General features: G+C 66.7%; 44 protein-coding genes and 2 pseudogenes (1 of these 46 running past the window's edge). 22 read left to right on the top strand and 24 right to left on the bottom strand.

Going from position 1 to position 57671, the window contains the following annotated elements; translation table 11 throughout:
* The 15 genes from BU198_RS25225 to BU198_RS25155 form a co-directional block, all read left to right on the top strand.
* A protein-coding gene (locus BU198_RS25225; RefSeq protein WP_188299156.1) for an AAA family ATPase crosses the window boundary here: on the top strand, positions 1-1165 show its 3' portion. It extends 743 nt beyond the left edge of the window; the window shows 1165 of its 1908 coding nt (coding positions 744-1908); its start codon lies off the left edge, out of view; it ends in the stop codon at positions 1163-1165.
* A 370-nt stretch (positions 1166-1535) separates the two neighbouring features.
* A complete protein-coding gene (locus BU198_RS25220; protein ID WP_188299155.1) occupies positions 1536-1721 on the top strand; it encodes a hypothetical protein in 186 nt (61 codons plus the stop codon).
* Between the two features lie 433 nt (positions 1722-2154).
* A complete protein-coding gene (locus BU198_RS25215; RefSeq protein WP_188299154.1) occupies positions 2155-4956 on the top strand; it encodes a UvrD-helicase domain-containing protein in 2802 nt (933 codons plus the stop codon).
* A 370-nt stretch (positions 4957-5326) separates the two neighbouring features.
* On the top strand, positions 5327-5734 hold the full coding sequence (locus BU198_RS25210) for an SsgA family sporulation/cell division regulator (protein ID WP_188299153.1): 408 nt from the start codon (positions 5327-5329) through the stop codon (positions 5732-5734).
* Positions 5735-5824: 90 nt separating this feature from the next.
* Entirely contained in the window at positions 5825-6907 is a 1083-nt protein-coding gene (locus BU198_RS25205) for an AAA family ATPase (RefSeq protein WP_188299152.1), read from the top strand.
* Between the two features lie 266 nt (positions 6908-7173).
* On the top strand, positions 7174-7545 hold the full coding sequence (locus tag BU198_RS25200) for an HNH endonuclease (protein ID WP_188299151.1): 372 nt from the start codon (positions 7174-7176) through the stop codon (positions 7543-7545).
* A 181-nt stretch (positions 7546-7726) separates the two neighbouring features.
* The gene (locus tag BU198_RS25195; protein ID WP_188299150.1) at positions 7727-8374 is read left to right on the top strand and encodes a cell envelope biogenesis protein OmpA; all 648 of its coding nucleotides are present in this window, start codon (positions 7727-7729) and stop codon (positions 8372-8374) included.
* A 349-nt stretch (positions 8375-8723) separates the two neighbouring features.
* On the top strand, positions 8724-9467 hold the full coding sequence (locus BU198_RS25190; RefSeq protein WP_188299149.1) for a hypothetical protein: 744 nt from the start codon (positions 8724-8726) through the stop codon (positions 9465-9467).
* Between the two features lie 16 nt (positions 9468-9483).
* Positions 9484-9771, top strand: coding sequence for a hypothetical protein (locus BU198_RS25185; protein ID WP_188299148.1), 288 nt, complete (start codon positions 9484-9486; stop codon positions 9769-9771).
* The gene (locus BU198_RS25180; RefSeq protein WP_188299147.1) at positions 9768-10070 is read left to right on the top strand and encodes a hypothetical protein; all 303 of its coding nucleotides are present in this window, start codon (positions 9768-9770) and stop codon (positions 10068-10070) included. Before BU198_RS25185 ends, BU198_RS25180 begins: the two co-directional genes overlap by 4 nt.
* Positions 10071-10296: 226 nt before the next feature.
* Positions 10297-10482 carry a hypothetical protein gene (locus BU198_RS25175; RefSeq protein ID WP_188299146.1) on the top strand — a complete coding sequence of 62 codons (186 nt, stop codon included), beginning with the start codon at positions 10297-10299 and terminating at the stop codon, positions 10480-10482.
* The gene (locus BU198_RS25170; protein ID WP_188299145.1) at positions 10479-11189 is read left to right on the top strand and encodes a hypothetical protein; all 711 of its coding nucleotides are present in this window, start codon (positions 10479-10481) and stop codon (positions 11187-11189) included. Before BU198_RS25175 ends, BU198_RS25170 begins: the two co-directional genes overlap by 4 nt.
* Positions 11182-11865 (top strand): hypothetical protein, encoded by a 684-nt coding sequence (locus BU198_RS25165; protein WP_188299144.1) that lies wholly within the window; start codon positions 11182-11184, stop codon positions 11863-11865. Before BU198_RS25170 ends, BU198_RS25165 begins: the two co-directional genes overlap by 8 nt.
* A gap of 196 nt (positions 11866-12061) precedes the next feature.
* Positions 12062-12469, top strand: a complete 408-nt coding sequence (locus BU198_RS25160; protein ID WP_188299143.1) for a hypothetical protein — start codon at positions 12062-12064, stop codon at positions 12467-12469.
* Complete coding sequence (locus BU198_RS25155; RefSeq protein WP_188299142.1) at positions 12462-12974, top strand: hypothetical protein; 513 nt, start codon at positions 12462-12464, stop codon at positions 12972-12974. Before BU198_RS25160 ends, BU198_RS25155 begins: the two co-directional genes overlap by 8 nt.
* Before the next feature lie 183 nt (positions 12975-13157).
* Here BU198_RS25155 and BU198_RS25150 read toward each other — a convergent pair whose 3' ends face one another.
* From BU198_RS25150 to BU198_RS25070, 18 genes are all read right to left on the bottom strand, one after another.
* The gene (locus BU198_RS25150) at positions 13158-13538 is read right to left on the bottom strand and encodes an HU family DNA-binding protein (protein ID WP_188299141.1); all 381 of its coding nucleotides are present in this window, start codon (positions 13536-13538) and stop codon (positions 13158-13160) included.
* 133 nt (positions 13539-13671) lie between these two features.
* The gene (locus BU198_RS25145) at positions 13672-14037 is read right to left on the bottom strand and encodes a hypothetical protein (protein ID WP_188299140.1); all 366 of its coding nucleotides are present in this window, start codon (positions 14035-14037) and stop codon (positions 13672-13674) included.
* 42 nt (positions 14038-14079) lie between these two features.
* Positions 14080-15804, bottom strand: a complete 1725-nt coding sequence (locus tag BU198_RS25140) for a hypothetical protein (protein WP_188299139.1) — start codon at positions 15802-15804, stop codon at positions 14080-14082.
* Position 15805: 1 nt separating this feature from the next.
* Complete coding sequence (locus BU198_RS25135) at positions 15806-21352, bottom strand: hypothetical protein (RefSeq protein WP_188299138.1); 5547 nt, start codon at positions 21350-21352, stop codon at positions 15806-15808.
* Between the two features lie 176 nt (positions 21353-21528).
* On the bottom strand, positions 21529-25494 hold the full coding sequence (locus BU198_RS25130) for a type IV secretory system conjugative DNA transfer family protein (protein ID WP_223244910.1): 3966 nt from the start codon (positions 25492-25494) through the stop codon (positions 21529-21531).
* A gap of 207 nt (positions 25495-25701) precedes the next feature.
* Positions 25702-27756, bottom strand: a complete 2055-nt coding sequence (locus BU198_RS25125; RefSeq protein ID WP_188299136.1) for a hypothetical protein — start codon at positions 27754-27756, stop codon at positions 25702-25704.
* Positions 27757-27895: 139 nt separating this feature from the next.
* Complete coding sequence (locus tag BU198_RS25120; RefSeq protein WP_317620313.1) at positions 27896-29650, bottom strand: AAA family ATPase; 1755 nt, start codon at positions 29648-29650, stop codon at positions 27896-27898.
* Positions 29651-30033: 383 nt separating this feature from the next.
* Positions 30034-30162: a hypothetical protein gene (locus BU198_RS43440; protein ID WP_262987066.1), complete on the bottom strand. Its 129-nt coding sequence runs from the start codon at positions 30160-30162 to the stop codon at positions 30034-30036.
* A 390-nt stretch (positions 30163-30552) separates the two neighbouring features.
* Entirely contained in the window at positions 30553-31089 is a 537-nt protein-coding gene (locus BU198_RS25115; protein ID WP_188299134.1) for a hypothetical protein, read from the bottom strand.
* Positions 31090-31224: 135 nt separating this feature from the next.
* Complete coding sequence (mobL, locus tag BU198_RS25110) at positions 31225-33513, bottom strand: relaxase MobL (protein ID WP_188299133.1); 2289 nt, start codon at positions 33511-33513, stop codon at positions 31225-31227.
* A 94-nt stretch (positions 33514-33607) separates the two neighbouring features.
* The gene (locus BU198_RS25105; RefSeq protein WP_188299132.1) at positions 33608-34651 is read right to left on the bottom strand and encodes a hypothetical protein; all 1044 of its coding nucleotides are present in this window, start codon (positions 34649-34651) and stop codon (positions 33608-33610) included.
* Positions 34651-35175: a hypothetical protein gene (locus BU198_RS25100; RefSeq protein ID WP_188299131.1), complete on the bottom strand. Its 525-nt coding sequence runs from the start codon at positions 35173-35175 to the stop codon at positions 34651-34653. Before BU198_RS25100 ends, BU198_RS25105 begins: the two co-directional genes overlap by 1 nt.
* Before the next feature lie 146 nt (positions 35176-35321).
* Positions 35322-36002: a hypothetical protein gene (locus BU198_RS25095; RefSeq protein ID WP_188299130.1), complete on the bottom strand. Its 681-nt coding sequence runs from the start codon at positions 36000-36002 to the stop codon at positions 35322-35324.
* Between the two features lie 285 nt (positions 36003-36287).
* Entirely contained in the window at positions 36288-36989 is a 702-nt protein-coding gene (locus tag BU198_RS25090; RefSeq protein WP_188299129.1) for a hypothetical protein, read from the bottom strand.
* Positions 36986-37969, bottom strand: a complete 984-nt coding sequence (locus BU198_RS25085) for a hypothetical protein (RefSeq protein ID WP_188299128.1) — start codon at positions 37967-37969, stop codon at positions 36986-36988. The genes BU198_RS25090 and BU198_RS25085 overlap by 4 nt, the downstream gene beginning before the upstream one ends.
* Positions 37970-38166: 197 nt before the next feature.
* Positions 38167-40374 (bottom strand): phage tail tip lysozyme, encoded by a 2208-nt coding sequence (locus BU198_RS25080; protein ID WP_188299127.1) that lies wholly within the window; start codon positions 40372-40374, stop codon positions 38167-38169.
* 58 nt (positions 40375-40432) lie between these two features.
* The gene (locus tag BU198_RS25075) at positions 40433-41737 is read right to left on the bottom strand and encodes a hypothetical protein (RefSeq protein ID WP_188299126.1); all 1305 of its coding nucleotides are present in this window, start codon (positions 41735-41737) and stop codon (positions 40433-40435) included.
* 138 nt (positions 41738-41875) lie between these two features.
* On the bottom strand, positions 41876-42268 hold the full coding sequence (locus BU198_RS25070; RefSeq protein WP_188299125.1) for a hypothetical protein: 393 nt from the start codon (positions 42266-42268) through the stop codon (positions 41876-41878).
* A 317-nt stretch (positions 42269-42585) separates the two neighbouring features.
* Between BU198_RS25070 and BU198_RS25065 the strand changes: the two genes are divergently transcribed.
* From BU198_RS25065 to BU198_RS25050, 4 genes and pseudogenes are all read left to right on the top strand, one after another.
* Positions 42586-43197, top strand: a complete 612-nt coding sequence (locus tag BU198_RS25065; protein WP_317620312.1) for a helix-turn-helix transcriptional regulator — start codon at positions 42586-42588, stop codon at positions 43195-43197.
* Between the two features lie 808 nt (positions 43198-44005).
* Positions 44006-44167, top strand: a complete 162-nt coding sequence (locus tag BU198_RS25060; protein ID WP_188299124.1) for a hypothetical protein — start codon at positions 44006-44008, stop codon at positions 44165-44167.
* Positions 44168-44295: 128 nt separating this feature from the next.
* Positions 44296-44550: pseudogene (locus BU198_RS25055) on the top strand (BRCT domain-containing protein); the annotation flags it as partial.
* Positions 44551-44725: 175 nt separating this feature from the next.
* Positions 44726-45490 carry a hypothetical protein gene (locus tag BU198_RS25050; protein WP_188299123.1) on the top strand — a complete coding sequence of 255 codons (765 nt, stop codon included), beginning with the start codon at positions 44726-44728 and terminating at the stop codon, positions 45488-45490.
* Between the two features lie 185 nt (positions 45491-45675).
* Here the strand turns inward: BU198_RS25050 and BU198_RS25045 are convergent, their stop codons facing one another.
* Both BU198_RS25045 and BU198_RS25040 read right to left on the bottom strand, forming a co-directional pair.
* Positions 45676-45915 (bottom strand): DUF397 domain-containing protein, encoded by a 240-nt coding sequence (locus tag BU198_RS25045; RefSeq protein ID WP_188299122.1) that lies wholly within the window; start codon positions 45913-45915, stop codon positions 45676-45678.
* On the bottom strand, positions 45912-46766 hold the full coding sequence (locus BU198_RS25040) for a helix-turn-helix domain-containing protein (RefSeq protein WP_188299121.1): 855 nt from the start codon (positions 46764-46766) through the stop codon (positions 45912-45914). Before BU198_RS25040 ends, BU198_RS25045 begins: the two co-directional genes overlap by 4 nt.
* Before the next feature lie 828 nt (positions 46767-47594).
* Between BU198_RS25040 and BU198_RS25035 the strand changes: the two genes are divergently transcribed.
* Positions 47595-48947, top strand: coding sequence for a hypothetical protein (locus tag BU198_RS25035; RefSeq protein WP_188299120.1), 1353 nt, complete (start codon positions 47595-47597; stop codon positions 48945-48947).
* Positions 48948-48965: 18 nt separating this feature from the next.
* Positions 48966-49694: a 2'-5' RNA ligase family protein gene (locus tag BU198_RS25030; RefSeq protein WP_188299119.1), complete on the top strand. Its 729-nt coding sequence runs from the start codon at positions 48966-48968 to the stop codon at positions 49692-49694.
* Positions 49695-49730: 36 nt separating this feature from the next.
* Here the strand turns inward: BU198_RS25030 and BU198_RS25025 are convergent, their stop codons facing one another.
* From BU198_RS25025 to BU198_RS43930, 3 genes and pseudogenes are all read right to left on the bottom strand, one after another.
* Positions 49731-50240, bottom strand: coding sequence for a hypothetical protein (locus BU198_RS25025; protein ID WP_188299118.1), 510 nt, complete (start codon positions 50238-50240; stop codon positions 49731-49733).
* Between the two features lie 55 nt (positions 50241-50295).
* Positions 50296-50742, bottom strand: a pseudogene (locus BU198_RS42515) (ATP-binding protein).
* Between the two features lie 14 nt (positions 50743-50756).
* Positions 50757-51128, bottom strand: a complete 372-nt coding sequence (locus tag BU198_RS43930) for a hypothetical protein (RefSeq protein ID WP_317620311.1) — start codon at positions 51126-51128, stop codon at positions 50757-50759.
* 1535 nt (positions 51129-52663) lie between these two features.
* Here BU198_RS43930 and BU198_RS43925 point away from each other — a divergent pair.
* A complete protein-coding gene (locus BU198_RS43925) occupies positions 52664-53410 on the top strand; it encodes a DNA/RNA non-specific endonuclease (RefSeq protein ID WP_188299117.1) in 747 nt (248 codons plus the stop codon).
* A gap of 135 nt (positions 53411-53545) precedes the next feature.
* On the opposite strand, the gene BU198_RS25005 is transcribed toward BU198_RS43925, so the two are convergent.
* The gene (locus BU198_RS25005; protein ID WP_188299116.1) at positions 53546-57244 is read right to left on the bottom strand and encodes a hypothetical protein; all 3699 of its coding nucleotides are present in this window, start codon (positions 57242-57244) and stop codon (positions 53546-53548) included.
* Positions 57245-57671 lie beyond the last annotated feature (427 nt).

Genomic DNA, 57671 nt, shown 5'->3' with positions numbered 1-57671 from the left:
CGGGGTCTCCGACGACGTCCTGGCCTCGGTGGTGCAGATCGCCGAAGCCAACTCCCGGGCTGGCCAGCACCGGCCGGACAACGCCATCACGCTGCTCGACCGGGCGATGGCCGATCGGGTCCTGGAGCAGAAGAAGCTCATCGTCCAGGCCGAGGTCGCCGGCGACACGGCACTTGTGCAGACCTTGCGGTCCATGCCGCAGGTGCCGCTGACGAACACCCGGGTGCTCGATGTGGCCAAGCGCCTGATGACCGGAAACGCCCAGCGCAAGGATCTCGACGTTGCCGTGCTGAGCGCCACGCTCACCAGCCGCCTGCAGGGCCAAGACGACGTACTCGCCAAGCTCACGGACCGTCTGGCCCGCGAAGAGCTCGCCCTGTTCCCGAAGAGGACACCCACGACGTGGCTGTTCGCCGGGGCCTCGGGTGTGGGTAAGACCGAGGCGGTCAAGATCATCGCGGAGGAGACGACCAGCAGCGAGCCGATCATCCTCAACATGACCGAATTCCACAGCGCGTGGTCGACCTCGAAGATCATCGGCGCACCTCCCGGCTATGTCGGATCGGACTCCAACCAGGAGCTCCCGTTCGACACGCTGGAGTCCAACCCCCACCGGGTGATCCTGCTCGACGAGTTCGAGAAGGCCGACAAGGCCGTGCAGCGCCTGTTCCTCTCGGCGTTCGACGAAGGCTACATCCGCAACGCCCACGGCAAGATACTGGACTTCTCCAAGGCCCTGGTCATCTGCACGACCAACGCCGCCCGTGATTCGCTCGACGGCAAGATGGTCGGCTTCAGCAACATCACGAAGACCGTCTCGAACCAGAGCCTCAACAAGGCGCTGGCGCAGGTCTTCGACGCCGAGCTGCTGGGCCGGTTCTCACTGATCGTGGGATTCAACCCCATCGACCGGCAGACCTACCGGCTGATCACGGCCGCCGACTACGCGCGGCAGCGTGAGCGGATCGCCGAGGCCAAGCCGCGGCTGGCCCAGGCGCTGCCCGTGGCGATACCTGACGACGAGCTGCGCGCCATCGAAGAGGCCACCTACGTGGACTCCCAGGGCGCGCGGCCGGCGCGCAAGGCTGTTCGCACCTGGATCGAGGACTACCTGCTCGCTGCCCAGACCGGTGGCACAGCCTCGACATCCCTGTCCGACGACTGAACGGCTGTCCTGATTACACGAGTGCTCCCGGTCCGGATGCTCAAGGGCGGGAGCCCTCGGCGTCCTCATCCCCACACCTCCACTGCTCAGAAAGGCAGGTCTCTGTCGGTTATGGCCTGGACAAGGACTTTCAACACGACGTCCCCGAAAGGGCAGCAAGTGGAGTACTGGCAGAACCCGGGAGGGGGATACTCCCTGGCTGAGTCTCCAGCGCAGGTGCGGGTGTCCGGTCACACCGTGGTCAACGGCTGGTCATGTGACGGCAAGACGTATGCGGAGTACGCGCGCATCGTGCGCGAGGGATACACCCCTGTCAGCACCGACGCGTACGAGGAGGCGTGATCACGAAGCGGAACGAGTGCCATAGCGCATGACGGTGAGGGACACCCGTACCGCAGAGGTGCTCAAGGTCGTAGGTCGTCGCGGAGTCACGGACGACGGCATCGTCACTGCCACCGACTGCGGTGCGTGGGTCGAGCAGATCGAGCCGGACTCTGACGGCATCAAGGAACTGTGGGTCGTTCATTGGTCGCACCTTGAACGCGTAGCCGACTGATCCTCCGGATCATCGGGCGCACCCTTTACCGGGTGCGCCTTCCTTGTCAGTTCCTTGGATCTCGATGCCGGCGATGCCGCCGTCGAGGGTCCCGGCCGGCGCGGTGATTCGCCATCGAAGTGAGATGAGCTGCTGATGAACGACCGCGCGCCTGGGTGACGCGCGGTCGTTCGGGGCGTGGCTTTGCCGCGTACCCCCGGATTCAGAGGCCTGACGGCCCCTGACGGGTGGGTTGAGGGGCGGGCGGGCGGGGCTCGCCGGCTGAGGAGAGCCCCGCCCATGTTCGTACCTGCCCCCGGGATCCAGCCCTATCGCGATGCACCCGTCCGTCTTCGAGTACTCGACTGGCTGTCTACCTCTTGTTGAAATTGCCGCGTGAAGCGATTCGTCCTCTCTCAATCGACCTCTCGAACCACCGAAGAAAGGCAACGACATGCCTGTCCTGCTTGATGACCTCGATCTCTCGGCCAATGCCGTTGCTCAGCAGAAGACCGTCGACCCGAAGTTCTTCTCCTCGAAGCTCACCGGCAACGGCAAGAAGCTAGGCCTGCTCAACGAGTCCCTGCTGCCGATCAACACTGCCACCAACACCGCCTATGCCAAGGCCACCGACATCGAGGTCAAGCAGAGCTCGACGCAGCACGACATCACCACGACATCGATCCCGCTGGCACCGATCACGCGCCGTGCTCTGAACGCAGGCGGGTCCGTCACTCTGCCGAGCCCACACGCCGACGACCGCTTCGCTGTCGACACCTCGTCCAACCGATTCGACGACTGGAACGTCGCCTTCGACATGACCCCGCAGGCGCTCGTGTTCTACGAGGACAAGTCCGGCGGCACGTCCACGCGCGACCTCGTCATCCAGTACCGGATGGAGCTGTACTTCTTCAAAAAGGGGCTTCCCGAGCCCGAACGGGCCACCGCAGTGGCACGCGCGGCCGGCTACGGCAATCACAATGCCTCTGTCTTCGTCCAGTGGGACACCAGCCCGCTGGACAACGCCCGTGACTATGTCCAGGACGTGCTCGCATCCGCCGGGCTGACCGCCTCCAACCTCGACGATGAGTTCGACGAGTGGATACGGCAGTACCCGATCTACGAGCGCATCGCGCGACTGGCCCAGATCTGGGACTCCGAGACGATCGCCGACGAGGTCTGCCGCTACATCCAGGACATGCCCGCGCGCCCGACGGAAGAGCAGCTGAACATGCTCGCCCTCCAGCTGCGCTACCTGGAGAACTACAACGTCCCGCTGGAGGCATACCGCCAGATACACAAGCAGATCGACGCAACCTTCTCCGACCGGATCGCCACGCAGCTCTCGAAGCAGAACCTCAGCCTGCTGATGAACCACACGCTCGACCACCTGGGGCAGATGAAGGCCCAGTTGGTCGTACCCGCGCAGCCGGCCACGCCTCCGGCACTGCCGGCCTACCTGTCCAAGCAGCAGGTCGACGCGCTCACCACGCACGAGCCGCTGGTGATGACGCAAGCGGGAGCCGGGACCGGCAAGTCGACCGTGATCCTCGAGCGCATCAGGTACCTCGAAGCCTGCGGAGTCCCCGCCTCCGACATTACGGTGCTGTCGTTCACCAACGCCGCGGCCGACAACATCACGGAGAAGAACCCCGACGTCGGCTCGATGACGATCGCCAGGATGATCATCGACATCTACTCGATGAACCACCCGCGGCACAAGGTCTCGGCCATCGACACCATCATCAACTCGATCGACATCTTCTACCCGAACAGTCAGTTCGCGGCCACGTTCCGCCACCGCCTGCTGGAGCTCGACCAGAACAGGACCGGTGCCTTCACAGCCCTGAACACCTTTGTCGAGAGCCACTTCGACGAGGTGATATCCCTGCTCGACCGCATCGAACAGACGTCGCTGGAGCTGCAGATCATCATCTGCTACCAGAAGATCGACGACATGGCCGAGCCGGCCCACGTGCAGTCGAAGTACCTCATCATCGACGAGGTACAGGACAACAGCGTGTTCGAGTTCATCTACGTACTGAAGTACATCACCAAGCACGCTCAGTCCCTGTTCATCGTCGGCGATGCCTCGCAGACGCTGTACGAGTTCCGCTCAGCGAACCCGCGCGCGCTCAACACGCTGGAGGGTTCAGGAGTCTTCGCGACCTTCAAGCTCACGACGAACTACCGGAGCAACCAGGAGATCCTGGACTTCGCGAACGTCGTGCTCGGCGGGCTGGAGACCAACCAGATCGCCAACATCCAGCTGCAGGCGAACTCACTGGCCATGCCTACGGCGGACTCGTTCAAGGAGAAGGTCATTCTGGAGTACCGCGAGGTGGCCAGGCTGACCGGGTTCGTCACCCAGGACCTGCCGGCGATCGTGCGCAACACGGTCATCCCCGACTACGTGGACAAGTGCCTGGACCGGGGCGAGCAGGTGGCGTTCCTCGCCTTCTCGCGCCGCGAAGTGTCCCTGATCCAGGATGTGCTCGAAAAGCGCTACCCGGGCCGCCGGGTCGCCTCTCTGGTCAGCGACCGCGCCTACGCCACGGACATCTTCTCCAAGTACATCAGGTTCTTCTGGAACGACGTCCTGCAGGCGCCACCGAACAACGCCGCGTTCGTGGTCTCCCAGGGGATCAAGGACAACATGGACAAGCTGACGAAGAACGCCGCCAACGCCAACGTTGAGAAGGCGATCCTGCGTACGATCTCCGAGTGGTGGATCGAGAACAGCACGGCCATCAACGGCTGGGTCACGCTCTGCCACCAGGGCACGCTCACGCACAAGGCGTTCTTCGACCGGCTGCGCGACAACCTCCTCTCCTTCGAGATCCAGCGGAACCAGCAGAAGCTGAACATCAACAAGCAGAAGAACCAGGAGCGCAAGCGCAAGAACCTCGAGTCCAAGGCCGACCTGATCGTTTCGACGATCCACGGCGCCAAGGGCCTCGAATTCGACAACGCCGTCGTCCTCTACAAGGAGGACCCGAAGATGACCCAAGACGCCAAGCGGATGTTCTACGTCGCCTTCACCCGTGCGATGAACAGCCAGTACGTCCTCGGCTACGGCGCCGTGAAGAACCCTCCGATCCAGAGCAGCTACGAGCAGATCGTGACGGCTCTGACCGAGCGCGACAAGAGGAACGCCGCTCGCGCCCTCGGCATCGATCCGGATCTCCTGGACGGAGACGACAGTGCTGCTCCCGGCAGCGCCGACGACCGCTCCGCGGTCACCGCGGCCGTTTGACCAACCGCCGCCCCCATTCGAAGGGACGGGTTCTCGACGAGAGGCACCTGCGATCCTCGGTCCTCCACACGGCACACCCCTGAGTGACGTGTGGAGGACCGAGGATCTCATGATGAACCGGCTTGGCTCACAGAGCGTCTCCGATCGGCCCGGCCCGAAGTAGTGCGGCGGATCACTCATCGCGAACCTCGCTGAACCCTGGCGCTACCTCGACCAGATCGCCCTCCACCGCGAAGGCTACTTCGCCGTCAACGTCCCAGCAGAACGCCAGGCGTAGCAAGCCGAGCCCGCCATCACCCCCTCGCGAACTCAGTGGGACAGCGCGTTTGCGTATCGCCGGGCGTTGCCGCCGAAGAACAGGAATCCACCCATGGACATTCCCGGACTGGAACTGAAGACTCACATGTCGCTCATGGCCGACCTGGACTTGCCTTTATGGGTCCCCGTGCGGCTGTACTACCAGAGCACGGACCCCTACGCGGTGCATTGCTCTTTCTACGTCACGCCCGACCATGTGGTCCAGTGGATGTTCGCTCGGGACCTGCTCGACCAGGGCCTCACCGAACCCACCGGTACCGGAGACGTGAAGATCACCCCGATCGACCAGAGCCGCCGCTTCAGCATTGAACTGGAATCCCCCGCCGGATACGCCCGCCTCGAAGGACCGGCCGCTTCTGTCAGGGCATGGCTCGCCAAGACTTTCGAGGTCGTCCCTGCGGGTCGAGAGACGGAGCGCATCGACATCGACAGCTTCCTCGCCGAGGTTCTGTCCCATTGAGCCGAGCACAGACCCGCGAGCCCACAACGGGCCCGGCACCACACGCTGTCCTCTCCACCCACTTGCTCCCGCGAAAGCGAGGAATTCTCCATGCCCGCATCCACGATCGTCTCCTCAGGCGGAGAGTTCCGCCTCTATGGGGACTCCGTGCAGACCTTCGCCGATCTGCCCGTGGCCACCTACACGATCTCCTTCTCCCCGATGGACGGCTACAGCCTGCGCCAGACGGATCCGCTGGCATCCGCCGAAGAGACCGTCTACGGCAGTCACGTCTCCCGCGTACAGCGGATCGTCACCGGCTACGCCGCCATGGACCGCTCGCTCGGCGTCATCCTCTCCGGCGACAAGGGCATGGGCAAGAGCCTCATGCTCCGCCTCCTGGCTGAGCGGATACGCGAGAAGCACCACCTGCCCACCGTGCTCGTGCAGCACAACACGCCGGGGCTGGCCTCCTTCCTCGACGAGCTGGGCGAAGTCGTCGTCGTCTTCGACGAGTTCGAAAAGATCTTCTCGAACGAGGATGACGAGTCGCAGAACCAGTTCCTGAGCCTGTTCGACGGGCTGAGCACGACGAAGCGCCTCTACATCCTGTCGGTCAACGAGCTGGATCGTGTCAACGACTACATGCTCAACCGCCCCGGACGCTTCCACTACCACATGCGCTTCTCCTACCCCGAGCCCGACACAGTCGCCACCTACCTGCGCGACCAGGTGCCCGGAGTGACCGAGAAGCAGGTGGCCGAGATCGTCGACTTCTCCCGGAAGTACGACATCAACTTCGACCACCTGCGCGCGATAGCCTTCGAGCTGCGCCTAGGCGAGCTGTTCGCTGAGGTGATCGGTGACCTGAACATCAAGCGCAGCGAGAGCGCCGGCTCGCGGATCGAGGCGCACATCACCTGGAAGAACGGCGGCACCGACGTCTTCGACGGTCGTATCGATCTGTTCAACAGCGACAGCCTGCAGACCATCAACGACTGGGACACCAGTATCGGGCTGCACTTCCACATGCGCGACGCCGTCCCGTTTGAGGACGGCTACCTGCTCCCGGACGGCGCCTTCACGCTCACCGACCTCCGTGACGAGGACGACAGGTCGCCCGACGACAAGAAGGACCTGCGTGCCGCCACAGTGACCTTGCGCCGTCGCCCGAAGTACTCCATCGACTTCTGAGGACGTCCTCAACCGAACCGCCCAGGAGCGACTGCGGTCGCCTCGGCGGTTCGGTGTCCGGCTCAAGCGCTCTTCCTGTACAGAAAGCAGCCTTCGACTAAGCCCACGCACCGCATCGCCTCCGAGCCCGACCCCGGCGCAGAGCATCGTGAGCTCCGGACGGCCAGCTTTCGCCTCGGCAAAACCCGTCTCATCACGGTCGTCGGCTCCGAGAACCTGTCCTGTGCGACCAGACGTGAGCTGATCGCCTTCGGCAACGACCCGCAATGAATGCCATGCAGCCTGACCCGACTGTGCTGCTCTCCTGCCTGGCCGTTGCTGCGCTCGGCATCCTGTGCCTCGCCATGGGCGTCGGCCGCACGCGGCGCTGGCGGGACCCCACCAGGTTCTTCGGCTGGGGCCAGAAGCAGCAGCTCATCCACCAGACCAACGGCCGGTGCGAGCACACGCCGCCCCTGTGGTTCCGATGCCCGGCAGAGGGGACCGAAGCTGACCACGTACACCCCTGGAGCCGCGGCGGGCCGACTGAACTGTGGAACGGCCAGCTGCTCTGCCGCCAGCACAACCGGCGGAAGTCCGACCGCGTGCCGAGCCTTCTCTACTGCAGGCGTCTCGCGCGCCGGTGCCAGAAGTACTGACCACCCCGAGTGGCGGCGGGTCCGCTTTCCGCGACAACCGCGAGCTCTCCACCTGCGAGGCGCCGCGTTTCGACGAGGAGACCTGCCGCTGCTGGTGTGGCGTGTCCGTGTCGTAGCCCCACGGCTGGCCAGGCAATGACGGCGGCCCACCCCACCCACGTGACACATAAGGAGACGACCGATGACCACACAGCTGCCGGTCCCGACACGGTGCGCGGGCCGCCCAACCCTGGGCGGCCTGGTCGTCCCGTGGATCACGCTTCACGCTGGTGACCGGTACCTGTTTGGGGCGCTCGACAAAGACCGACGCGACCGGGCACTGGCCGAACGGCGTTGCCAAGTCTGCGGGCAACGCTTCGATGAGCGGATCTGTCTCACGGTGCGGCCTGCCGATATACGAGTCGGGTACACCGCTGAGCCCGGCATGCACCCCGAATGCCTCGCGTACAGCGTACGTGCCTGTCCGATGTTGTCAGGGGAGACCACCCGCTACCGGGCCGCGCCCGCGACGTTGGGCCTGCCTGGGGTCGCCGAAGCGGGCAACGAACCACGTGCCGGGCGTCCCGCCGACGCATTCGATGCGTGGTGGATCACACCCAGCTCGTACCGTGTGAAAACCGACCCGGAGCACGCCAGCCAACTGCTGGGCGTCGATCTGGACGTACCCGTGCTGCGCAAACGGCCCATTCGCCCGGCAGTGGGGCCGGACCTTGACAGCCTGCTCACCCTCGCCCGCCAGGCTCTCGGACTCGAAGACTCCACATCCAACTGCCCGCATCAGCCCGACGGCGCACTCCAGCCGCGCAACGCCGCAAAGGAGAGCGACTAATGGCCATCCCCCGGCAGTTCGCGATTTCTGAAGCGCTGATCCGCCGGAACCCGCGGGCTGAGGTGTGTAAAGGCCAGCCTAGGAGGTCGGATTCACGAATCCCAGGTTGCTCTCCCTGGAGCATGCCGTGAGTCCCCGCGTCTGTCGCGGGGGCCGTAAGCGGCCGATCCCGTTTGACTGCAGGTTGGGTGCCGAGCACTCAGGCGCCTGTAGCCCCTTCACTCACCGGCCCAGCCCGCCCCACCATCCTGACGATCACGTCGCTCTTCTCGTGATGAGCAGGGGCGATCGTCAGGGCTGGTCGGCGCCACGACCCACTAGTTCCCCCATCCTGAAGGAGCAGACCGCCATGGGCACGAGCATGCTCATCGCCGCCATCGCCTTTCCGGCCGAACATACCGAGCCTCCGAACTTCGACCGCGGCCGCCAGTTGCTGGAGCGGATCGAGGATCCCACACTCTTCAACTTCGACGACTCCCAGATCGAGCTGGAGCTGCTGCTGACGGGCCTTGACAGCGAGGCCGACCTCGTCGGCGAGGATGGTGTGGTACTCATCGAGTATGCCCGGCGCGCCGGTCTCGCCATCATCGGCAACCTCGAGAAGGCCCTCGAGTCCCGAGAGACGACCTGCCTCACTGCCGCCTACTACAGGATCTACATCTCAGGCGGACTCACCAACGGCGGCTGCCCGACGAATGCGGCCCAAGCCATCTGGAACGCCTACAAGCTGCCCGAGAGCGTGCTGCTGGCCATGGGCTTCGCCCCCGACCATGAGCTGCCGCTCTCGCGCGCGAACGGCAGCGGAGACCATACGCCCCTCACCGATACCGACGTAGTCGACGCGATCGCGCTCGGCATCGGCACCTCGCCGGACTGGTCCGGTGCAGACACGCTCGAATGGATCGCCGACGTCATCGGCAAGGTGCGCAGCCACCCCGGAGGCTGCGATCCCCGCGAATACCAGGGCGAGTTCACCGAGAAGCACGCCGTCGATCCGCTCGACGACAGCTTCCTGGCCATGTACGTCAGCGAAGCGACCGCCGAGGTCGACGGGGATCCCCACCCTCGGCCGGCCACGGCGATGTCCCGGTGACGGGAGAGGCACTGTCGTGACGCGCTTCCCGCTCCTCCGGCTGCTCGCCCAAGCCTTCCTGAGCTGCGTGACGGGAGCGCTGGTCGTGAATGGCGTCTGGCTCGTGGTCGCGGGCGAGATGCCGTCGCCGATGACGGGTCTGGTGTGCGCGCAGATCGTGACGACCGCGTGGTCGCTCGTCCGGGCCGTCCGCTTCCGGCGCAAATGGCAAGCAGTCCTCGACTCCTACAACAAGCCTGCCCTGGGCGAAGGCATCGACATCCCGCACCGGCCGCCAGCCGACAACAAGGAGGACAGCCCGTGAACGCCGAGCAGTGGCACGCCCCGCACCCGATCGGCACGCCGGTGGTCGCATACCCCGGTGTCCGCCCAGAGCACCCGCTCGCGGCCGCGGTCCGGAAGCGGCAGGCGGACGGTCGATTCCTGGACGAGGCCGACGCGGACCTGTGCCGCGCCCTGACGACCGTCACGCGTACTCCGGCCTGGACGCTCGGCCACGGCGACCCCGTGGTGTCCGTCGAAGGCTACCCGGGCGGCATCCACCTCACCCACATCGACGTGATCGTGGAAGCCCTGTCCGAGGCGGCAGTGTCCCATGGCTGACTACACGTTCAAGACGGTCACCCACAGTGTGTACCGCTGAATCATCTCCGCCTCCGGACCTTGGGGCGCAGCCGGGGGAGAGATCAGCAAAGCGTGTGTCGAGGCCACCGACGCATACCGGGAGACGTACGAGCTCACCAGTACACAGCCGATCCCCGGAGATGCCCTCCGCTTTCACGTCCGCGACGACGCCATCGTCATCGAAGTACACCACCGAGGAATGAGCATGACTAAGCGAATCGACCTCAAGCCCGCGCGACCGCGCGCCCCCCTGCGACCGCTGCGCGACTCGTCGTACTGGGGCGCCGGCATGGGCGGCATCTTCACCCGCTACCGCATCGCGCTGAGCCCGAGGCTCTACCGGGGACACCAGACCCAGCGCATCGAGGCGTCTGAGGTGGTGCCAGCATGAGCCGCCGTCCGGCCCAGGAACCAGCGATCGACGCGGAGCGCGGCGGTGAGATCCACCCCGCCTTCGGCGTTGCGGTTGTCACGCGACGAAGCGGAGGAGGGCGTTCGCTGTTCCAGTCTGACCTGCGCCACAACGAGACCGTCTCGCTCTCCGTCCGCGAGGCCGTACGCAAGCGGGACCTCAACCACGACTGGGTCCATCCGGGCAGGGAGCTCGTGGAGATCGAGATGAGCCTTGCACAGTGGGGCTCACTGGTGTCCTCCATGGGTCTCGGCAGTGGCGTGCCGGTCACCATCCGGAGCACTGAACGGGACGCCTTCGTGCCCGAGATCCCACATCAGCCCCGTACCGCCGAGAACCTGCGGGAGGTCCGGGAGGTCACCGACCGGATGTACGCCCGCGTCAAGGAGGCCACGGCGGCGCTGCGCGAGGCGATCCACGCGAAGAAGGGCGTGAGGGCCACCAAGGAAGCGCTCGGCGCGCTTGAGAACGCCGTCGCCCATGTGGGCAGCAACGCCCAGTTCGCCGTCGACTCGCTGGTGGAAGCCGGCGAGCAGGTCGTCGCCCAGGCCCGCGCCGACATCGAGGCCCATGTCCTGGAGGTCGTCCGGCTGACGGGCGCCGAGCCCTCCATCGAAGCCCCGCCATTCGATGCCCCGGCGCTGCCGGGGCCCATTGCCAGCGGAGGTGAGCCCGCCGATGCCTGAAAACGGCGTGCCCGACAAGCTGTTCGATGCAGACGATCACACCCTGGCCAGCCGCTCCGTCTGGATCGTCCGGGGCAGTGGACTCATTCGTGCCCCCATGGTCGGCGACGTCGTCCCCGAGCCCTTCTCAGCTCCCCTCCGGAGGCCGATCGGAGTAGCAGCCTCGACACAGAGCGGAACGCCGGTGATGAACGCACTCGCGGCCATGGGGACGCCGCGCCGGCCCCGGGCTGTCATCGTCGACATCGACGGGACGGTCGCCAAGAATGTGCTGTCCGACGGCACGATGCTGAGGGGCCATCACGAGTACAGCCTGGTGGTCCGGGATCTTCCCAACCTGCCGATCATCGAGACGGTGAACGCGCTGCGTGACGCTGGTCACCAGATCATCTTCTGCTCCGGCCGACCCGAACGTGACGACCGGGGGTACAGCGTCCGTGCTGCGACCCGGCGCTGGCTGGGCCGGCACCTGGGGGAGTGGGCTGACGATTCCCTGCTGCTGATGCGTGGCCAGGGGGACAGGCGGCTTGACCACGTGGTCAAGCGCGAGCTGTTCAACACTCACATTCGTGACACCTGCGACGTCCTCCTGGCCCTGGACGACCGTGACCGAGTGGTGGCCCTGTGGCGCTCACTCGGCATCGTCTGCCTGCACGTCGGCGAGGGGAACTTCTGACGTCCCGACCGCCCATCCAACAGGACCCGTGCTCCGGTCTTGCACGACGCGAGGTTGCAGCGCGGTCTCCTCTTTCTCCTTCCTGGTCCGCCTATCGGAGACGGAGTGATCCATCAATTGCCACCCATCGTGACTCGACGAGAAACGTCGGATTCGAGTCGACACCAAGCTATTTCAGGATGAGTAGACTGAAGGAATGACTCACAACAGCAATGCCCACGACAATGGAACTCCCGACGCCGACCTTCCGAGGTTCCCCGTCAATGTCGTCCCGGCCGATCAGCTCGGGCGCGAGGATCTCGCCACTATCCTGAACCTCTATCGCCGCGGCCAGGTCACGCCGCTGATCTTCGGAGACGACAACAAGCCCGAGGCCGCGATCATCCCCTTCGCTGCGTTCGTGCGCCTCATGAAGTACGACCACGCGGCCCACGTCCGCGCTGAGGGTGCTTTCCAAGCCGAGATCTCCCGTCGTATCCAGGAGTCCGACGCCAGCGGCGAGGCGGGCATGACCGTCGAAGAGCTCGCCGAGAGCCTCGGCCCGCTCGGTCGGCATTGGGCGGAAGAGCATCGTGCTGACCCTCAGGGAAAGCGTGATGAGTGAGCGTCGGCTTCTCATCCGACTCCTGCCGACGGCCGGTCTCAAGCAGGACCTCCAGGCGCTCCATGACGCTGCGGTGATGCACCCTCATGGGTCGGAAGACCGGCTCCTGAGGGTGGCTCTCAATCAGCTGGGCCGGATCAAGCAGGGCGCGCCGAGTACGCACCCGCTGGAGTACATGTCCAGTTATCCCGACCTCTCCGATTGCGAGACCACGTACGTCGGCGCAGATCCGGGTACAAAGCCCTCGCACCGGATCGTCTGGCGGGAGCGCGCGCCCCAGCGTCCGGGCGAGCCCGTCACCCGCGAGATCATCGCCCTTGGCGAACGTGCGGATGGGCAGGCCTACTACATGGCCGGCCAGCGTCTGGGTCGCCCTGTGGGCTTCACTCTTGCCGAGCTGGCTGCGCAGCGCGAGCCGATCGCAAGTTCCTCGCGACCCCGACAGCGCTCGATCGGAAGTCTCGACACGTCATCCACGAACGAGCCTGACTTCCAGTTCGAGTGACCTGTACCTCGCCTGTACCTCGCAGAGGCCGGCATGTTCATCGTCCTGGTCATCGTGCTCGTGCCGGTCTTCGCCATCGTCGACAGTTGAGCCTTGCAACTGGGCTCGTCCCGCCAGAAAGAGAACCCCCGTGATGCCTGCTTGGGCATCACGGGGGTTCTCACTTTTGCCGGTTCTTCGTGTCTACGGTGCGGCCCGTAGCTCACGATCCTCAGTGATGTTCTCGAACTCGTCGGCATCCTCGATCGCCCCGTGGGTATCCGGTGAGATGTCGTCCTCGTTGCCCCCCAGCCGGCGGTTGAAGCTGCTCGATGCGGAGAACTTCAGAACCACGTAGTCGTCGACGTTGCTCTTGCCGAAGCGCACCTTGTGGCCCTTGTGGTCCTGTCGGTAGAAGCGGCCGAAGCTCGTGAGCATGACCGCCTCCCCGCAGCTGACCGCCCCCGTGAGTTCACCGAGCAGCGACTCGTACACCTTGTTCACCACCCGGATCGGCAGCTCGCTACGAGTCGCGACCCGCGAGATGAACTCGCGCTTGCTGACACGCGGATTCGTCGTCTCCATGCCTACACCCTGCCCCTATCACCGTTCACGCCGCCGTTTCGCTTATAGATCAGTCTAGCGAAGATAAGCACGAGCCGAGAAGGGTGGTTGAGCTTTTCGAGTGCACTCACAACGTTTATGTCGACTCATTCGACTAGAGCTCCAGATCTGGCTCGATCTCCTCTCGGCCGTCCTTGGGCTCATAGTCGATCGACTCGATGATGTTCCGCGTGTACGGATCGTGGCGCTGGTTCACGACCTTGTTGTGGGACTCCTCGAACCGCTGCTGCGCCGCCACGCGGTGGGCCGCGTCGAGCTTCGCGCCGATGTTGCGCTCCCCGAACTCCACCATCGAGCTCAGTGACGACTTCGCGCCATGCTTGATCGCGTTGGCGTGCGGCTTGTTCTGCGCCCGCTGCTGCTCCCATCGGCTCCGGTCCTCCGGCGTGACGTAGCCGAACATCCGCGCGAAACGAGATCCGAACCTGACCTGCTGTTCCTCACTCTGTTCCTGGCGCATGACCCCTCCTCCTGCTCCTTGTTCGCGTTTCTCGGATCGTCCTCAGGCGGGCTGGTAGTCCTCGGAACCGGCCTCATCCTGCGGGCTGGCTTGCTGCTCGGCCGACGGACCAGTAGGGCGCGACTGCGGCGTGCGCCGCTGCTCCTCGAAGAAGACACCCGGGTCGTCGACCGCGGCCTGCAGCGTCTGCTGCCAGTTCTCTCCGAGGCTCCGCTGCAGCTCGGCCTCAAGATCCGGGTACTTCTCGTTCACTGCCTCCATCGCATCGACGTACGCGTTGGAGTAGACCCGCTGCCGGTCCTCGGGCGGCAGGCCGTCGATGTCCATGCTCGCGATCATCACCTCGGACTGGTCCAGGCGGTGCTGGAGTATGTCGGGCAGCCCGCTGGTGTCCAGCCCCTGTTTCTGTGCCGCGAAGCCGACCAGGTAGCCGAGCATGGTGCCCCCGTAGCCCTCTTGGTCGCCGCGGCCCATCGCGTCGAGCAGCGAGGTCCTCATCGTCTCGGCGAGCTGGATCTGGTGGGCGTCCGCGTCCATGGGTCGGCGTAGCGTGAACATCGCGTCCTCGGGCAGACGCCGGCCCAGCTGGTCGTCGAACTCCCCGCTCCACACCGTACGGACACGGTCCGAGCCCGCGATCCGCTCCTCGTGCGTCGGTGCCTTGACGATCCGGCCGTGGGCCACGCCGTTGAACATCGTGCGCAGCTCGGGCTCGTACTCCATCCGCTCACCGATGATCCGTCGCGCGCGCTGGACGACCTCCTGGCGCTCCAGGCCGTCCTCACTCGTCTGCTCGTGCAGCCGCTTGCGCATTGCCCGGTAGCTGTCGCGGATCAGGCCGGCGTCCGCGCTCGGCTCACGCATCTTCCAGAAGGCGTTCTCCATGAGTGCGACCTCGGTCATGGCTGCCGAGTCCGGAGTGAACATCTCCCGGTTGCCGCGCTCACGGTGCTGCATGGCGTCGAAGCGCTTGCGCCACTTCTTCGTCAGGTGGTCACGCGGATCCGTGCTGCCGACGAGGCGCTCGCGCCGGGCGTCGCTCGGCACGTCATGGAAGATCCTCTGCCGGTGTGCGATGCCGATCTCGGCAGAGGCGACCAGGCCACGGGTCCTGGTGTCGATGCGCTCCTGGATCTTGTCCTTGAGAGGCTGGAGGTAGCTGTCCATCTCCTCCCTGAAGTCCGGGGCGAGCATCCGCATCGTCATCACCATGCCGACCGCCTGGATGATCGAGTTGGCATTCACGCCGCGCGAGAGCGGCTTGAGACACGACTGCATCATCATCTGCATGTAGACGTGATGCATGACGCCGAGATCCCGCGTCCGCTCCTCGTCGTTGAAGCCAGGCACCAACAGCTTCGAGTCCCGTAGCGAGGCCATGTACTTCTCACCGGCCAGCCGTGTTTCCGCCCGGAGCTTGAGCAGCTGCTCGCGCTGATTCAGGATCTCGCTCTCGTCCTCGGCCCGGTCGACGTCGATCCGGTGCAAGCGCTCACGGTCGACCATCCGCTCCCGGGTCTTCCTACCGAAGAACCCTCGGGTACGGCCCCGGAGACGATCGCGCCAGACGCGCGCACCGTCGGCGTCCTCCGGTCCCGGCTCGCCGATCACTTCAGCGTCGATCGGCTCGTCCGAGCGCGAGTCCGACTTGGCATACGCGCTGCCTCCGGGCTCATCGGCCTGATGCCGATCGTCGCCCACGGGAAGCACCTTGGCCGCGCGCCGACGACCTGGGGGGCCCGTTCCCAGCTCCTTGTACTGTGCCATCTCAATACCCCATCCCGTAGTCGCCGTCGCCCTGCGGCTGGTCGATCTCGATGCTCGGCGTGTACACCCGACGCGCCGCGCCCACGCGCACGGCATGCGCAGAGCGGCGATGCGCGCCGCGAGTGCGGGAGGCATCCGCGTTCTGAGAGATCACGTCGCGCTTGACCACCGAGTCGTCGACAGCGATCACGGCGTTGTCCAGGCTGTGTGTCTCGGCGGCGCCAAGCCGGTCGAGCTGCCGGGACAACTGTGTCCGAGCCTTCCGTGTCCCCGAGGATGCGAACTGCTCGTTCTTCTCGCCTTCGTAGACGCTCTCGCGGTTCCTGGCGGCCTCGACCAGATCGGCGAAGGCGCCGCCATAGGCCATCCGGTCCATCACGGTGCCCCGCAGCGACGCGTCTTCCTCCAAGTTGCGGATGAGGCCGGTCTTCGGGTCCTCCAGCGCACCGGCCACGCGGGCCACATAGTCCGGGTTGACCGTGACTCCGAAGCCCTCCTTGGACTCGTAGAACTCAATGAACTGTTTCTCCCACTCCTCAGCCGTGGCCTGGACGGGCTCACCGTCGAGGAGCGCCGTGCGCCACTGGCCCGGGCCGACGTGCGCGATGCTGCGGCCCCTCCAGAGATCGCGGCCGGGGCCCTGGAGCATCGCGTACTTGTGCCGGGCCTCGGCAGCGTCGTGCTTGGCTTGCAGAATCGACTGGGTCACCGGGTAGGTAACCTCCAGGACGGCCTTGAGGTCCTCGCCGCGCAGCGCGCGAACGGCGCGCTGGCTGAATGAGCCGCCCAGACCGGTGCCGTGGGCCTTGATCGCCGTGGCGAACATCGAGGCTTCCTGGTCGGCCTGCGTGATGCCAGGTGTGCCCTGCGCATCGCCAAGGTTCCGGGCGTAGTCGGTGAGCTTCTTCTCACTCCCCTTGGCACCGGTCTCGACACAGACCTCGCGCACACTCTGCAGGTGCGCCTCGGGATCCGAGAACGTCAGCGCCGCACCGAACTCGCCGCGCTGCGCCTGGCGGTACAGCACGCTCAGCTCCTCCGTCACGACCTGCTGGGCGAGCGTGATGTCCTCCGGCTGCTCTGCGCCCGTGAGCGCCTGCAGCCGGAGCCGGTTCGCCTCGCTCCGCGAACTCTGAAACTCCTCAGCCAGTGCAACGTCCTTGGAGAGTGCGACCTGGGTGTCCAGAGAAACCTGCATGGCCAGCGGGTGCGAGCCATCGCCCTTGACCACGCCGGTGTCCAGCAGGTTGGCAGGCACCGAGAGCTTCGCCAGGGCCTCAGCCTTGGCGGCCTCGCTGTGCAGCTTCACCACCGCGACGGCGTCGCCGTCGAAGTCGCCGTCGAAGCAGGCGTCCATCACCGGGTTGATCGCGGCGCCGGTGAGCCGGTCATCGATCGCGACCCGCATGTAGCGCACGCCGGCGTCACGAAGCACCGGGTCACGCCACACGAGCGCGTGGTCGCCCTCGGCCAGCCCCAGTTGCTCGGCCTTGACCGAGCTGAGCGCGACTTGGTCGACGTCCAGTCGCGGGTCTGAGGTCCACACCATCGTCGCCGAGTCGGTGAGCCGCGAGGCCATCAGCCCGGTCTTGAAGATGTTGTTCTTGCCTGTCAGTACCCGGTTCCGCACGTCGGTCGTGATCGCCTCGAAGGCGCGCTGAGCGCGCGAGACCGACTCACTCATACCGTGGCGCACCTCGACGCGCTTCTCCGCGGACAGGCCCTGGCCGGCGAGCTGCTCGGCCATGTAGCGGTAGCGGCAGGCCTCGACGAAGACGTCCTGGTAGCCGCGGGTGTAGTCGTGCGTGACGGAGGACCCGTCCTCGAACTCCTGGCCGCTGCGCAGATGCGAGGACATCACCGGCAGCTTCCACGAGTTCGCGCTCACCGTCTCGGTTCGCTCACCGGTCGGATAGGTGAGCGGGAACGGAATCTCCATGTCGCCGCCGCGGTCGCCGATGAGGGCGCCGAAGGATTTGCGCATCGCCGTGGCGTTGAGTCCCGGGAGCTGGCCCACCTTGCGGGGCTGGGTGCGCAGCAGCCCGGGCATCGGGATGAACCGGCGCTCGGGGCGCTCGTCGAGGCTTTCGGTCTGGCCGATCACCCGCAGTGTGCCGTCAGCCGCCATGTCCATGCCGGTCACCAGCAGATACTCGCGCAGGTTCGATTCGGCCCCGCTGTTGTGGCCGTAGAACTCGTGCATGATCGCCGGGCAGTCCTGAGACTGGAGGGCCCAGGCCAGCTGGGAGGAGGCCTTACGGCCCTTTCCGGCACGCACCTGCTGGTCGTCGTAGATCTTCGTCTTCTCGTCGACGGCCATGTGGGTGACCACGAAGCGCATTTCGCCCAGGGCATTCGGCCGCAGTTCTCCGTCGGGCGAGCGCAGGTCGGAGACGTTCCCGTTCATCAGTTCGCGGGCCGAGCCCGCGTTGCGCCGGGAGATCAGGCTGAACGGGCTCATCACCACGTCCAGGCCCGGGTTGGCCCGGAACCAGTTGACCTCCTCGACGACATCCTGCTCCTGCGCGTCCTGCAGCAGCATGTCCCGGTCGACGATCAGTGAGATCACGCCCTTGTTGCCGTGCAGGTCCGAGATCTTGTCGCCTACGACGAGATCGCGTTCCCGGCCGCCGGCCCCGCGGATGCGGTGGCGCTCGGCGAACTCCTTCGACACCACGATCGGATCGTCGGCCGTCCAACCACCGAAGGTCATCAGCGCCGTCTTCGCCGGCGCGGTGACCTCAGACGACTGCATGATCGTCGAGGCCGTCATCTGCTGGCGGTCGAACGGGTCGTACCGCAGCGTCTCGAGCTCGGGGAGAGCCATGAGCGGTGCACGCTGTCCGCCCACGCTGTCGTCCCCTGGTGCGATCCGGCCGTCGGCGTCGACCCGGGCTTGAGTGGTCAGGTACCGCACGATGCCCTGGTTGGTCGCGCCACCGGTCATCACCGGGTCGAAGTAGCCGCTGGGCGCGACGACGTTGTTCCGGTCCTTGCCGGTGAGCACCGTCATGTTCCGCCCGCCGGTGAGCCGCCAGGCGTCGAAGCGGTTGTCGTCAGCCGGGTCGGTTCGGTCGCGCTGGGCCCGGTACTCGGCGTAGATCGTCGAGCCTGCCTTGATCTCGTTGGAGTAGCGCACACGACGCGCCTCGGTCTGCAGGGTCGCGGCCGTCCACTCGTCCAGGTGCCCCGTGAGCTCGCCGGTGGACTCGTCGAGCCGGTACGTGGTGGCGCGCTCGATGAAGTCGACCGGGTGCTTGGTGCCGTACAGCTGTGAGTAGACCGCGTTGAGGGAGGAGGGCTCGCCGGTCACGCTGCGTCCGGAGATGAGGTCGCCGGCGATCTGGTACTGGATGCGCTCGTGCATGAGCTGCTCGTAGCCGCGCAGGCGGGTGCGTTCCTCGACCGATGTCGGAGCCTCGCCCGGAGCCTGGGCCGTGATCGTGGCCTCGTAGCCCGGCACGACCAGGGCGTTGCTCCCGCTGGCGAAGGCGGTGGTGACTTCGCCGTACTCGCCGACATCGAAGACCTGACCGATCTCGCCCGAGATCGGGCTCCCCTTGCCGTCACGGCGCAGCTTCTCGCCGCTCCAGCGGATGACGCCCTGCTCGTCGATCAGGATCTCGGAGACCGTCGCCGCGTTGCGCTCGATGCTGTCACGCACGGTGACCCCGACGCGCCGTATGAACGCAGACTCGTGATCGGCGATCGGTACGGAGCGCTCGGCGTTGAAGCGGACGAGCCGGTCCTTGAACCGGGTCGTCTGGAAGGTAGAGCCCATCACCTCGTCGGGGGAGACCCCGCAGCGACGAAGCGCCGAGGCGAGGTTGTCGAGGTTCGACCACTGCCCAGTGGGGCTGGTCATGTACCGTGCCACCCGGTCCGGGTTGAAGCGCTGGTCGACCCACTCGCCGTTGATGTGGTGGGGCTGGGCCTCCCAGGTCCCGATGAGTTCGAAGGGGATGTCTTCGGCGTGCTGTCGGACCTTCTCGACGGCGGTGCCGCCGTAGGCGAGGTTGCCCATCTCGGGCACCTCCCCAGGCTGTAGCTCGCCGATCTCCTCCAGGCGCTCCTGGTACATCTCTTCGGTCGCGCCCGGGCGCAGCAGGTCGCTGTTCGCGCCGGTGAGCACGTCCCAGTATGAGCGCTGAATCGCAGCGACCTCGGCGTCAGCCGAGTACTCCGGCGGCTCGATCGCATCCAGTTGTCCGCCGGTTCTCTCCAGCTCGTCCTCGGCACGAGCAATGAGGTGCTCGACGCCAAGGGCTGCCTGCAGGTTCGCCCGAGCACTCTCGACGGCGGCCTTCGCATAGGCCTCGGCTGGCTCGGCGTCGATGAAGAAGGCCGGCAGCGAGCGGTTCTTCGCGTCCCGGCGCAGCATCACCTTCGCCCCGGGCCGGGGGCCGGACTCGCCGGGGACCGTGTAGTCGCCGACCACGAACATCGACTCGCGGTCGACGTGGTAGCTGTCGGGTACATTCACCACCGTGCGGGCGCGGCCGCGTTCCTGGTGCGTTGTGCCGGTCCCACCGGCGGCGTGCCCCGGCAGATCCGTGCGCTCGACGCGATGGCCCTGGGCGAAGCGCAGCAGCTGGACAGCTTCCGTCGGCGAGGGGGAGTAGACCGCCATGCTGCCGGGGACCCGGTAGTTCGTCGAGTAGCGCAGTACGGTGCCGTTGTCGTAGATCCGGGCCCCGGCGTACTCCTCCTGGCGCGTGTCGATGAGGCGGATCTCCATGCCGGTCCCGGCGATCCTCGCCTTGATCTGGCCCGGCTCGCGGTCGCGCATCACCTCGTAGGACACGCCCTGAGCTTTCAGCTCTTCGAGCAGTGCCGCCGAGCGCGCCACGGCGCGCCGGGACATGAAGCGGTTGCGGTCGACGTGGTTGGTCTGCGGGGTCCGGCCGCCGTCGATGACCCACTCGCGGACCTGGTCGTATTCCCGCTGGCTCATCTTGTCCATCAGTGTGGTGAGTCCGGCGGCGTCGTCGCTCGTCATCGCGCGGCCTGCCTCGAACGGCCTGCCCTCGTCGTCGATGCGCCAGAGCGCCATGTTTCCGCGCCGAGGGTCGGCCAGGGTCTCCACCTCACCGTCGGCCACGCGTCCGATCGTCTCGTCCGGCAGGTGTACCAGCGCAGTCCCGGCGCGCTTCACCGTCGCGCGTTCGGACCAGCGGGGGTCGTAGGGGCTGATCGGCAGCCGGGCCGACTTCGGGTCCACCTGGGTACCGACGCCGGTGGCGCGGGTGAACTCCCGCTGCGACTGCTGGTAGCGCTCGTTCCGCGGGGAGTGGTCACCGAACTGCGGCTCGTAGCCGGCCACCCGCTCGCCGAGTGCCTGGTCGATGGCGGTGAGGCAGTCGGTGACGCCCAGCTGCGGGTCGGCCAGCGCGGTGCCCTGCCGGCCGAGGAGCTCGTCGACCCGGGCGCGGATCGCTTTGGCCTGGGAGATCGGAATGACCTGTCCGGTCTGTTCCCGGGCTTGCTCGACTGCCTTGTAGTAGACGTACTCGTAGAAGTATCTGCGCAGTCCGTGTGCCTTCTTCACTACTAATCAAGCTCCTATGGACACTCGGAGTTGCATAAGTATCCATAGATACTAACCTGTCCATCCAAAGGAAGCGATAGGTCATTCGAAAGGCCAGTACTGGGGTTGTCCCTCTTGGTCGAGAGGCAACCCCGGCACTGGCCTTCATCCTCGCCAGGCCCCCAAGTGGCCGTCGGCTACTTCGAGTTCATCTCGATGGCCATGGCCCGGTCGAACCGGCCGTCGGCCAGCACCTCCCAGCTCGGCAGCGAGGCCAGGTACTGGTAGAAGGCCGAGTGGACCATCACCGTCACCAGCGACTTCAGATCCTGCTCGGTGACGTCTTCCTCGGCGAACACCCGCGAGTCCCCGTCGTTCACGTGACCGTTGATCCGGCGGGCCGCACGGGCGTACGCGTCCGAGCGGATCCGGCTGATATACGTCTGGGATCCATCGGTGCTGCGCAGCTCGCCGTCGCCGCCGACCGAGAAGTGCTCGCGATCCTGTTCCAGCTCGGTCTGCGCCGACTTGTAGGCCTCACCGATCTCGATGTCCAGGCTCTTGACTTTCGCCGACCCGTCGGGGTTGACCAGCATCTCCTTGCTGATCGTCCCCTCGGCGTAGAGCAGTCGCTGCCGCTCGACGCTGACCGCCCGACTCTCGGCGACCGCAACCCCGACCTCGACGTTCTCGATGAACTGGTCCTCGTCGAACATGCTCATCCCGGTGTACTCATCGGGGTCGACGACCACCGGGGCGCTGGGGTCCTGACCCTGGTCGACCGTGGTCATCGTGGTGATGACCTCCATGACCTCGTCGGCGTAGACATCCGGGTCCAGGCGTTCGATGTCGACCTCCTGGTAGCCGTAGATCTCCTTGTACTGCGCCTTCGCGTCCGCGGCCCTGACCGCCTGCCGCATACGCTTCTCCAGCATCTTCACGAAGTCCGGCTGATTCATCCGTACGTCGAAGTCCACGGCACTGGACAAGGTCGGGATCGTCTGCAGTGAGTACGTGTGTCCAGGGTGTTTGATCGTGTTCCCCAGCAGCCGGAACGACATCGGCAGGATCGTCTGGTTGCGGTTCCAGATCGGCGCGTCGCCGGCGCGGAAGACGATCGAGTTTCGCGGTGCGAGGAATGCCATGTCGTTGTAGCTGATCAGCGGCTCCTCCTTGGTGGTCATCGTGTAGGAGACCCGGCCCTCGGTCTTGCCGCCGATGAGCTTGTCGAGATCCTGGCTGATCTGTTTGCTGTCCCTGTACGACCGGTGCGTCTTGCCGCTCATCTTCTCCAGCGTCTCGATCATCGAGTCGTCCGTGGACTTCAGGAACACGATGTTCGAGGTGTTGCCCTGCACGATCTTGTCGACCGACTCGCCGTAGACATCGCGCAGCTGTTGCAGGGTCTGCAGGATGAGCGTGAACTGCTGCTCCTGGCCGAGACCGATGCTGAGCATCGTCTCGAAGCCGTCGATGCCCTTGCCCTCCGACTGCAGGTTTCCGAGCTCGTCGAGCATGAACCGCGTGCGGTAGAGCGGCTTCTGGTTCGACTTCGTCATGTACGCCTGGTCGGCGCTCACGTCGAACAGCTGCTTGACCAGGATCAGGATCAGCTTTGCGTACTTCATCAGGTGCGGCGGAGTCACCAGGAACAGCGCCTTCGGGGACTCCGAGTAGCGCGCCAGTGTCTGAGTGATCGCCCGTGCCTGGTACGAGACCTTCTCCGGATTGCCGCCGCCGGAGAAGTCCAGCCGTGTGTCCGGGTAGAGCGTGTCCCCGGGCTGGAAGGAGAGGATCCGCCCGTCCCGGGTGCCGCCCTCGCGTACCGGCTTGAGCTCACGCATCACACCGTTCTTCACGATCTTCCTGCCCGTCACCGGCTCGACCACGTAGTGCCGGCCGTTGAGTGAGAGCCGGTAGTTCTTCGTGAAGCTGAAGTAGAAGGTCCGCACCAGCATCTTCGTCTGCGGGTTGACCAGCTCCAGTTTGAGCCAGGCCTCGTCGTCGGGGAACTTGCCCTTGAAGTTGTACCGCGCCCATCCCTCGCGGCCGACGATCTCCTCGTGTGTGAAGTCCTCGCCCAGGTTCTCGGTGAACATCGGGTCCGCGTAGGCCGACCACACGGCCTGCTGACCGACGAGGTGGTCGCGCTTGACGTAGTTCGGCGCGAAACGCACGCCGAGGCGACGCGGGAAGCTCAGGCCGGCCAGGTCGGTGTTCTGCGAGGGCTTGCCCGAGGTCAGCGTCGAGATCGTGGGGTCGGTGAAGAACGACATGGCGGTGATCGCGATGCCGTACACCGAGGCCAGCATCTTCTCCGCCCCGGCCATCGAGCGCAGCGCGTTGTGGGCGTTGCCCACCAGCGTGCGCATGTTGTTGCGGGGCAGCTCCTCGCTCGCGTTGAAGTACAGGCTGAGCATGTCCTGATCAGCCTTGCCCTCCCACATGAAGGCCTGGGCAGCCGCCTTCTCCTGCTCCTCGGCCAAGGCGTCCTCGTTGTTCTCGAACTCGCCGGCCTTGACCCGCTTCTCCAGCTCGGCCTCAGGGTTCTTGATCTTCTTCGAGCTCATCTGTACGAAGAGCTGGTAGCAGTTGTAGAGGGTGACCTTGCCCCAGAGGTCGTCGAGCTTCTGCTCCACCAGGGCCAGATCCATGTTCACCACGGCCGCGGCGCTGCGCAGCTCCCGCTCCTCCTCCAGGTAGAAGTCGATGAGTCCGTAGGCCGCGCGCTTGAAGGCGTTGTTGGCGGCATTGGGCCAGACCGGGTCCTCGCCGCCGTCGAGCGGAAAGAAGATCCCGGCGATGTTCTCCACGTACAGTGCGCACTTGGTGAAGTTGCCCTCACGTGCCGCGTCGGCCGCCAGCCCCAGGATGTTGTAGATGTCGGTCTTCATGGAGTTGATCAGATTGAACTGCACCGGCTCGAACCCGCGAGTGACCAGGGCGACGTAGTTCTTCACCAGCAGCTCGCCCTTGGGGTCGTTGATGACCATGTTCGAGGGTTTCTTCTCACGTGACCACATGTCGATGACCGGCTCGATGTATGTCTGGCCCTTACCGGCCCGGGTGATGGCCAGCACCATGGTGTTCACCGGCGCGGTGTCGACCACGTACGCCCCGGCCGGGCGTTGGACCTCGTACGCCGGGAACGCCCAGTCCTCCTTGATCAGGTCAGCGACGGTCTGGTACTTGTCCGACCCGAAGCCGAGCTTGTCCCGGTTCCGGCCGTCAGGGTTGTACGGAATCAGCCTGGTGTCGTACTTCTGACGCAGCCCCTTGTCCTCGGGGAGCCCTGATGCCTCGAACAGTTCGTCGCCGAAGTCCTCGTCGATGATCGGCAGGGTCTGCGTCAGCGGATTGCCCTCGTCGTCGTCCATGACCTCGCCCGCGTAGTAGACAGGGTGCCCCTTCTCGCCGATGACGTCCTTCGTGGCGCGTTGGGCGACCTCGACGGTGCCCAGGCCTTTCTTCCTGAGCATCATGTGGCTGAGCATCGAGCTGACCTGCACGTTCGAGTGAGCACCGGCGTCGGGGAACCAGTCGTAGTTCTGCTGGATCTCTTCCGGCAGGGCGATGTGCTGGTCGTTGTGGTACTGGTTGATGTCGCTCGTGTCGTTCATCAGGTTCGCCGCGGCGACCTTCCGCGAGAACCACGTGCCGATGATGAGGCCGACCATCAGACCCGAGCCGAGCGTGATGAAGAGTTTGAACCCCGAGACGTCGGCCAGCTGTTCGCCGACGGTCGTCGAGTTCTTCTTGGACTCAGCCGACCTCTCGGCGCCGGGCCTGCCGTCCTTCGCCGCGGTGTACCAGCGGGGGACCGGGACAGCCTCGGCGCTGGGATAACACCTGGCCTTCACATCCGGGTTGCCGTTCTCGGCCAGAGGCCGGTAGCACTTCACGACCGAGCCGCCCGCACCTGTCGTGGTGTCCTGGACGTAGTACACGCTCGGCATGCCGGTACTGCTGCCAGGCCTGCCCGAACCCGCGGACGTGCCCGCCGAGAGCACCGCCGTGGCGATGAGCGAGTAGAGGACCCAGACGACGACCGTCACCAGCGTGCCGGCAATCACCGCGACGACGATGCCCGGTCTGGTCGACCTCAGGGTCGAGAACTCGCTGCGATCGAGCTGCTGGTTGTCGTAGACGTCTCGGTTCGTCAACGTCTCGCCGGGCGACCGCGCTGAGATCTTGTCCCAGCTGCTCGCCTCAGGCCGTGACGCCTTCCGCCTGTTCGTGGCCATCGTGATCCCTTGCTCTCGGGTCTCGCCCGTTCTGCTGTCCAGCGCGCCTGCCTGCGCAGACGCCGACGGCGCATGGGGAACGCGCCCCATGCGCCGTAAGATCACCCGTCGGACTGACCGGATCGTTCAACGGGCCAAGACCACGCCGACGATGAAGCCGGCCACGGCCATCAGGAGCGAGAGCGTGACGATCATGACGACGAGGATCTTGTTCGAGCGGCTCTGCATCTCGGAGGCCCGCGCCAGCTCGTTGGCGTAGGATTCCTTGTCGGCCTGCATCTCCGCCAGGCGCACCTCATACCGCCTGGCCACGGAATCCTCGACCGTCGACAGCCGCTGGAGCAGGTCGGTGGCCCGCGCTACCTGAGAGCTGGTCTTCTCCTTTTCCAGGTCGAGGTTGTGCTGCCACTCGGCGTCCCGAGCCGTCATCTGCGTGATGGCGTCCTTGCGGTTGCGTTCGAGCTCTTCCCCCATCTGGCGGATCCGGTCGGCGTGCTCAGCGCGCACCGACTCCAGGAGGCCCTGCTGCTCCCTGCGTAGGACGCCGATCTCGTCCTTGGTTCGTAGGTGCTCGGCCAGCGTCTCGGACTGGGCGATGTCGGCCTTGCGGTTGTCGTCGACGATCCGCTGGATCTCGGACTTCCACCGGTTCAGGCGCTTCTCCTCGGCTGTCAGGTACTCCGACTGCCGCTCGGCCAGAACCTCGAAGATCCGGGTCTGCCCGGTCTGCATCTTCAGCGTCGCGTCCGAACGCCGGACCCGTAGGATCTCCTGCTGGTTGTGCGCGTGGGTATCCTCGATGTCCCGTTCGATCACGGCAACGGAGTCGATCTGCTCGCGCTCCATCTTCGAGCGGTTGCGCTCCTTGTACTGCAGTTCCGCCGAGAGTGCCGCCTGCTGGGCCACCTTGGTGGCCTGCGACTCGTAGTCCTTGGCGATCTCTGCCCGGCGGGCCCGGATCTTCTCGTCCTTCTCCGTCTGCCGCTGCTGGTGCTCGGACTCGGCGGCGTCCTTCAGCAGCTTGTACCGGGAGCCCGCGCGGTCGGTGGCCACATCGCGGATGACCTGCTCGGTGTGTGCCGACATGAGGTTGACGTAGAGCGCGCGCAGCTCATCCTCGTGCGCGGAACGGAGCTGCGTCAGATCGGCGTTGGCTTGCCTGTTGAGCTGGGCGACCTGGTCCCCGAGCCACTCCGTCGCGCCCTCGGGCACAGCGATCTGCACGACCGGTGCGCCGATGGCGAAGGTCGCGTTGAACTCATCGAGCCGGACATCCAGGTTCAGCTCCTCGGAGAGGAACCGGCGGGCGATGACGTCGCGCACCTGGGTTTGATTGGCCGGCAGCACAGTGTCGCCGGCCTCTTGGTGGTCACCCTCGACACCGTAGTCGGCGTCGGTCTCGTCGAAACCCTCGTAGCCGGCCACCTTGTCGCTGTCGTGGTCCGGCCCCGATTCGACTGGAGCGGTGCCCGCGTCGTCCTCGTCGAACATGGGTGTGTCCGCCTCCTCGTCGTCGACGACGTCACTGAAGAGCGGTTCGTCGTCCGGGCCCTCGTCAGCGACGTCGTCCTCGGGGATCGCGTCGAAGATCGGATCCCCCTTGTCCTCCCCGAGGACCTCGGGGACAGTGGCAATGGCCCCGACTTCGGCGACCATGCCGCTGTGCTCCGCCCACGCCTTCTCGCCCAGAGCCTCTTCGAGACTCGTGGTGCCTGCGAGGACAGAACGCGCCTGAGCGAAGGTCGCATCGTTCACCAGATCGACGAGGAGATCGCCGCCTGGCTTCTGCCACACGACGGCCCAGGTGTAGGTGGCGCCGGTGAGCAGTGAGTACTCCTCCACGCGCGCAAGCGTCTCGCCGGTGGGGATGATGCCGAAGACCTCCTCTTCGATCATCTCCGCCGTGGCCACGGTGCGGATCTGGTCGGAGCTGATGAGCTCGATGATCGAGCCCTTGGCCTCGTCCCGGCCGTGCCGCTTGCTCAAGCCGCCGATGTCGTCGGCTGCAAGCACGAGCATCACCCAGGCCGTCCCGCTGGGAAGGACGAACGGAGTGTTCGACCGCAGCAGCGCGACTGCGGCCGGGATCGCCGTCTCTCTCACCACGGAGGCCAGAAGCTCGTCGGTCTTCTTCTTCCGTTCCTTCCTCTGGCGGACCGATGCCGTTCCCAGAATGCCCATCGATGCCAATCCCTTCGCTAAAGGAGCACAGTTCGCCTGATTTATTAGATCCTATAGCCACCCTGTCTGAGTAGGCAGCCAAAGGGAGTGGATGGACTATCGACTCGTTAGTCGCTGGTTGTCGTCGTCCTTGACTGACTCATCGCACCGCGCTGACCTCGACGTAGGCATCGGAACTCAGCAGGTTCTTGTCATCGCTGACCAGGTCGCCGACGATGTCGATGCGGATCCGTCGCTCCGGGGGGTGCTCGTTGAGGAACGTCGCCACCGCGGTGATGACCTCATCGGTCAGCTTCGACACGGCCGCACGTGCGCCACCGGCATCGGAGTCGGTGTCGCCCTTGTCCTCGATGAGATACTGCAGGACCCTCGAATCGACGTCGACCCGCACGTTGTGCTTGACGAACACCTCCTGCACCATCTGGCGCAGCTTCTTCCGCACGATCTTCCGCTGCGTCGGCAGTGACAGCGGCTGGAAAGGGACGATCGCGTCGATACGGCCCAGCAGCTCGGGCGGGAACCGGTTGTCGCCCGTCGTCGAGGAGATCGAGCGGCGGATGAGTTTCTCGTACTCCATCAGCTGCTTGCCCGAGCCGGTATCGTCGGCGGCGTACTGCGAGATGCTTTTGTAGATCTCCGAGCCGGCGTTCGTCGTCAGCACGATGTACGTGTTGAGGAAGCTCACCTCACGGTTGTTGTCGTCGTTGAGCCTGCCGTCGTCGAGCACCTGCAGCAGCACGCGCGTGACCATCGACGAGGCCTTCTCGACCTCGTCGAAAAGCAGCACAGCGTGGGAGAGGTCCCACACACGCTTGGTGAGCTCGGAGCGGAAGGCCGCGAACGAAGTGTCCTCGGCGTACTCCGTCATGTCGAACCGGATCAGGTGACGCTGGTCGTCGCCGAACAGCAGCTTCGCCAGCTGCTTGGTGAGTTCGGTCTTGCCGACACCGGTGGAGCCCGTGAACAGCAGGCTCGCCATCGGCTTTCCCTTGTCGTTGAGGTCCGCCACCGACAGTTGCAGACGACGTGCCACCGCGCCGGTCGCCCAGTCCTGACTGAACACCTTCTCGTCCAGCTGTTTCTTGATCTTCGCGCCGTCGACCTTGAAGGCCACGTTGACGTTCAGGGCCTCCATGAGTACGTCCGAGAGCAGGTCCCGGTCCAACGGTCGGTGCGTCAGGCGATGCCAGCCGACCATGGAGTCGAGCACGAGAATCGACTTGCGCGGCTGGGCGCTGGCCGGCATATAGCGCTGGGTGTACTCGTAGATCTGCCGGAAGATGTGGTCGTCGTAGAACTCGCCCGCCACCCCGTACCGTTCGGCCATGCCTTGAAGGATCTTGATGGTCGTCACCTGGTCCGGCGGGCCGAGGTTGATGCGCTGCAGTCGCTCGACGAGCGGCTGGTTCGGCGAGATGTGCTTGTGGAACTCCTCGTAGGTCGTCGCCGCGATGATCCTGATGCCGCGGGTTCCCGAGGCAGCCAGGACCGGCTTGATCGCCTCGACGGCGGCGCCGGAGAGCTGAACGATCTGGTGGAACTCGTCGATGAAGAGAACCAGTTCGTGCATCTCGTCCCTGACGAAGTCCTCGGCCTCGTCGAAGAAGCCCTTGAGCATCGCGGCCATGTTCTCGGCACTGCCGGCCGCGGAGACCATGCGCGCCGGATCCACTTCGAGGTAGAGGCGGTACTTGTCGACCAGCATCGTGGCCTGGACCAGGGCCGTCTTGCCTGTGCCGGCTTCGGCCAGCAAGAGCGCGTTGCACAGCTCGGGACGACTCATCGAGGCCAGCAGCTGTGTCATTTCGTGCTCGCGGCCGACGATGTCGCGCTCGGCCTTCTTCAGCGGCTCCGAGAGCTTGGAAAGAAGCCGGTAGCGCTCGTTGAGCTGCACCTCTTGAAACATGCCGCACAAGACCTCTTCACTGGAGTGCAGATATGGCGGGGAAATGCGAGAGGTCGCACCATGGACTCCGGCGCCTCTCATGACGTGCTCTGGTTGCTGTCGCTCACCCCCCGTACTCGGGCTCGCGGACCGAGGCCTTTGTCGGGCCCCGCACTGCGCGGTCTAGCAGGCCACAAGTCCCGGTGCTTCGCTTAGGGGGAGAGGGCGCCGTCGGGGGATTGACGGCGCCCTCTGAATCGGTGACCCTCTGCGCAGCCGCACCATGCGGTGTGCTCGGGCGGGCGGAACCGGCCTGACGGCAAGGCGGCCATTGAAGTGCTGGTCAGCTGGGCTCGCTAGACGACCGGTGAGGCCGTGAAGTTGTGACTGTGCTACCTGCCACAGCACTTGCGCCAGTCGGGCTGTAGAACGCCGTCCGCGAGCCCCGTGGCACTGCCGGCCTTCCACTGGTCGGCCCAGGGGCCGTTGTAGTTCGCGGTGTCGATCGACTTCGTGGACATCGTGCACTTGTAGGAGGCCGCGCTGGCCGGAGATGCCCGGAGCACCGCGCGGGCCGGTCACCGCGACAGCGGTCAGCAGGGCAGCGCCCAGACGGCGAGCGCCTTGACGGGGCAGAACCGGTTGGAACGCAGGATTCATGGAGGGATCTCCTGGGTGAAGTGGAGGCCCCAGCGCTGACGGACAGCCAGCCGAACCCTGGAGCTGGACTCCAACTGATCCCGGATATGACTGTTCTGAGCACGGCGCGGTAACACGCGCCTGCCAGGGCACTCCAGTGGTTGTTTCGGGTTCCAGCGCCGGTGGTGTAGCGACTCGGGCGAGTCAGTGGTGGCCGTTCCTGTACGAACAGGGACGGCCACCGGTATTTTCAGAAGGGGCTTGACTCAGCCTCAGTCGACCGTCGGCTCGTCGACCTCGACCGCCTGCTCGGGCTCGACAGCCGCGGCCTGAGCCTGCGACTCCTTGGCCGCGGCCTGTGCCTCGCGGGCGGCGCGCATGGACGCGAACTGGTTGTCCAGCGTCTTGTTGTCGACCTTGAACTCGGAGGCCTCGACGGACTTGGTGTTGACCACCAGGCCGGTGCCACGTGTCGCGGGCATCACGTTGCCCTTGAAGCCGTAGATGGTGCCGACCTCGTTGCCGCCCTTGTCCAGGATCGGCTCGGTGTTCGGTCCCGCAGCCTTGGCGATCTCCTCCATCTGGTGGGTGGAGTACGGAGCGCCGTTGTTGTGGTGGACCTTGCCGTTCTCACCCGGAATCCGATCGGACTTCAGGTGCAGGTTCGTCTGCGTCGGGCCGCGCGGATCTCGAGCGTCGAGCTGGACGTCGGCGTACTGGGACTTGCTGTCCCTCGTAACGCCGTTCTTGTAGACCTTCGCGATGAGGTTGACTCCGGTCATCGCGCCCTTGCCCTTGAGAAGTGCCATGATCTCATCCTCATTTGCTCCGACTGTCCTCTGGCAAGTCTGACGTGATCAGTCACATCATCCAGACAGGGAGTCGATTCCCCGTCTCGCGCTCCTTACGCTAATGCCGGCATGGGTCATTCGGCAAGGCTTTGACTAGTCCTTCTGGTCGCTCTCCGGGTGAGTCAAGATGGGAGGTGAATGCGAGTCCAATCCCATTCTTACGTTCATTGAGGTCACCGCCTGATCGACCTGGGCCTGGACCCGCCCGATCAGACCGGCGTCCAGCGAGGGAGCCTCGGACCGCTGCGTTCGCTCGCCCTGTTCGCGGTCGGCGCGCAGCTCCGCGATCCGGGAACGCAACACGAGCGGGCCAGATCCCTTGTCCGTCCGCTGAGGCGTCAGCTCCCGGGAGACCCGTGTCATCGCCGCGACATCGTCCACCGGCAGATCGGAAATCGCCTCGGCCTGACCGGACTGGTCCAGGTAGTCCATCGCCGCCAGCAGCAGCCGCCGGCGGTCCCGGGTCGTCCCGGCGAAGTTCCGGCGTGCGCGCGGCCCGATCTCGATGTCGGTGGCGAAGTCGTAGCCCAGGTGGTGCAGGTCCAGGGCCTTGACTTCGTCGAAGTCATCTGCGGCACCGGCAACAATCTCGAAGTCCGTGCAGACCGCTTCGGTCTCCGTGCTCACCGCGTCCCCGGCGCTCGACTCCACGCGCAGCACCAGGCCTGAGGAAGCGAGATCGGCCCGCAGGTCGTCCAGCTTCCGGTCATAGGACTGCTTCATCGTCCTGATGCGTGCGTCCAGCACCGCCCGGCCGTGCGCGCCCTCGGTCAGGAGCCGGCCGCCGGGTTGATCATAGATCGTCCGGCCCAGGCTCTCGGCTTCCTCCGGGTCCCTCATCCGCTGCAGGGAGGTGTCCGCGCGCAGCGCCGTGAGCGAAAGCAGCCGCTGGCGGTAGGCCGCCACCTCCTGCTGCTGTTCGTACCACTGGCCGGCGTCGCCGAGGATGGGCAGGAAGCGCCTGTACTTGCTCGCCAACCGCCGGTGGTAGCCCTCCTCGAAGCGGTAGAAGTCGTAGAGCGGGCGCGAGTCCTCAGCGGCCACACCCCCCTTCTCGGCCCGTTCCCACTGCTGCGCGAGGTCGCGGTAGACCTCGACCTTCTCCCGGTGGTGCCGCAGACGTGAGGCGTAGCTGCGCAGCCGGAAGCCGAAGGAGACCAGATCTGCTTCCGCGTCCTCGTCGTCCGTCTGCCGATCTGCCGCCAGTGCCGCCATCTGTTGATAGTCCATCCCCATGACGTCGAGCATCGGCGTGCGTGCGCGCAGCTCCGACTCCGGCATGGCCCTCAGTGTCTGGTAGACGCCGTTGACGGCGCGCTCCATGATCTGTACGCGTCCCCGCTCGACCAGCTTCTGCCATTCCTCCGTGCCCAGCGACTCCTTCGCCCGGCGATCGTTGGCGTAGTCCACGACTCGCTCCATGGCCTCCGGCATCGGGGACCCGGCACGTTCGAGCTGCTCCTTCACGAGCTCGGTCACCAGCTCGTTCGCCTTGCGCATACGAGCGTCGTTCGAGTCGGCGCGCCACAGCGCTCGGTTCGCTGGCAGGCATGCGAGCACGAACTGCGGCAGAGACTCGGCACGGATCCGCTCGTGCGCCCACCGCTTGATGAAAGTGGTGACGTTGCGCCGCTCGTAGCCGACGGCACTGGAGAGGTGAGCCACCGCCTGCTTCTCGTCGAGCCAGGCATCGACCCCGCGGCGAAGCCGGGACTTGTGCCGGTCCAGCAGCTTTCCGCGCTGTGTGCCGTTCTTCGTCACCTGGCCCCGGCCGCCGTCGACCATGGCCAGGTGGCAGTGCACGTGCTCGGTGTCGATCTGGATGACCCCGATGTAGTGCAGGTCGTCGAAGCCGCTGGTGCCCGAACTCATCCGCTCCAGGCCGTGCATGATCGCCATGCGCAGCTTCATCTGATCGATGTGCCCGCGGTAGTCACCGCGGGCTTCGCAGTGGAAGTCCTCGTCGACGATCTTGTGCTTCCGCAGGTACTCCTCGTCGAAGGACAGCACGGTCTTCAGCACGGTGTGCCCGGCGTCGAAGTAGTGCTGGATGTCCTTGCTGGCCGCTTTGAGCTGCTCGTCGGAGAGCGAGATCGAGCCGCAGCCGAAAGCCACGCCGCCTTTGCCCTGGGCCTGGCGCATCTCACGCTTCGCCGCGCCCCGCGAGATACCGGCGCGCTCGACGGCTGACTCCCGCGCCAGGTAGCGCAGGATGAAATCGTCGGTGCGCAGGCGCTGGATCGGAGCCAGTGACTCCGTCGCCTGCTCGCGGGCCATATACCGGGTGACGTAGTCGCCCGGCGTCGCGCCGCGCGATCCTGTGCCGCCGGGCAGCGGCACGCTGAACTCATTGACGATCACGATGCCCTGCTTGAGGCTCATCGTCGCTCTCCGTCCTGTCTCGCTACCGATGTACTACGGCCCCGGCTGCCGTGTGCCAGCAACCGGGGCCTTGCTCGTCGTTCCTGATCCGTCCTCAGGAACCCAGGATCTGCTCGCCGTCCTCGCCGAAGTCCAGGTCGGCCGCACGCTGGGCCACTTGGCGCTTTCGCTCGTCCAGGCTCGGGACGGGCCCGGCTTCACGTCGACGGGCCTCCCGCTCCGCCGGCTCCAGGCCGAGATCTGGGTCCAGGTCGCGCTGCGCCTCCCGGACCGGGAGCGGGGGAGCGAACGGCACCTTCTGCTCTTCGGCTCTGCGCAGTGGTGCAGCCACGCGCTCCCGGTAGAGGTTCTCCGTGGTGCCCTCGGTGCTTGCCCGCTCGGTCTGGTGCTGTTCCCGTTCGGCGGCGATCTCCGCCTCGACCTGCTGCAGGCGAGCACTCATGCCGCCGACGACCGGGGCTGTCTTGGGCGCGGGCGCTCGGACGATCTGCTCGACGTCGGTGTCCAGGCCCAGCTCATCTACAGTGAACAGCGAGTTGATTGCGTCCGAGCGCGCCTTCAGTCCGCGTGCATCGACCACAGTCTCGATCAGCGGGACGCCGTTCTTGGAGTGGTCGGCGAAGTAGTCGGCGAGGTCGTAGCCGCTGGACTCGAGATCGATCTCCAAGCCCCCGATACCGCGGACCTGGGTGAAGACCACGGGAGCATCGCCTTCGGTCTGCGTCCCCGACGGAGCGAGCACGAGCATGTCCGCTGTGGCCGGCAACTCCCACTCGATCCCAGTGACCTGCTCGGGTACCGCGAAGCCGCTCGCGAAGTAGCCCTTGCTGACGAGCGCGGACAGCTGCTGGTTATCGAACTCGTAGAAGGCGTCCACCTTCTCGCCCTGGCCAGGGGAGTAGGTCACCTGGGAGATGCCGAACGGCAGTGCCTTGGCCGGCGTAACCGAGCGGAGCTCGCCTGTCATGTGCAGATACGGGCGGTAGTTCTCCTCCTTGCCCCGGTGCACGAGTTCGAGCGATTCGACCATGACGCCGAGCTCGGCGATCACCCCCTCCAGTTGGTACGTCTCCACTCCTCGTTCACGCAGGACACGGTGGGCCCATACGTCGTTCATCGTCAGTCCTGCGGTGCGCATCACTTGCTCCTCTTGCCGTTGGTCTTGCTCTGCTTGGTGGTCCTCGTCGTGGACTTCGGTGTGACGTCGGCCCCGGTCGCCTCGCCCCGGGCGTCCCGGATCTTCGCGATCATCCGCGTTGCCCAGCGCCACATGCCGCGCATCACGACGATCTCGCCCGCGGCGAGCAGTGCGACCATGAAAAGGAGCGGCATCAGCCACATGGCGATGGTTCCGTCAGCACTGAGCGCACCCCGGGATGCTCCCGACTGCTGGTGCAGCCAGGCGCCCAGCATCGGGATGACGACCACGGCCGTGACGAACGCCAGCAGGTAATTGGCGAGAAGGACGATGGCCCGGAAGAACCCCGCCCACACCACGATGGAAAACCCGCCGGCCTCTTTCTTCGGGGTCAGACGCAGCCATCCGGTGCCCAGCTTCGAGTCCTTCTGCTCCTTCACGGCCTTCGCCGTGGTCTTCTTCGTCGTCGCGGCCGTGCTCGTCGGGGCGGTCGTCTCGGTCTTCTCCAGGGTCTGGGTCGACATATTCGTGTCCTTACGTCTCGTCGGTGTCTTGTGGGGTGTGTGCTGAAGCAGCGGGCGGTCCACTCACCCGGTGGACTTGGATGAGGGCCGTTCTTCGCTGGCGGCATCGCGGGTCTTGCTGGGGGCCCGATAGGCGTCCAGCGAAGTCACCGTGCCATCGTGGGAAGTGGAGTAGGTGAAGACCGCGAACTCGCCCTTGGTGGTGTTGTGCTGATCCGCTCCAACGCGGACCGGATCGAGCCGGGCCACCTCGTGTAGGAGTAGTTCAGGCCCTGTACCCGATTCACACCGATGTCCAGAGCAGCAAGCGTGTATGTGGTTCCGGCGCCCTTTGCGGCTCCGGTCGCCGTCATCCACTCCGGCACGAACTCGGTGAGTGCCCGGGATTCGTGGTCGAGGAAGCCGTAGCGCGCGTCGAGCAGAACCTGCTGCTCCTTGACGGTCCGGGTCGACGCCGAGCTGCCGGTGAGACTGAGCGGAAGAGACCGCCCAGTTGCCCAGTCACGGTTCACCTTCTCGATGTCCATGCCCGGCAGCTGGGCCAGCAGCGCCGCGTGTTGCGTCGCCAGCGTGGTCTTGGCGTCGCCGAGGTTGCCTTCGAGCCTCTGGACTAGTGCGTCGCTCTGGGTGTCCCTCGCGGCCGGGCCGTCGCTGAGCAGGCCGGAGACGAGCGTGAACACCGAGAGTGCGAGTAGCGCCCCGCTGCTGCCGAGCCGGATCTTCCCGGAGTGCTGGCGCAGCCTGTCCTTGATCTCCTCGTTCACGGTGCCTTCACCCCCCTGCTTCAGGGTCTCGCCCGTGGCCCTCGTGCCGGTCTGGATACTCACGAATGCCTTGTGGGCCAGGCCGCAATCGGCGCGGGCCCAGGCCAGCAGCCTGTACCCGTCCTGCTCTCCATCGCCAGCCAGGCCACCGTGACGGTGCCGTCGGCTTGACCAGGTGGGGCACCTAGGCGATCCACTCAAAGCTGGAGTTGAAGCTCGTCGGGATCCCGACACCAGCCGCCACGTCAGACTCACCGGTCTGTGTCGATGCCATTGATCCCCAACTCGCCGCTCCACTCAGATATCAGTCTGACTCTATCAACAAGGCGAGTTGAAAGGGAGTCTGGATCATTCGGAATGGCGGGTCTCGCCACTTGCTGGGGTGCCGGAGAGATTCGAGACCTTGCCCTGGGCGTCGATCGTGACGAAGAGCAGCGCACGTCGGTGCGCCGTGACGTTGGCTTTGCTCGACTTGTTTTGGGACGCCGCGTCGGAGGTGACCTCGACGTCGGCCAGGACGGCGTAGGTGTAGACGCCTGCCTTGACGTCGACGATCTCGATGCCCGGATCCGCGCCGAGGGCCGAGTTCAGGCCGACCGTGTCGATGTAGTAGTAACGCCGTCCCTGGGCGTCCTCGTTGAACCTCGACGGAGGCATGAACGACGTCAGGAACATCTCGTTCTCGGTGAGACCGAACCGGCTCTTCAGGCTCTCGCGCGCCGCTTCGTAGCCCTGTCCCGAGTCCCAGGTGAAGGTCATCGAGAGCAGCGACATGATGCGCTCACCGTCGGTGCTCAGCCGGTTCCGGCTGACACCCAGGGCCTCCATGACGTCCGCGTTCACTTGCTCGGCGTTCTTCTTCTGAATGCCTGCCAGATGCCCCTCGACATCCTTGATCTGGACTTCCTGTTCGACCAGGGCCGCGCGCTGGCTGCTCCAGGTCACGCCGGCAACCGTCGCGACGACCGCGAGGGTCACCGTCGTGGCCAGGGCCGCGAGGTTGCGCCGGAGGGATCCCCGCCGCGTGGGCGCAGCCGACTGTTCAGTCATCGCTTCCCCTTCTCTTCCTGTGGGCCCGTGTCGCCCAGTTCAGGGATTCCGGACCCGGCCGCCACCTTGATCACCTGGTGCTCGTACTGAGCCCCAGTGGCGGTCACCACGAGCGCCAGGTGGTCGAAGGCCCCCGTCGTCCCGTTGGCCACGTAGCGCGCGCTCGCCCAGGCGAGCACCTCACCGCTCGTCGTGTCCCGGCACAGCCAGACGACCTTTGCCGTGTTTGTCGCCACCGATCCGCCCTTCGCGCTCAGGTCGGGCATCACCGTCTCGACCTTCCAGACATACGTGCTCGGGGCAGCTGCGTTCTGGCCGTCGTGGCGGATGTACCAGGCGTAGCGCGGGTCGATCTTGGTGGTCGCGTCGAATGGTGTCAGCGATGAGGTGCCGTATGCCTCCTCGTCGCTGACCAGGAAGGAGTTCTTGCTGAACAGTGGGGCCATGTTCCTGCGATGCTTGATGATCTCCAGCGTGGCCTGGTTCGGAGCCCCGTTGTTCGGGCTGGGCTGGGCGCCGGCCTGGTGGTACAGCGTGGCGAAGGCCTGCTCCCCGGCCGCGACCTTTTTCGCGTCGGCGGCTGCCGCCTCGGTGAGCTTGGACAGCCGAGTGCCGGCGTCCGCTGTCACGCGCGTGGACTGGGCATCGTCCAGAAGTCCCTTGAGCTGGATGAGGTGGACCTCGTTGTCCGCTGCGCTCGCCTTGAAGCTCTCGCCGGTCACGCCTGTGGCGACGATCAGGGCAAGGATCCCGACCCCCATCGCTGTGGTCACACTGCGTCGGATCAGACGCGCGTTGTCCTCCCGGCTGGGTGCCTGGCCCCGTTCTCGTTGGCGCTTCACCCAGCCCGCAAAGTGCTCTTCGAGCTCGACTCCGGTGACCTTCTTGCGTGTCTTCGGTGCCGCGGGCTCCTCCTCGGGTATCGATCCGGTCTCCCGGTCGGGTCCCGGGCTATCGGGCTCGTCGTGGACTGTCGTCACCGAACGCACTCCTCACTCCATGTTGCCCTCATAGGCGACTCAAGTCTATACAGACAGGCATTCATGACCGAGTGTGAATCCATTCAATGGGGGTGTCGAAAAGTGGATTCGGCACGCAGAGCCTGCGCCTGACATGGAGAGGCCGGCGCCCAGGTCGTACGGCACCGGCCTCTCGCTCCCAGGTCAGATGCAGCGCATCAGGCCCTCTTGATCTTGTCGGAGGGGAGCATGGAATCCGACATGTCGACGAACTTCCAGCCCTCGGCCATCATCCGCGCCGCACTGTCGATGCGAACCCGACCCATGAAGGCGCAGTAGCCAGCCTCGCCGAGGATGACCTTGTCGCCCTGGACGCCCAGCACCACGAGAGTGTGACCGGCAGGGGCCGAGCTCGGGCCGGAGCCCACCGAGTACGCCGTCGGAGTCGAGGACATCTGCTTGCCGGCCTCCCTCGCAATCGTGTACGCCGTCTCCTTGCCGTCGCCGACCGGGTAGGTCTGGAACGTCGTGTACTTGTTCACGAAGTAGGTGGAGAAGCTCACACAGTTCATCGCGTGGTTGTCGCCGCAGGAGCCAGGGCCTCCGCCCGGACCGTACCGATCGTCGAGGAACTTGTTGCCCTCCTTGTTGAAGAGGTCGACGAGGCCCTGGGCGTCCTCCTGCGTCATCCCGCCGTTCTTCAGTGAGACGGGACTGCCGCCCTGGGAGGTGCAGTTGCCCAGGATCGTGTTGATTCCGTCCACGATGTTCTCGATGATCCCGCCGACGATGTTCTCGACGCCGCCCACGATCGAGCTGTCGACCGACCAGCCGCTCATCTTGCCGAACCACATCTCGGCCTTGTCGCCTCGCGCGGTGAGCCCGGCCGCGCCGTCGGCGGAGCGCTCCCAGTTCTCGTGAAAGTGCAGCGCTGCCGTGCGCGGCGAGCCCTGCGACCTCTTGAGCATGTCCTTGAGGACCGTGGCATCGCCCGGGTTGTCACCATCGACCATGAACGCTGCCTGAGCCTTGATCGTGAACCAGTCGACGCCCTTGCTCTTCGCGTATTGGCGGAGCAATGTGTTACGGCCGCCCGTCCACTGTCCGAGACCGATGCCGTTGTCCGTGTTCTGTGCGGCGCTGGCCTTCGCGGCGGTCATGGTGTAGGTCCCCGTGGGGAAGTTTTGTACGCTCGTCGGGTCGACCCCGGACTCCTGTGACCAGTTGCCGAGGATGCCCGCGATGTTCTCCTTCGGCATCCCCCAGCTGCTGAGTACCGAGTAGATCTCCTTGGCGTTCTTCTCCACGTCCGCTGGTACGGCAGCCCCGGAGCCGTTGCCGACGCTGCCTGCGTTGACGGCGCACGCTGCTCCGTTCGCGTTGATGCTGCCCTCGGTCTGCGCTGTCGAGTTGAGGACGCCCGTGAGGACCGTGCCCAGCAGGGCCACGGTGGCCGTCACCGCGGCTATGCCCGTCACCGCGGCAGTGACGGGGGCCACCGTGGCCGTCACCGTGACACCCAAGACCGCGCCGGCCGTGTTGGCTATGAAGCTGCCGATCGCCATGAACGGTGCAGCGATCGCGTGGCCGACCGCCTTGAGGGTGTTGACGAAGAGTGTCCACAGCAGCTTCCCGGCGTTGACAGCCGTCGCCATGGCCGCGAAGAACATGGCCTTCAGCCAGTTCAGGAAGGCCATGGCCATGACTACCCCCATGGCCGGCGGGGCAGCGGCCGCGCCACCGCCGACGGCGACGCCCTTAGCCGCCTTCGAGCCCAGACCCTCGTCGCCCTTCGGCGCGCCGCGCTCGTAGCCCGTGCCGCCGGCACCCAGTTCACGCTGGTCGGCAGGCTTGGCTGCTGGGCCGCCGCCGGTGACCTTGGACACGCCCTTGACCGCGCCCTGGGCCCCCTCGACTCCGACGTTCTTCGCTGCACCAATGGCAGCTCCCGGAAGCCCGCCGGCCTGTGCGCCTGCCACGGCACCGGAGACGGCAGCCCCCGCGTAGCGCCCGGCGTTACGGCGGGTCGCGCTGTTGCCGTCTCCCTCGATCACCTTCTGGGTCGCGCCTCCGGCCATGATCCCGGCGACGCCGTTCATGCCCTGCTTGATCTTCGACCGGGTATTCGCGGCGCCAGTCGCCTTGCCTGCGGTCGCTGCACCATCTGTGGTCTCTGCGGTGCTTGCCGCGTCCGGCATCTTCGGCGGAGTGTTCGCCGCGCCAGAAGGGCCGGAAAAATCAGCTCCCGGCCCCGTGGACTGCTTTGGCACGCAGGCCTCGCCTTCGGGTAGGCCCTCGGTGCCCTCCTTAAGGCCGAGACCCTTGGTCCCACGACCCTGCCGGGGCATCCCCTGGCTCACCGACGTGTTCGGCTGGGCCTTCGCCGTTTCCTTCTTGGGGCTTTGATTCGGCTTGTCGGCGACCATGTCGTCTTCCTTTCCTGCTCAATGCCAGGTGGTGGGTTGCGTCACCTACTTGCCGCGCTCAATAGAGCGTGGTGAGGAAGTCCTTGTCGTTGCAAATGGTGCTGTTGGATTGCACATCCCTCAAGCTCACGTCCAGTCGGAGCAGGTCGAGGGAGAGGTCCGATTCGTACTGGGACTTGTTCCTGGAGTAGTTCTGATACGCCTGTGAAAGGTTGTTCATGATGTTCATGAGCGGGCGCATCGTCACGTCAGAGGACTGGTAGTCCCTGGTGAGGCTGGTGCCGTCCGAGAGAATCCACTGCATGTCCGAGGTTTGACGGCTGGTCGGATCCGAGCCTCCGTCACGCTTCTTGGTGAAGAACTGGGCGTAGCTCTGTCCAGTCGGCACCAGGGCGTGGAGGTAGCCGTCGTAGACGTTGCCTGGACGCCAGTTGAGGTCGAAGCCGCCCGGGACGACGTGCGCGGTCTGCAGCGCCAGCGTCGAGACGCCGTCCTTCGCTTCAGCTGCGGAGACGCCCGTGATCTTGTCGGTGGCGATCGAGGCCGGGACGGTCGGCGGGCGCAGGAACAGACCGTCGAGCTTCGTCGTCTGCAGGTCGGACGTGTAGGACTGAATCTGTGTCAGATTCGTGCGCATCTCGACGAGCTTCTGGTCCAGGGCATCCCTGGCTTCGGTCTCCTTCGCCTTGAGCGCGACCTCGTAGTAGGCCTGCGAAGGGTCGAAGGCCAGGGCGTCGAGCGCCGCGATCTTCTGGACGCCGGACGCGCCGGGGTTGAAGAAGACCCGCCACTGGTCGTATTTGGAGAAGGTCTCGTCGCCGGCCAGCTTGCCGCTGCTCTGCGTCTGCTTCGCTCCGGGAGTGGTGAGTTCGGCGTTCGCGCGGACCGTCAGGTTCAGCACTTGGCGGTCGAAGGGCCGGTCGGCATTCAGGAGGACCCCGACGTAGCCGGTGGAGCCGAAGGCGTAGAAGGAGCCCTTGATCCCGCTGGTGCTGACCGGCTTGCTGTTCAGTGAGGTGTCCGACCCGAGCAGGAACGCCTTGTAGTCCGCGGCGTTGTACGAGATCTGAGCAGTCGGACTGAAATGCATCATCACGAGCGTCTTGTTGCCGCTCTTGTTGGTGTAGACCCCGTCGACGGTGCCGTCGAGGTTCGTCTTCGACGTCTTGAAGTCGCTGGTGTACAGCGCCGTCTGCGATAGCAAGTCACGCTCCGCTTGGTACGCCAACGCCCCCGATGTGCTGATCGCGATCGCACCCGTGACCGCGAAGATGCCGAAGAACACCCCAAAGCGCTCGATCGCGTGGTGCGAGTCGAGCTTGAACTTCCTGTTGAAGGCCAGTGCCTTGTCCTTGATCCCCATGTTCTGCTCTCCTTCGTGCCTGCGCTGTGCTGCGGTCCCGGAAATGCCGAACCGGATCGGAGGAGGCCTTGCACCTCAACCGACCCGGTTCGTTCGACGCCCCTGTTCCCGGTCGTGTGCACGGTCTGTGACGGCCTCCTACTTGGAAGGGCTGCTCAGGAACCCGTCGACCTGATCGGCGGTCTGGACGATCACCGTGCCTCCGCCGAGGTCCGTGATGGTCTTCTGGCCGCCAGAGCCGATCGTCGAGATCAGCGACCACCCACCGGTACCCAGGGCTCCGCCGACGAGGATGAGGAGCGCGATCGTGGTCCAGCCCTGCTGGTTGCCTCCAGACTGCGGGTTGGCCATCAGCTTCTTGATCAGAAGCACACCGCCCCATACCAAGCCGGCAGCGCCGAGCAGCATGAGCAGAAGACCGCCCCAGAGCTCGATCTGGGACTTGGTGTTCTGCAGGAAGCTCGTCAGGTCCCAGCCTGCGCTCGGCAGGGAGGCCTGTGTGAGGGCCGCTGCCTCGTAGATCTTCGTCATAGTTCTTTCCTCTCGCCTTTAGGATCATTCGGTGACATGGCAGCGAGTCACAAGGCGACAAGCGCAGGTCGCCCACACGGGTGGGAGCAGATAGAGCTTGAGTGGTCAGCTTTATGTCGCCGACCCGCCTGTCGGCTCATGTATGTGTGCGTCTGTAGTGGCCAATGTACCCCATTCGAACTGCATGCATCAGAGGGTCGCGAAAGGCTATCGACAAGTAGTCGAGAGGTGCTCAGAAGCGAGGCGAATCGACGCCGCAACGGTCGACCGCAGGTCGTGGTGGACTCCTGTGGAATCCGCAGTGTCAGATGTGTAGTGTGCTGCCCCAGCACTGCTGCGACGCTGGCCTGCTCAGTTTCGAGGCGGCCACCCCCACACGCCCCGTCAACCGCGATCTTGACCAGGAAGTGCGATACGCCATGAACCCACTGCCCGGGGACCTTTTCGCCCGCCGACTCCGTCAAGAACGCGAACGCCTCGGCATCAGCCAGGCGGAGCTGGCGCGCCGTATGTCCGTACTGCTCGGCACGAACCTTGACGCCACCGCCATCACGCGCATCGAGCAGCAGACCCGCGCGGTGAGACTAGATGAGGCGGTCACCGCCGCCAAGGCGCTCGGGATTCCTTTGATCACACTGATCAGCGATAGCTACGCCCGGGAGAACGAGGCTGAGATCCAAAACCAGCTCGCCGAACTCGCCCTCGCCGAGCAGGAATGGGAGAGGCTGCGCCAGAAGATTCACCGGATCACCCGGACCGTCCAGCAGCTCTCCGCCGAGCGGGAGGGCTTCCGCTCTCACGCGCTGGACGTCAACCCTGAAACCGTCGGCGGCTACGAACTCGACCCTGAGACCCAGGCCGCTCTCGACGCCCGGATGCGTGATGTCCGCAACAAGCCGGCCGGAGAGGTCCCAGGCCCAGGGTCATGACGCTGTTCCGGACGGCCTGGCCGAACTCCCGGGCGTAGACAATCACCGTCTCGGGCTTCCACCACCGGTCGGCTCTGGTCACACTCTCTCCCGAAGGCCCGGCATCGGTCCGCGACCCCGGTGGCCGTCGACGTAGTCCCCGGACGGATTGAACTCGGCGGCCGAGAACTCCTGAACGGCCGCCACCGGGGGTGCAATGGGTCTGGGCACGGCGAGTGGTACCGCAGCACGGCAGAACGATGGGTTCCACACCGCTCCTCCTCGTGCGAGCCAGGGGGCATTCCATCCGTACGGCAGGTTGCCCGCCTCGCCCGCCGAGATCGCCCCGTGAACCGTTTGGGCTCTGCTTGGTGGTAACCGAAGAGTCGCCGGCAGCGTCGAAGCCGCCCCTGTCGGCGTGCCTGACAGGCCGATCACTGCCGCGCCTTCCGACCCTTGGCAGTGGAACCTGCTGAACAGGGTCGACTTCGCCCGGCCCTGATGAGGCTCCAAAACGAAGCGTTATCAGCCCCTACGTAGCCCCCGGGCAGATGACCGCACACCTGTGCGCGGCAGCCCGAAATGCCCGCCGGCCCCACTGGCCCTGGAGCTCGCCCAAGCCCCGCGAGCTGGGCCGGCTCGCGAGGGAGGATTAGCTGCTGCGGGAGAAAGACACAGTGACAGTCAACCTGTGCCAGCAGGTGCAGAAGCTATGAAAACCGTTGTTGTTCGGAGTGGGAGAGTGCAGGGGCTCGAACCCGATGACGGTGTACGCCGATCCCGAGCGGCAGTTCCGTGCTCCTCGAGCAGTACAGCTAGGCTCGTAGGCATGGGAATCGACTGGGAGAACATGTTAGGCACAAGCGGCAACGGCCTCAACGGCGCCTACGACAGCGCGGTCTCCGCGGTCATCTACGGCGAGGACCAAGGGGGCAGTCATCGGCTACTCCCGGTCGGCGAAGAATTCGACGACACAGACGGCCTGCGCTGACCTGAGCGTACACACGAAAACGCCCGACTCACCGGGGCGTTTTCGTGCCTCAGGAGCCAGCCCGGTTTGGCAAGACGCACGTTTGTTCCTTCCAGCGACTGGCCGGTGTCGGGGACGCGGACAAGCCCGGCCCCCTCACGGGGAAGAAGGTCGCGGTGGCCGGCGCCATGGACGGCCCGCTGGCCGCCCTGTCGCGCAACCAGATGAACGAGTTGATCGAAGCCGCAGGTGGCAGGGCCACCTGCAGTGTCTGCGCGAAGACCAGCCTCGTCGTCGCCGGGGACAAGGCCGGGTCCAAGCGCGACAAGGCGAAGGAACTCGGCCTCCCCATCGTCACCCCCGCGGATTTCGCCGTCCTCGTCGCCGACTACCTCGCCATGTGACTCCCCGGCCGGTGGCGGGGCGTGAAATCCCAGGCCCCGCCACCGGCGTCCGCGCCCAGATCCGCCGACACGGCGCAGCCGAGAACAGCAGGCGGTGTCAAGCCGAAGACCCGATCTTGACCTCCTTCGGTGGATTGGTCCCGAGAGGACTACGTGATCGGGCACGATGCCACCCATGAGCGCGCAGACCACCGATTCCATCCGTTGCTCGCGTTGCAGGCGCAGCTATGCCGAAGCCGGCGACCAGGCCGAGTGGAACGCCGTCCTTGATCGGGGAGTCCTCAGAGCGGTCTACTGCCCGGGGTGCCAGTCCCCGGCCGAGTCGGTCGAGGCGTCCGTCAACCAGGTCCTGCGCGGCTCCCGTTCCATGACCCGCGGCGCGGACGGGCTGCTGCGCGTCCTCGAGCCGGGCGCGTGGACACGCGTTGCCGCTGCTTCGCACCCCCTCGTCCAGGACGATCCGGACATCCATCTCGCGCTCACAGTGCGCGAGGGCTGCCTGTTGGTCGCCGTCGCCGGGCACAGCGATGCCGGCCTCGTATCCGCACTGGCCCCCGGCCCGTGCGCCGAGGTCGCGGCCGCGCTCGCGGCCGCCGAAACGGACGCCGATCCCCACGGTGCCTGTGACGCCCTGGACGCGCTCGGAATAGCCGCCCTGCACGACGACCAGCTCGCCCGACTCGCCGACCTTGCTCACGGCGACGCCCGCACCGTCCGCTCCGGCATCGAAGACCGAATCATCGGCCACGACGAGGCCTTCCAGCAACGCGCCCAAGCGCTCCTCGCCACCGCCCCGGCACACGCGGTGCCGACACACCCAACCGGCGCTGCCGGGACGTCGGACGGCTGCGAGTCGCACTGGCCGGCCAGCTGTTGCCGCGTGCCCTCGGCAGTCCGGCGTTGCGGCAACGGAGGCGCACCGGTCGGCAACACCTCCTGACGCCGGTCAGGGCCGCCCGAAGCACGAGGAGGGGTGAGAAGCGGACGGACAACGGCAGTGATCATGATGAGGGCGGGTCTGCTGGTCGATGCGCCACCGGCTGGTCGGTGAGTCGAACCGTCGGCTGAGGGCGTGCGTGGCTTCGAACTCCTGCTCGGCGTGCGAACGGCATACCCGTTGCCGGCCTACTCGGGACTGTCGAATTCACCAGTTGCGACGGCGAGGAGAAACCCGGCGTACGCCTGAGGCGTGACGGCCAGAGATGGACCGTACGGATCCTTCGAGTCCCGGATGTAGTACAGGTGGCCGCCTGCGGCAACCTCGACACAGTTCCCGCCGCCGCCGCTGTGGCTGGACTTCACCCAGTTCAGCCCGGCAGCCGGCCTCGGGACGGCAGGACTCGGTGCCAGCGGTTCGTGGATCATGCGTGCTCCGTGATCAGTCGGGTGAGGTGGTCAAGGGTGGCGGGGACCGTGAGGGCATACGCCGCGATCGCGGTGAAGGCGGCCGAATAGCGTTCTACGGAAGCGTCGGGGAGCCGGATGCTCCGATCCATGAGCTCCACCCATACGGTGGGGCCACCGACCGGTGGGTCCATCAGCACGAACGGCGCGGCAAGGCCGGGGTGGTAGGGGAGATCGGAGGGGAGCACACGCAGAGTGAATCCGGGCTGCTGAGCGGCTTCGAGGAGCCGTTCGATCTGCCGGCGCGCGGCACGGGGAGCGAGGCCCGGGAGAGCCAGGACGGACGGTCCGAGCAGGATGTCCTGTTCCGCGCTGAGCGTCTCGACCTGGCGGCGCATGCGCAGGTCCACCAGTTCGGTGACCTCGCGGCGGGTCAGGTCGGGGCGCATGCCTGCGATCACCGCGGTGGCAACTTCCTCGGTCTGCAGACGGCCGGGCGGAAGGTGGAGCTCCACGGAGCGGATCCGGCGGGCTTCCTGCTCGTCCGCGAGGTACTGGCCGAAGTCCTCCGGCAGGGTGAAGCCGCGGCGCATCCACCACGCGGGGCGCGCTTTGACGGCCGAGTCCGCCTCCCATAGCGAGGCCGCGGTCTCGCGTGCGGAGGGTGCGGCATCGTAGAGGTCGAGCAGTGCCCGGACGGTCGGGGGTTCGATCCTGCGCCGGCCCGTCTCGTAGCGGCTGAGGGTGCCCGGGTCGATGCCCGTGGCCTCGGCGACCTGCGGTCCGGTCAGCCCCTGCCGGCCGCGCAAGCGGCGCAGCAGGTCGCCGAGCTCCTTGCGGGCGGCTGAGGTCGTGGCCTGTCTGGTGGGCATGGCGGCAGTCTCCCCGGATCAGCCCTACACGGACAAGGGGCACTGAAGCAATTTGCGCCATCAATTTGGTGAATCGCATTGCCCCAGCGCGATCTGACGGACATTCTGGTTCTCGACGAAGCGTACCGGTGCGGTCGCCCTGGGTTGCTCGGCGTGCTCCGAGGTCGGCTCTCAGGGGGTGGCCTCGATGGTTCGCGCCAGCTCGGCGATGCGAAGGCAACCCAAGCTCCCAGGCGTGGCCGGCGGTGCCGACCCGGTGCTCCGTATCCCGGCAGCTCTCCAGGCACCGTGGAAGGGTGGTGAGCTCGTATGCGACAGGCGCAGGGAGCCGTCGAGCGCGGGAACGCGGCTGCGGCCGTGTCACTGGCCGGCCGGGCATGGCAGTCGGCCGGGGACAGCACCGGCGACCGGCGCTGTGCGCGATTCGCCAGGCCGAGGCGCACGCGGGGGAGCAGGCCGAGCGGATCGGCGCTGCAGGCGACCCGGGGGCGATCGGCCTGCACTGCGTGCCCGCGCATGGCCTTGTTCCCGCGCTGCGAGGACTGGGCAGCGGCTCACACGGCCGCAGGCCTGGAGAGCACCGCCCGCGAAGACATGCACGCCGGTGAGATCGAGACCTCCTGCTCCTGCACCTGTGGCCGGACCTTGTCGGAGCCGACTTCGCGACGGTCGATCACGTGGCCGAACGACCCACCTGCTCGTCCTGGGGCTCCAGGCCTCCACCGCCAGCGAAGCTGTCGGCCGTCCCTCTCTGGGACCTTGCGGGTGCTGACAGGCGAGGGCGCGACACGACCCGTTGGAGAGCCCGATGACTGACAGGAGCACGTGATGGGCGAGCTGGTCCCCAGGTTTCGGCTTCTCGTCCTGGAAAAGGGGTGGCAGAAATTCGAGGTGTTCGACCTCCGCTTCACCAGGGCCGCGCTAACCGCGGCCGACAAGGAAGACCGGCCGTCGCTGCGGACCGTCACCGTCAGCCGACGCACCTTCAGCCGCTGGATGTCCGAAGGGGTACGCACCGCCCCTACCATCGAGGTCGGTCAGGTCCTCAAGTACCTGTTCGCCATGCCCGTCGCGACGCTCTTCGAACTGGTAGACCCGGACACCTTCGGCCTCCCGCTGGAGGCCGGCCTTGATGACGACCTGGTTCCGCCCGAGCCCCCCGCCCTGGAGTTCGACGACCCCGAGCAGGTGCGGGATCAGACCCGGCTGCTCACCGCCTCAAATACCGACGCCGCCGTCCTCGCCATGGCCCGCACCGCCATCACTGGCATCGTGGACCGCTACGAGCGGCTGGGGCCCCACCAGCTGGTCGGCGAGGCCAAACTGCTGCGCGGCATGCTCCACACCCTGCTGGCCGGCCATCAGCCGCACCGGACCCGCACCGAGCTGTACCGTCTCTCCGGCCAGGTCTCCGGGCTCCTCGGCTACATGGCCACCAACGCCAACCGGCCGGCCGCCGCCCAGGCCTACAGCACCGAGGCGCTGGAACTCGCCGCAGAGGTCGGTGACCGCGGCCTGCAGATGTGGGCACTGGGCACGCGATCGCTCGGCTACTACTACCAGGGCCGCTACGACCTGGCCGACGAGGCGGCGGCCGCCGGCGTCGCCCTCGCTCCCGAGCATCCTCAGGCGATCCGCCTGCTGGCCAACGGCCGGGCCAGGGCCCTGGCCCGCGCCGGCCAACGCCGAGAGGCCCTGGACGCCATCGACCAGGCCCTGCAGCTCTCGGACCGGCACGACGTTCCTCCCGGGCTGACGTCGTGCATCGCGTTCGCGCCGTACTCCGCGGCCCGCACACTGGCCAACGTCGTCACCGCCCACCTGTCCGTCGGGGACACCGACCAGGTCCTCGACCGGGCCCGGGAGCTCGAACCGCTGCTCGCCGGCTCCGACTCCGTGTGGAGCCGCTCCCTGGTGGGCCTCGACGTCGCCACCGCCCTGCTCGAACAGGCGCAGCCGGACGTGGAGATGGCCATGGATCTCGGGCGGCGGGCGCTGGGGTCGGGCACCACGACCCCGATCCGATCCGTGTGGCTGCGCGGCGTCGAGCTCTACGCGCGCGCCGCCCGCTGGAAGAGCGAACCGGCGGTCGGCGGCTTCGCCGAGCAACTGCGTGCCTTCCGCGCACACCCCACCGCCGGTACCGTCGCTGGGAGCACCCGGATCCCCGGCGCTGCCTGAGCCGGCGGAGGAGGCGACGTGGCCCTGGTACCCGCTGACAAGGCATTTCCGACCAAACCGCCGTCCGACCTGGACGACGCGGCCACCATCGTGCGCGCCGACTGGGACGCCTACGCGAGGCTCGACCGCCTGGTGAACCACTGGGAGCGCCCCGGCTGGGACAGCAGCACCCGGCGCCTGTACTGGATGCTGACCTTCGACGGGCACCAGCAGCTCGCCGACCGGGCGGCGCAGTGCCAGCGCGCCCTCCAGCACATGGGGCTCGACCTGACACCGTCCGAGGGCCTGCACCTCACGGTCCTGCGCATCGGCGACACCAACGACGTGCCGGCCCGGACCGTGGACGCCCTCGCCGACCGCGTCCGCCAGGTCGGGCTTCCCCGTTTGGCCCTGTCGGCACATCCCCTCAGCGGATCACGCGGAGCGGTCCGCTTCTCCATCGCGCCGTGGACCGGCCTGGTGCACCTGCATCAGCAGCTCACCGCGGCCGGACGCGACCTCGGTGTCCCCGGAGGCACGAGCACCGGGCGGTGGCGTCCACACCTCGGCATCGGATACAACCCCGCCGACCGGCCGGCACGCCCCCTCATCGACGCCGTCGAGCCGCTGCGCGCTCTCGCGCCGGTGCCGCTGGCCGTCGAGACTCTCGACCTGGTCGAACTGCGGCGCCACACCCGGCGGTACTGGTGGCGGACGCTTCAGCGTATTGCCCTGTCTGTGGACGCTCACGGAATTCCCCGGGGGTAAGTTCACGTAATTCCCCACCCCCGGGGCATGTCGACGTCAGGCGCGGGGCTCGATTCGAGCGAGGCGCACGGGCTCGCCATCGAGCAGGACCTCGTCGACGAAGCCGGCGAGGACCCGCTCGTCTCCTCCCTTGGGGTAGTCCTCGCCCAGGGGGTAGCCCTGAGAGACGTCCAGGGTGATCAGGAAGTCGCGGAGTGCATCACGAATCCGCCCCGGCAGGGTTGCGAAGTCCGGCGTCTCGGCCGGGTCGGCGACGAGGTTCAGGCGGGCCTCGCGCGGCGCGTCGATGCCCGTGACCGACACGTCGACGAAGTCGTCGAGGCCAGCCTCGACTAGGGCCTTGTCAGCGGCGTCGTGCAGGGCGACGACGGCGAGATACTGCAGGACCTGGTCCCGGCCGAAGGCGGGGGTCACCAGCCTGGCGATCTCCTTGGCCGACAAGCCGTGTCGCGAGGCGTGGGCCATCGCGTGGATGAGGATGTGCCTCTCGCCCAGGAGGTTGTCGCGGGCCGACCGCAGGTCGGCGGTGATGTCTGCGGTGTTCATACCCACGACGGTATGGCCTGAATTCAGTCCGGTCAAGAGTCAGGCTGTACTGAAGTCAGGCCAATTGGCTTGGCTCAGTCGGGGCGGTCGGGGTGCGTGGGCGTTTGTTGGGCCGGTAGCTGGGGCCGTTCATGATGACCTGGTGGCTGGTGTTGATCAGCCGGTCCAGGAGCGACTCGGCGACGACGGGGTGGGGGAAGAGGGGATACCAGTCGCTGGGTGCCCGGTTGCTGGTGATGATCAGCTAGCGCCCTTGCCGCTCGGAGACCAGCTCGTAGAGATCGTCGGCCTGGGCCGCACTCAGCTGCCGCATGGCGAAGTCGTCCAGGATGAGGACATCGGGTCGGATCAGCTCGCGGATGCGCTTGTCCCAGGTGCGGTCCGCGTGGCCGCCGGCGAGCTCGGCCAGGACCCGGCTGGTCTTCGTGAAGCGGACGTTCGCGCCGTGGCGGACGGCGAGGTGGCCGAGGGCCTGCGCGACGTGTGTCTTGCCGACGCCCACTGGTCCGAACAAGATCACCGACTTTCCGGCATGGAGTCAGCGCAGGGCGGCCAGGTCGCGGATCTGGGCCGCGGGCAGCTTCGGGGAAGCGGTGAAGTCGAACTCCTCCAGGTGACCTGCTGCTCGAACTTCGTCTTCTGTAGACGCTGCTGGAAGGCGACGGTCTCGCGGCGGGTGATCTCGTCCTGGCAGAGGACCTGCAAGAAGTCCAGGTGGCCGAGCTCACCGCCGTGGCCTGGATCAGCTGTGCGTCCCTTGCCGGACGACGGGTTGATCCACTGACCCAGGAATCCGTAGCCGATCTGGGCCTCCGAGCCCGGCTCGACGTCGTCCCGCAGCACCGTCACCTTCGACCGGGCCGACTCGTCCGGGAGGTTCTCGGTCACCCACCGGCGGAACGTCGACAACGACACCGCCAACTCGTGACCACGCCCCTGTCCCATTGCGTGACCACGAACCCTCAGAGGTCATCCGACCGAATGCAGCCGGTCAATCCGACAGTTTGTCGGGTTGACCGGCTGTTTTGTTGTCTGAAGATGCGGATCGCCCCTCACGGGTTCGTGAGGGGCGATCCGCGTTTTTGCTGGTCGGGTGAGGTGCGTGGGGTGGGGTGGCGGTCAGTGGTTGGTGTTTTGCCGCTTGGGGGTCCAGTCGGCGGGGTTGTTGGGGGCGCGGCGGTTGGTGGGCCGGCGGCGGGCGGTGGAGCTGGCGGTGGAGGACACCCGCGCGCGTGTCGGCCATCACCTCGACAGGTCACGCTTCCCGGGCGCCGTCGCCGCCCGGCCCGCCCGCGGGAGGCAGCAGCCGAGCGATCCTGCCGTGTCCGTGGCCGGCTTGCTCGAAGGGCGATCGCCCGGCGGCACCCGCACCCCGACTGGCCGCGGCACCGTGTGCGCTCTCACCACCACCGGTCCGCGGTGCCCGCCCCGCAGCGCCGCTACCCGACGACCCCGGGTGGAGACGCCCCGGCCTGGAGCGAGGCGAAGACCCCGCCCCGGCCCAGGCCCTGGCGGCCGGGTTCGACCGCCGCGCCCGCGAAACCGCCGCCTGGGCGCCGATGGACGAGCGGCTGCGCGGCGCGGCCGCCGGTCTGCCGCGCCTGGCCGCCCTGTCGGGCGAAACAGTTGCCGACCCTCCAGGCCTCGTCCTCGCGCCCCGAAGCCGCCGCCAGCATCCGCGGACGAGCCCACGGCCCTGGCCACGGGCCTGGTCCTCGGTCTCAGGAGCCACTCCCCTAAGTGCCTGAGGTCCGCCGAGGACGTCCGCACCGTCATGGGCGCCCTCCCCTGCCGCGAGGTGCGCCACGCCTTGGGTGAACTCGCGGCCCAGGGCCTCCTGGAAGATCTGGTGCGCAGGCCCGCCATGTCCTGTTCCGCCTTCCCGCGCCACCGCCGGCCGCGCTCTGACGGCGGGTGGCCGCGGCCGCCGGGGCACGCGCAGGCCCAACGGCTGCGACCGCGGATGCCGTCCGCGTCCGGGCTCCCGTGGACAGGGGCCCGGCGGCGGGGTCCAGCACTCACGCCGGACCCCGTCCTCGCCCGCGACGCGCCTGGGTGCACACCGGGCAGCGCGAAGTCGCTGGCGTGGACGCGACGGCCTCCTTGCCCCGGCCCCGGGCTAGGGAGCACGTGGCCGTGCGTACGGCGCCCTGCCAGTTACGCCGAGGGCGGAGACCGACCGTCGACGGTTGGCCCGCTACAGGGGTTTTCGCGTCGCCATCGGGTGAAAGCACGCCGGGCCCGTTGGGCGGGGACGCGCCACGGCCAATGGTTCGGGGACCCATCGAAGTTCGTCAGCGAGGTGTCCCATGCGTCTTCCCTCTGTCGTGGCCCGCCGGGATTCCGGTCGCGGCCCCGCGCGTACCGCTTCCGCGGATCCGGCCCGTCCCCGCACACCGCTTGCGCGCCGGGTGGTGTGTGCGGTGTCGGTGGCGGTGCTGGCGGCGGCGGTGGCGGTGGTTCCCGCCGCGCCGCAGGCCTCCGCCGCGGGGCGCACGCCCGTGCCCACGTTGTACAGCTGCCCCGACTTCTACGGACCCCTGCCGCACCCCCTCCCGCCCGACGGCTACTTCGAGGACCAGACTCATCGGCTCCGCTGGGAGATCGACGCTGAGGGCCGCCCGACGAGCGCCAGCTTCGTGGGGCAGCCCAGGACCCGCGACCTCCCCGGTACTCCCTCCGTCAACTACCAGAGCGCAAGGCGCCCGACCTACGCACCCTGCCAGCGGTTCGTCGGCGGTCTCCCGCGGGACGCTAACGTCGCACAGCCTCCGATGGGGGCAACGTGGGACGGCGGGCATCTGATCGCCTACGTGCTGTTCGGCGCCGACGGGCGCTACAACCTGGTGCCGCAGACGAGCAAGGTGAACAGAGGTGTGTTCAGCACGTTCGAGAATGTGGCCGCTTGGTGCCTGAGGCCTGACATGAAGAACCCCGCCAAGCCGGGCCAGGTCAATAAGTTCTCGGTCCACGTCAACTACTTCCCCACGCCCCAGGGGGGGACGCCGTCGGTCTTCCCGGAGTCGTTCGATGTCGAGGTGGACGTCACCGGCGCCATGGGACCCTACGGAGCCGCGGGAAGGATTCCGTGGGACTACCCGGAACGCCCCACGGTCCCGGCGACCCTGACGGCGGATCTCCAGAATGTACGGAGAGATTCTGAATGCTGAGAGTGGGCCGGTGCGGCCCGGTGCGAGCGCCCGTCAGGCGGCACCGGGTGGTGGAGGCCTGTGTCGGGCACCCCGCCTGTCCGCCTGGTGCGGCGGCCCCGGGCGGATGGGCGGGGCGCGGGGCCGCGGTGTGTTCTACAGGAGATTCTCGGCGGTGCTGACCGCGCAGTTGCCGATGTCCTCGGCGATGTTGCCGAGCTCGCCCCAGATACGGCTGGGGGTGTCCGTGAAGTACTTGGCCACGTCGTTGAAGCTGGTGATGCCCAGGCCGGTGATGTTCAGGTCGATCTCGGGCAGCTGGTCGCCGGCGAGTCCGATCTTGGCTTTGAGCGGCAGGTCGACGGTGGCGCTGTCCTTGGTGACGGTGAGCTTGAGGGTGCCGGTGGCGTCGACGTCGAGGAGGGTGCCGGGCACGTTCCAGCCCGTGGGCGCGTCGATCGTGAACGTGAGGGTGGCGGTGGCGGTGGCGGTGAGTTTGCCGGCGGTCAGGTCGAGGGCGCACGTGAGGGTGGCGCTGAGGCCTCCGACCTTGACGGCGACATCGAAGGTGAAGCCGTCCTTGCCCAGGCTCGCGTCCAGGGCGGCGGAGGCGGCGTCCAGGACTGTGACTTTTCCGGACAGGGCGAGCACTTTGCTGGGGATGGTCCCGCTGGTGATGCTCGTCAGGTCGAGGAGGAACTGGGGGCCTTTGGTGCCGCCGGTGTCGGAGAGGGTGAGGAGCTTCTTGACGGTCAGCGGCTTCTGGATGTCGCTCTTGGCGTAGACGCCGGTGGGGGTGACGTTGATCTCGAAGCGCCAGTTGTTGTCGAAGAAGTCGATGTCTCCGGCGGCGTACAGGCCCTGGGGCCACAGGACGTTGTCGATGACCTTGCCGCCGGCGACGGTGACCAGGCGGATGGCGAGCTTGTGGATGACGATCTTCTTCAGGATGTCGAGTGCTTCGGGCGGGGTGAGCACCAGGGCGACGATGTCGTGGAGGCTGACGCCCTTCTTCTCGTCCTCGGGTTTGAGGGCGAAGGCGAAGACGGCGATGTCGGGCGGGTCCGGGGTGCCCTCGACGGCGAGGGCCAGGGTGACGGCGTCGGCGCCGCTGCCGATCTTGAGCTGTCCGCCGCCGCCGAGGAGCAGGGCCGGCGAGGCGTAGCCGATCTCGAGGAAGAAGGACTCGATGTCGAAGTTCTTGATGCCGAAGGCGTTCTTCCACGCGGGCGGGCTGTCGAAGTAGTACGCGGGCCCGGACGGGAGGGCACCGGCCTGAGGGTCGGGCGGGGCGGGCATGAGCAGCGCGTACGCGGCCGCGGCGCTGTAGGGGCCGGTCGGGTCGGTGGCGTCGGTGTGCAGGACGGGCAGGGGGGTGTGGCCGAGCGATGTGAGGTCGCGCAGGAGGCTGTCGAGGGTGTGCGGGTCGCCGGTGAGCGGGGCGATGACGGGCAGGAACGCGGCCTCGGGTTCGGGGTCGGCGGTGATGAGGGTGTGGCCGGGCTCGTCGAGGGTGAGGGCGAGCTGCCCGGGCAGGAGCGTTCCGGGGGCACGGGAGGTGTTGATGGCATGGAGGAAGAGCTTCAGGGAGAAGGTCAGGTTGCCGTTCGGGGGCTTGCTGACGGCCCCTAGGCCGGTGAGCTGGAGCTTTCCGTTGCCGGCGATGGCGGGCAGCTCGAGGACGAAGGAGGTGTTCAGGGTGATCTCGTCGGTGGCGGGCCGCACGGTGAGGGTGAGGGCCCCGAAGCCGTTGAGGGTGGCGCCCTGGGCGATGACGGCGGTGAACTCGGAGTTCTTGATCTGGGCGGCCAGGAGGGCGGTGACGGTGATGCCCTTGGCGCCGGGGAACAGTTTGGCGAGGAAGGCGAGGCTGCCGGTGAAGCCGAGGGTGGAGAAGAAGGTGAGGCCCTTGCCGACCGTGGCGGGCAGGCCCTGGGGGTGTGTGCTGGCGACGTCGATGGGTTGCTTGTCGGCGGTGCTGACGACCAGGCCGGAGTCGGTGAAGGTGAGGTCGTCCAGGATCGGCAGGCTTTCTTTCCAGGCGCCGATGTCGCGGGGGGAGAACACCCAGTCCTTCTGCCACAGTCCTACGACCAGGACGGTCGTCGTGGCGTTCGGGTCACCGGCGGGCCTGGCGGCCTTGCCGACGACGGCCAGCGTGTATTTGTCGTAGGTGACCTCGCCGGACAGGCCCAGTTCCCAGAGGGGTCCGCCTTGGACGCTCGCTTTGGTGTTGCTGAGGGTGACGGCGGGCATGCCGGAGGGCAGGGTGAAGCCGGCGCCGGCGGCGAGGCGGTCGATCAGGTCGGTCAGCGAGATCTTCTTGTCGAAGGAGCCGGTGAGGCGGAACGCGCCGGGGATGGCGCAGTCCGCGGTGATCCTGATGCCGTCGGTGAGGGGCTTTCCGCGGGGGGCCACGACGGCGGTGGCGCTCAGGTCTGCTGTGGTGGTCGCGCCGGAGCCGGACTTCTCATACTGGAGTGTGAAGCCGGCCTGGGTGAGGGTGACCGCTGCGGCGCCGAGGTCCAGGGTGGCGTCGGTGATGATGGCAAGGGCCTGCACGCTGAAGGTGCCATCAGAGGGCGTGATCTGTGCCCAGAAGTCGGTGAGGGTGATGCCGGGCATGCCGCCAAGGTCGGCTTGGGGCAGGAAGTGGCGCACGACCTCAGTGAGGGGGGCGTTGGTGAGGGCGTTCTCGCTCACGGTCAGGATGCCGGGTGGGATCTCGCCGTCGACGAGGAGGGCGATGCTGCCTCCCACCTTGAAGTGGCCGCGGACGATGAGCCGGATGTTGCGGGAGGGCTGCAGAGGGCTGTCGATGATCAGGGATGCCCCGACACCGGTCAGTTCGATGTCGCCGCCCGCGAAGCTCCAGGTCGTTTTGGGGGTGGAGTCGAGGTCGACCTGGACCGTCTGGAGCGCCTTGGTCACGCCGTCGGTTTTGAGGATGTCGGTGTTGATGGTGATCGACAGGCTGCTCAGCTGGACCTTGTCGCCGAGGGGGAAGCCCTTCTTCTCCGCTTTCGTGAAGGCCTCGCCCAGGCCAGCCCAGTCATTCAGGCCGGAGGTCGGGACGGCGTCCGCCGGTGGCGCCGTGAGCTGGAAGACGATGGGTCCTGGCTGGAGGGACCCGCCCACCTCGACGGTCAGGTCCTTGGCGATCTGGACGTCGGCACGCAGTTGCACGTCGTAGTCGGGGGTCGTGGTGTCCAGGTTCCGTGAGCCCGCCCACACCCAGTAGGACATGTGCAGGTCGGTGCCCGGGGCCGTCTTGCCGGAGCGCAGGTCGATGCCGGGCAGGCCGTTCGCGGCGGGGGGCAGGATGAGGCCGGTGAGGGGGAGCGTGCCGTCCTTCTCGTCGAGGGGCGCGAGGACCGCAAGGGCTCCGGCTCCGGCGGGCAGTCTGACCTTGGGGGCGTGGAAGTTCAGGCCCGCCCGCAGGGCTGGGCACTCGTCGTTGGCGGCGCGCGGGAGCGAGGTCAGCAGGAGCTGGGGAGGGTCGAGAGCGTAGGTGAGGAGGTCCAGAGCGTTCGGCTTCGGGATCTTCGGGAAGGAGGCGGTGAACACCCAGGTCAGGGGCAGCGGGATCGGCACGTAGAGGGTGGCGGCCCCGTTGTCGATGCCGAATTCGGCGGTGGTCGCGGCCGGGGCCGCCCCGGGCCACTTGATCTGCCCGGTGGCCTTGACGCCGGTGTCGGTGTTCTCCAGGTGCGCGCCGCCGAGGACCAGGCCGTCGGGGAGCCAGGCGTGCAGCAGCTTCGTGGCGTCCTGGGTGCCGAGGGTCTCGGGGCGTACGGTCAGCGTGCTGTTTGCCAGGCACGCGGCGATCTTCTGCTGCAGCTCCTTCGTGTCCATGGGTGGTGCTCCTGTCGAGAGGCCGGGGAAGGGGTGTGCCGGGAGGTGGGGCTGTCGCGGGTCCGATGGGTGCGGCCGGCGGTGGCTCGGCCCGGGCCGAGCCGGCAGCCGGTACGCGACCGGCAGGGTCCGTGTCCGGCGGGGGCGGGTGCTGGGGTGGAGACCCGGTCCGCCGGGTGCGCGGCGCGGGGGTGGCGGCCGGGGTGGCGCCGGGGTGCTGTGGGCCCCCGCGGGGGCTGGGGCAGTCGGCCGTAGGCCGGCGCGCCGCAGCGCGGCGGGTGTCTGGTAGATGGTGGGCGTGGCGTCGTGAAGAGTCACGCCGTTGGGGAAGCGGACGGCCGCGGGTCGGGGGCGGCCTGGATTCCAGGCCGGCTGCGGCCACGGTCAGGGCACCGTCCTTGAGGTGCGTGGCGATCCGCTCCTGCAG

The organism is Streptomyces sp. CBMA156 (assembly GCF_014596515.1).
Classification (GTDB): domain Bacteria; phylum Actinomycetota; class Actinomycetes; order Streptomycetales; family Streptomycetaceae; genus Kitasatospora.
This window is presented reverse-complemented; position numbering and strand designations above follow the sequence as displayed.

Excerpts from the sequence above, each read along its gene's own strand:
- BU198_RS25220 (WP_188299155.1), top strand. The coding sequence starts at position 1,536 with ATGACGGTGAGGGACACCCGTACCGCAGAGGTGCTCAAGGTCGTAGGT.
- BU198_RS25215 (WP_188299154.1), top strand. The coding sequence starts at position 2,155 with ATGCCTGTCCTGCTTGATGACCTCGATCTCTCGGCCAATGCCGTTGCT.
- BU198_RS25210 (WP_188299153.1), top strand. The coding sequence starts at position 5,327 with ATGGACATTCCCGGACTGGAACTGAAGACTCACATGTCGCTCATGGCC.
- BU198_RS25205 (WP_188299152.1), top strand. The coding sequence starts at position 5,825 with ATGCCCGCATCCACGATCGTCTCCTCAGGCGGAGAGTTCCGCCTCTAT.
- BU198_RS25200 (WP_188299151.1), top strand. The coding sequence starts at position 7,174 with ATGAATGCCATGCAGCCTGACCCGACTGTGCTGCTCTCCTGCCTGGCC.
- BU198_RS25195 (WP_188299150.1), top strand. The coding sequence starts at position 7,727 with ATGACCACACAGCTGCCGGTCCCGACACGGTGCGCGGGCCGCCCAACC.
- BU198_RS25190 (WP_188299149.1), top strand. The coding sequence starts at position 8,724 with ATGGGCACGAGCATGCTCATCGCCGCCATCGCCTTTCCGGCCGAACAT.
- BU198_RS25175 (WP_188299146.1), top strand. The coding sequence starts at position 10,297 with ATGACTAAGCGAATCGACCTCAAGCCCGCGCGACCGCGCGCCCCCCTG.
- BU198_RS25170 (WP_188299145.1), top strand. The coding sequence starts at position 10,479 with ATGAGCCGCCGTCCGGCCCAGGAACCAGCGATCGACGCGGAGCGCGGC.
- BU198_RS25165 (WP_188299144.1), top strand. The coding sequence starts at position 11,182 with ATGCCTGAAAACGGCGTGCCCGACAAGCTGTTCGATGCAGACGATCAC.
- BU198_RS25160 (WP_188299143.1), top strand. The coding sequence starts at position 12,062 with ATGACTCACAACAGCAATGCCCACGACAATGGAACTCCCGACGCCGAC.
- BU198_RS25155 (WP_188299142.1), top strand. The coding sequence starts at position 12,462 with ATGAGTGAGCGTCGGCTTCTCATCCGACTCCTGCCGACGGCCGGTCTC.
- BU198_RS25150 (WP_188299141.1), bottom strand. The coding sequence starts at position 13,538 with ATGGAGACGACGAATCCGCGTGTCAGCAAGCGCGAGTTCATCTCGCGG.
- BU198_RS25145 (WP_188299140.1), bottom strand. The coding sequence starts at position 14,037 with ATGCGCCAGGAACAGAGTGAGGAACAGCAGGTCAGGTTCGGATCTCGT.
- BU198_RS25140 (WP_188299139.1), bottom strand. The coding sequence starts at position 15,804 with ATGGCACAGTACAAGGAGCTGGGAACGGGCCCCCCAGGTCGTCGGCGC.
- BU198_RS25125 (WP_188299136.1), bottom strand. The coding sequence starts at position 27,756 with ATGGGCATTCTGGGAACGGCATCGGTCCGCCAGAGGAAGGAACGGAAG.
- BU198_RS43440 (WP_262987066.1), bottom strand. The coding sequence starts at position 30,162 with ATGTCCACGAAGTCGATCGACACCGCGAACTACAACGGCCCCTGGGCC.
- BU198_RS25115 (WP_188299134.1), bottom strand. The coding sequence starts at position 31,089 with ATGGCACTTCTCAAGGGCAAGGGCGCGATGACCGGAGTCAACCTCATC.
- mobL (WP_188299133.1), bottom strand. The coding sequence starts at position 33,513 with ATGAGCCTCAAGCAGGGCATCGTGATCGTCAATGAGTTCAGCGTGCCG.
- BU198_RS25105 (WP_188299132.1), bottom strand. The coding sequence starts at position 34,651 with ATGCGCACCGCAGGACTGACGATGAACGACGTATGGGCCCACCGTGTC.
- BU198_RS25100 (WP_188299131.1), bottom strand. The coding sequence starts at position 35,175 with ATGTCGACCCAGACCCTGGAGAAGACCGAGACGACCGCCCCGACGAGC.
- BU198_RS25090 (WP_188299129.1), bottom strand. The coding sequence starts at position 36,989 with ATGACTGAACAGTCGGCTGCGCCCACGCGGCGGGGATCCCTCCGGCGC.
- BU198_RS25080 (WP_188299127.1), bottom strand. The coding sequence starts at position 40,374 with ATGGTCGCCGACAAGCCGAATCAAAGCCCCAAGAAGGAAACGGCGAAG.
- BU198_RS25075 (WP_188299126.1), bottom strand. The coding sequence starts at position 41,737 with ATGGGGATCAAGGACAAGGCACTGGCCTTCAACAGGAAGTTCAAGCTC.
- BU198_RS25070 (WP_188299125.1), bottom strand. The coding sequence starts at position 42,268 with ATGACGAAGATCTACGAGGCAGCGGCCCTCACACAGGCCTCCCTGCCG.
- BU198_RS25060 (WP_188299124.1), top strand. The coding sequence starts at position 44,006 with ATGGGAATCGACTGGGAGAACATGTTAGGCACAAGCGGCAACGGCCTC.
- BU198_RS25050 (WP_188299123.1), top strand. The coding sequence starts at position 44,726 with ATGAGCGCGCAGACCACCGATTCCATCCGTTGCTCGCGTTGCAGGCGC.
- BU198_RS25045 (WP_188299122.1), bottom strand. The coding sequence starts at position 45,915 with ATGATCCACGAACCGCTGGCACCGAGTCCTGCCGTCCCGAGGCCGGCT.
- BU198_RS25040 (WP_188299121.1), bottom strand. The coding sequence starts at position 46,766 with ATGCCCACCAGACAGGCCACGACCTCAGCCGCCCGCAAGGAGCTCGGC.
- BU198_RS25035 (WP_188299120.1), top strand. The coding sequence starts at position 47,595 with ATGGGCGAGCTGGTCCCCAGGTTTCGGCTTCTCGTCCTGGAAAAGGGG.
- BU198_RS25025 (WP_188299118.1), bottom strand. The coding sequence starts at position 50,240 with ATGAACACCGCAGACATCACCGCCGACCTGCGGTCGGCCCGCGACAAC.
- BU198_RS25005 (WP_188299116.1), bottom strand. The coding sequence starts at position 57,244 with ATGGACACGAAGGAGCTGCAGCAGAAGATCGCCGCGTGCCTGGCAAAC.